Source organism: Nostoc sp., from assembly GCF_036919555.1.
GTDB lineage: Bacteria > Cyanobacteriota > Cyanobacteriia > Cyanobacteriales > Nostocaceae > Nostoc.
In genome coordinates this window covers 1-45,139 of sequence record NZ_JBALCS010000087.1, presented here as the reverse complement: position 1 = coordinate 45,139, position 45,139 = coordinate 1, and the positions used below count along the sequence as shown (strand labels likewise).

38 protein-coding genes and 2 pseudogenes are annotated in these 45,139 nt (G+C 42.2%); 19 read left to right on the top strand and 21 right to left on the bottom strand.

The window, feature by feature from the left end; genetic code table 11:
- Positions 1 to 894: 894 nt before the first annotated feature.
- Together V7K36_RS24185 and V7K36_RS24180 are read right to left on the bottom strand one after the other, a co-directional pair.
- On the bottom strand, positions 895 to 2,685 hold the full coding sequence (locus tag V7K36_RS24185; protein WP_442948512.1) for a WD40 repeat domain-containing protein: 1,791 nt from the start codon (positions 2,683 to 2,685) through the stop codon (positions 895 to 897).
- 410 nt (positions 2,686 to 3,095) lie between these two features.
- Complete coding sequence (locus V7K36_RS24180; protein WP_335120043.1) at positions 3,096 to 3,491, bottom strand: hypothetical protein; 396 nt, start codon at positions 3,489 to 3,491, stop codon at positions 3,096 to 3,098.
- Positions 3,492 to 3,803: 312 nt separating this feature from the next.
- On the opposite strand from V7K36_RS24180, the pseudogene V7K36_RS24175 reads away from it, so the two are divergent.
- Positions 3,804 to 4,493, top strand: a pseudogene (locus V7K36_RS24175) (dienelactone hydrolase); the annotation flags it as partial.
- Positions 4,486 to 4,818 (top strand): annotated as a pseudogene (locus V7K36_RS24170) (NAD(P)H-binding protein); the annotation flags it as partial. The pseudogenes V7K36_RS24175 and V7K36_RS24170, both read left to right, overlap by 8 nt.
- Position 4,819: 1 nt before the next feature.
- On the opposite strand, the gene V7K36_RS24165 reads toward V7K36_RS24170, so the two are convergent.
- The 7 genes from V7K36_RS24165 to V7K36_RS24135 form a co-directional block, all read right to left on the bottom strand.
- The gene (locus tag V7K36_RS24165) at positions 4,820 to 5,872 is read right to left on the bottom strand and encodes an aromatic ring-hydroxylating dioxygenase subunit alpha (protein ID WP_335120041.1); all 1,053 of its coding nucleotides are present in this window, start codon (positions 5,870 to 5,872) and stop codon (positions 4,820 to 4,822) included.
- Between the two features lie 183 nt (positions 5,873 to 6,055).
- Positions 6,056 to 6,493, bottom strand: a complete 438-nt coding sequence (locus V7K36_RS24160; protein ID WP_335120039.1) for a secondary thiamine-phosphate synthase enzyme YjbQ — start codon at positions 6,491 to 6,493, stop codon at positions 6,056 to 6,058.
- 101 nt (positions 6,494 to 6,594) lie between these two features.
- Positions 6,595 to 7,764, bottom strand: a complete 1,170-nt coding sequence (locus tag V7K36_RS24155; RefSeq protein WP_335120037.1) for a pyridoxal phosphate-dependent aminotransferase — start codon at positions 7,762 to 7,764, stop codon at positions 6,595 to 6,597.
- 117 nt (positions 7,765 to 7,881) lie between these two features.
- Positions 7,882 to 8,100, bottom strand: a complete 219-nt coding sequence (locus V7K36_RS24150; protein ID WP_334829472.1) for a hypothetical protein — start codon at positions 8,098 to 8,100, stop codon at positions 7,882 to 7,884.
- A gap of 446 nt (positions 8,101 to 8,546) precedes the next feature.
- Positions 8,547 to 9,569 carry a tetratricopeptide repeat protein gene (locus V7K36_RS24145; RefSeq protein ID WP_335120035.1) on the bottom strand — a complete coding sequence of 341 codons (1,023 nt, stop codon included), beginning with the start codon at positions 9,567 to 9,569 and terminating at the stop codon, positions 8,547 to 8,549.
- Positions 9,570 to 9,990: 421 nt separating this feature from the next.
- The gene (locus V7K36_RS24140; RefSeq protein WP_335120033.1) at positions 9,991 to 10,521 is read right to left on the bottom strand and encodes a GNAT family N-acetyltransferase; all 531 of its coding nucleotides are present in this window, start codon (positions 10,519 to 10,521) and stop codon (positions 9,991 to 9,993) included.
- A gap of 64 nt (positions 10,522 to 10,585) precedes the next feature.
- Positions 10,586 to 11,599: an Npun_R2821/Npun_R2822 family protein gene (locus tag V7K36_RS24135; protein WP_335120031.1), complete on the bottom strand. Its 1,014-nt coding sequence runs from the start codon at positions 11,597 to 11,599 to the stop codon at positions 10,586 to 10,588.
- A gap of 732 nt (positions 11,600 to 12,331) precedes the next feature.
- Between V7K36_RS24135 and V7K36_RS24130 the strand changes: the two genes are divergently transcribed.
- Positions 12,332 to 14,215, top strand: a complete 1,884-nt coding sequence (locus tag V7K36_RS24130) for an ABC transporter ATP-binding protein (RefSeq protein ID WP_335120029.1) — start codon at positions 12,332 to 12,334, stop codon at positions 14,213 to 14,215.
- A gap of 403 nt (positions 14,216 to 14,618) precedes the next feature.
- Positions 14,619 to 15,479, top strand: coding sequence for an Rpn family recombination-promoting nuclease/putative transposase (locus V7K36_RS24125; RefSeq protein WP_335120027.1), 861 nt, complete (start codon positions 14,619 to 14,621; stop codon positions 15,477 to 15,479).
- A 594-nt stretch (positions 15,480 to 16,073) separates the two neighbouring features.
- Here the strand turns inward: V7K36_RS24125 and dnaK are convergent.
- Positions 16,074 to 17,978 (bottom strand): molecular chaperone DnaK, encoded by a 1,905-nt coding sequence (gene dnaK, locus V7K36_RS24120; RefSeq protein WP_335120025.1) that lies wholly within the window; start codon positions 17,976 to 17,978, stop codon positions 16,074 to 16,076.
- A 452-nt stretch (positions 17,979 to 18,430) separates the two neighbouring features.
- On the opposite strand from dnaK, the gene V7K36_RS24115 reads away from it, so the two are divergent.
- A complete protein-coding gene (locus tag V7K36_RS24115) occupies positions 18,431 to 18,595 on the top strand; it encodes a hypothetical protein (protein WP_335120023.1) in 165 nt (54 codons plus the stop codon).
- Positions 18,596 to 18,927: 332 nt separating this feature from the next.
- Positions 18,928 to 19,077 carry a hypothetical protein gene (locus V7K36_RS24110; RefSeq protein ID WP_335120021.1) on the top strand — a complete coding sequence of 50 codons (150 nt, stop codon included), beginning with the start codon at positions 18,928 to 18,930 and terminating at the stop codon, positions 19,075 to 19,077.
- Between the two features lie 52 nt (positions 19,078 to 19,129).
- Here the strand turns inward: V7K36_RS24110 and V7K36_RS24105 are convergent, their stop codons facing one another.
- Positions 19,130 to 20,365, bottom strand: coding sequence for an FIST signal transduction protein (locus tag V7K36_RS24105; protein WP_335120019.1), 1,236 nt, complete (start codon positions 20,363 to 20,365; stop codon positions 19,130 to 19,132).
- A gap of 372 nt (positions 20,366 to 20,737) precedes the next feature.
- Here V7K36_RS24105 and V7K36_RS24100 point away from each other — a divergent pair, with 372 nt between their 5' ends.
- The 3 genes from V7K36_RS24100 (at position 20,738) to V7K36_RS24090 (ending at position 22,641) form a co-directional block, all read left to right on the top strand.
- On the top strand, positions 20,738 to 20,983 hold the full coding sequence (locus tag V7K36_RS24100) for a Calvin cycle protein CP12 (protein ID WP_292769998.1): 246 nt from the start codon (positions 20,738 to 20,740) through the stop codon (positions 20,981 to 20,983).
- 727 nt (positions 20,984 to 21,710) lie between these two features.
- Complete coding sequence (locus V7K36_RS24095; RefSeq protein ID WP_335120017.1) at positions 21,711 to 22,307, top strand: DUF3177 family protein; 597 nt, start codon at positions 21,711 to 21,713, stop codon at positions 22,305 to 22,307.
- 37 nt (positions 22,308 to 22,344) lie between these two features.
- A complete protein-coding gene (locus tag V7K36_RS24090; protein WP_335120016.1) occupies positions 22,345 to 22,641 on the top strand; it encodes a DUF7734 family protein in 297 nt (98 codons plus the stop codon).
- Between the two features lie 725 nt (positions 22,642 to 23,366).
- Here the strand turns inward: V7K36_RS24090 and V7K36_RS24085 are convergent.
- Positions 23,367 to 25,583 carry an EAL domain-containing protein gene (locus V7K36_RS24085; protein ID WP_335120014.1) on the bottom strand — a complete coding sequence of 739 codons (2,217 nt, stop codon included), beginning with the start codon at positions 25,581 to 25,583 and terminating at the stop codon, positions 23,367 to 23,369.
- A gap of 758 nt (positions 25,584 to 26,341) precedes the next feature.
- Here V7K36_RS24085 and V7K36_RS24080 point away from each other — a divergent pair.
- Positions 26,342 to 26,701, top strand: a complete 360-nt coding sequence (locus V7K36_RS24080) for a hypothetical protein (RefSeq protein ID WP_335120012.1) — start codon at positions 26,342 to 26,344, stop codon at positions 26,699 to 26,701.
- A gap of 185 nt (positions 26,702 to 26,886) precedes the next feature.
- On the opposite strand, the gene V7K36_RS24075 is transcribed toward V7K36_RS24080, so the two are convergent.
- The 3 genes from V7K36_RS24075 to V7K36_RS24065 all read right to left on the bottom strand — a co-directional run bounded on the left by V7K36_RS24075 (position 26,887) and on the right by V7K36_RS24065 (position 31,185).
- Entirely contained in the window at positions 26,887 to 27,813 is a 927-nt protein-coding gene (locus tag V7K36_RS24075; RefSeq protein ID WP_335120010.1) for a phosphodiester glycosidase family protein, read from the bottom strand.
- Positions 27,814 to 27,901: 88 nt separating this feature from the next.
- Positions 27,902 to 29,155 carry a DUF4912 domain-containing protein gene (locus V7K36_RS24070; protein WP_335120008.1) on the bottom strand — a complete coding sequence of 418 codons (1,254 nt, stop codon included), beginning with the start codon at positions 29,153 to 29,155 and terminating at the stop codon, positions 27,902 to 27,904.
- Positions 29,156 to 30,144: 989 nt separating this feature from the next.
- Entirely contained in the window at positions 30,145 to 31,185 is a 1,041-nt protein-coding gene (locus V7K36_RS24065) for a threonine aldolase family protein (protein WP_335120045.1), read from the bottom strand.
- Positions 31,186 to 31,711: 526 nt separating this feature from the next.
- On the opposite strand from V7K36_RS24065, the gene V7K36_RS24060 reads away from it, so the two are divergent.
- Both V7K36_RS24060 and V7K36_RS24055 read left to right on the top strand, forming a co-directional pair.
- Positions 31,712 to 32,494, top strand: a complete 783-nt coding sequence (locus V7K36_RS24060) for an ABC transporter ATP-binding protein (RefSeq protein ID WP_334829502.1) — start codon at positions 31,712 to 31,714, stop codon at positions 32,492 to 32,494.
- A gap of 154 nt (positions 32,495 to 32,648) precedes the next feature.
- Positions 32,649 to 34,088 carry an MlaD family protein gene (locus V7K36_RS24055; RefSeq protein ID WP_335120006.1) on the top strand — a complete coding sequence of 480 codons (1,440 nt, stop codon included), beginning with the start codon at positions 32,649 to 32,651 and terminating at the stop codon, positions 34,086 to 34,088.
- Between the two features lie 730 nt (positions 34,089 to 34,818).
- On the opposite strand, the gene V7K36_RS24050 is transcribed toward V7K36_RS24055, so the two are convergent.
- Both V7K36_RS24050 and V7K36_RS24045 read right to left on the bottom strand, forming a co-directional pair.
- Complete coding sequence (locus V7K36_RS24050; RefSeq protein WP_335120005.1) at positions 34,819 to 35,439, bottom strand: TetR family transcriptional regulator; 621 nt, start codon at positions 35,437 to 35,439, stop codon at positions 34,819 to 34,821.
- 12 nt (positions 35,440 to 35,451) lie between these two features.
- Complete coding sequence (locus V7K36_RS24045; protein WP_335120003.1) at positions 35,452 to 36,450, bottom strand: aldo/keto reductase; 999 nt, start codon at positions 36,448 to 36,450, stop codon at positions 35,452 to 35,454.
- Between the two features lie 335 nt (positions 36,451 to 36,785).
- Between V7K36_RS24045 and V7K36_RS24040 the strand changes: the two genes are divergently transcribed.
- Complete coding sequence (locus V7K36_RS24040; protein WP_335120000.1) at positions 36,786 to 37,607, top strand: NADPH-dependent oxidoreductase; 822 nt, start codon at positions 36,786 to 36,788, stop codon at positions 37,605 to 37,607.
- Between the two features lie 132 nt (positions 37,608 to 37,739).
- Here the strand turns inward: V7K36_RS24040 and V7K36_RS24035 are convergent, their stop codons facing one another.
- Positions 37,740 to 38,735: a hypothetical protein gene (locus V7K36_RS24035; RefSeq protein ID WP_335119998.1), complete on the bottom strand. Its 996-nt coding sequence runs from the start codon at positions 38,733 to 38,735 to the stop codon at positions 37,740 to 37,742.
- Positions 38,736 to 39,291: 556 nt separating this feature from the next.
- On the opposite strand from V7K36_RS24035, the gene V7K36_RS24030 reads away from it, so the two are divergent.
- The 5 genes from V7K36_RS24030 to V7K36_RS24010 all read left to right on the top strand — a co-directional run bounded on the left by V7K36_RS24030 (position 39,292) and on the right by V7K36_RS24010 (position 42,823).
- The gene (locus V7K36_RS24030; protein WP_335119996.1) at positions 39,292 to 39,645 is read left to right on the top strand and encodes a DUF5335 family protein; all 354 of its coding nucleotides are present in this window, start codon (positions 39,292 to 39,294) and stop codon (positions 39,643 to 39,645) included.
- Between the two features lie 184 nt (positions 39,646 to 39,829).
- Complete coding sequence (locus V7K36_RS24025) at positions 39,830 to 40,567, top strand: SDR family oxidoreductase (RefSeq protein WP_335119994.1); 738 nt, start codon at positions 39,830 to 39,832, stop codon at positions 40,565 to 40,567.
- Positions 40,568 to 40,605: 38 nt separating this feature from the next.
- Positions 40,606 to 40,695 carry a hypothetical protein gene (locus V7K36_RS24020; RefSeq protein ID WP_335119991.1) on the top strand — a complete coding sequence of 30 codons (90 nt, stop codon included), beginning with the start codon at positions 40,606 to 40,608 and terminating at the stop codon, positions 40,693 to 40,695.
- Positions 40,696 to 41,461: 766 nt separating this feature from the next.
- Positions 41,462 to 42,427, top strand: coding sequence for an acetamidase/formamidase family protein (locus tag V7K36_RS24015; protein ID WP_335119988.1), 966 nt, complete (start codon positions 41,462 to 41,464; stop codon positions 42,425 to 42,427).
- Positions 42,428 to 42,451: 24 nt separating this feature from the next.
- Positions 42,452 to 42,823: a sulfite exporter TauE/SafE family protein gene (locus V7K36_RS24010; protein ID WP_334946222.1), complete on the top strand. Its 372-nt coding sequence runs from the start codon at positions 42,452 to 42,454 to the stop codon at positions 42,821 to 42,823.
- Positions 42,824 to 42,828: 5 nt separating this feature from the next.
- Here the strand turns inward: V7K36_RS24010 and V7K36_RS24005 are convergent, their stop codons facing one another.
- Positions 42,829 to 43,407: an NADPH-dependent FMN reductase gene (locus V7K36_RS24005; protein WP_335119986.1), complete on the bottom strand. Its 579-nt coding sequence runs from the start codon at positions 43,405 to 43,407 to the stop codon at positions 42,829 to 42,831.
- Positions 43,408 to 43,594: 187 nt separating this feature from the next.
- On the opposite strand from V7K36_RS24005, the gene V7K36_RS24000 reads away from it, so the two are divergent.
- Entirely contained in the window at positions 43,595 to 43,843 is a 249-nt protein-coding gene (locus V7K36_RS24000) for a hypothetical protein (protein WP_335119983.1), read from the top strand.
- Positions 43,844 to 43,927: 84 nt separating this feature from the next.
- On the opposite strand, the gene V7K36_RS23995 is transcribed toward V7K36_RS24000, so the two are convergent.
- Positions 43,928 to 44,299 carry a hypothetical protein gene (locus V7K36_RS23995; RefSeq protein ID WP_335119980.1) on the bottom strand — a complete coding sequence of 124 codons (372 nt, stop codon included), beginning with the start codon at positions 44,297 to 44,299 and terminating at the stop codon, positions 43,928 to 43,930.
- Between the two features lie 283 nt (positions 44,300 to 44,582).
- Complete coding sequence (locus V7K36_RS23990; RefSeq protein WP_335119978.1) at positions 44,583 to 45,101, bottom strand: hypothetical protein; 519 nt, start codon at positions 45,099 to 45,101, stop codon at positions 44,583 to 44,585.
- Positions 45,102 to 45,139 lie beyond the last annotated feature (38 nt).

Here is a 45,139-nt window from a genome sequence, read left to right as displayed (position 1 = left end):
TTCTATCGTCAGACTAGTGTCAGCGATCGCCTGTCCTAAATAATGACTCAAACCTATTACTAGCATAGATTTGGTAATTCGCGGATAGGTCTATTTGGGAGATGAATCGGCAACTGTAATCATCAAAACTTCCTTCCCTATTGGAAAAATCATTTGATGATTCACCAACACCCCGAATTTGCACCTTTTTTGTGATACTTACTAGGTGAACCTCTGTACTATGATTCTTTACGATGGCTTTTAGTTTTTATGCACTGAGAGCAGAAAATTGGTTCAAAATCTGTAGAATGCTTATAAAGCAAGGAGTTGACCTTCTGCTAGTGGCTGTATGGCTTTATACAACAGATTGCAACTGGTGAAGTGAAGTACAGAGCTTAGGGAGCCAAGCCAGATATCAAGCCTGTTTTACTTCTGTATTCAGACTCCTAAATTATACTAGAGTAATGCGATCGCCCTTAGTGGGTAAGCGATCGCTCGTTTGTATGCAATAGACTTTGACCTCACTTCCATTCCTCTATCCTTTTAGGAGAAAGGCTTTGAAATTTACTCCCCAACCCTAGTAGGGAAGGGGCTGGGGGTTAGGTCTATATTGGACTCAACTGAGAACCGCTATATTACTTAACTCATAGTCCTATAGCTAAAAACTTGTTTAACTGTCAGTTTTAACTCGGCATCATTGAGTATAGGCAACTGATAACCTATTGTATATAATTTCACTCCCTACTTGGAAACGCTGTTAGTAGGGTGTTAAGTTTCACGCAAAGGCACAGAGGCGCAGAGAGTAGTATCAAAGACTCATTAATGAGTATCAAAGGTGGATGAACGAGTATCAAAGACTCATTAACGAGTATCAAAGGTGGATGAACGGAGTTTTTTAACTCCTAACTCCTAACTTCAACTCCGTTGCCAAATTTTAATTGTCTTATCCAAACTCCCGCTAACCAACATCTCACCGGAAGCTGTAAAAGCTAATGCTGTGACTATATTCCCATGACCTGTAAAAGTACCCAGCAATTCCCCGGTTTCTAGATGCCATAATTTGATGGTTTTATCAGCACTACCACTAGCGATAATTTGTCCATCGGGACTTAAAGCGATCGCATATACTCTATCTCTATGTCCTTTAAGAGTATGAAGTAATTTCCCAGTCTCCAATTGCCAAATTTTAATCGTTTGATCCCAGCTACCACTCACCAGCAGTTTACCATCTGCACTGATTGCTAAGGAACCAACGATGTGAGAATGACCCATGAGGGTATGCAGTGGTTGTGTGTCCTTTAAACTTTTGACTCCCATCAAAAGTGAGGTATGCCAAACTTTGATTTTGCGGTAGCTACCTGTCACCAGAGTTTCCCCGTCTTGGCTCAAAACTAGGGAATGAGCTGCTGTATCATCTAAAGAGAGTGCGATCGCAACCTGACGTTGCATCAAATCCCAAAACAGAATTTTTCTATCATCTCCCCCAGTCGCTAACATTCTGCCATCTGGGGTGAACGCAGCGCACCGCACTACCCCATTATGTTTGTGCAAAATATCTATCAAGTCTAGTGCGCCCACGTGCCAAAGCTTTATTGTGGAATCTGCACCGCAACTCACTAAAGTCTGTCCATCTGAACTAAAGGCCAGGGAATTCACTTCATCCACCAGCCCAGATATCACCCAAGGATACTCTGATAATGTATCTATTAATTCACCCTTGCTTAAATCCCAGAGCTTCGTTTCTCCACGACTACCACTTGCCAATATGGGTAAGGCTTTGCCATTCTTACACCCGGAGTTGAAAGCTAGGCAATTAATGCCTCTGTTATGCCCTTTTAACGTCTGCCAGCATTCCCAGTCACCTACTATACCCTTAAGGCAATGCTCTGATGGTAGAGTTTGTATTGTATCTGCGATCGCGCTCTCATTAATTACTGGCGACGCGTCTTTTTTGCCAACAAGTGATTCTAAATACCAACTCAATCCCCCCGCATACAATAATTTACTTGGAGTGATGTAGAGTTTTGGTTCAGGAAATTCAATTTGATTTGCAGGTAAAAAACCTGTAATTATGCTTTGTTTTTCGTATCCTAAATTACCTGTAGATGGATAAAACAAACACAGAAAAATTAATACTTGGTGATTTTTTAAATCTTCTTGAGTAACTGACCACCTAATTTTGTCTTTCTTAATACCATTAAAACTTTCTCCATCAGCAACGTAAACTTGAATACTTAGCTGAGGATTATCTTTGAGTACATAAGAGAATTTGCTTTCGCCACACAAATTTCCCTCATCATCTAAAATCATGTTTTGCAAGGTATCTTGTGATATCTTTTTTACCAACTTACCTAAGCGTTCAGTTATTACCCAGTCAACAATATGCTCCCGAAAAAGATAATCTTGGGCTTGCTGTTGGAAGTATTTAGGAAAAGGTATCGTCCAGTCGGGAGGCTCAGGATATTCAGGCGGCGTCGGCGGCGGATTTTTGGCGAGAACTTCTGCTTGTTGGCGAGAAAGCTCTTGGAGTTTTGCCAAAGGCTCGCCCCAAAATCCCATAATTTCAGTGTGGCAACCTTTGACTTGACTTTCCAGCAAAGATAAGTCATAAGTTTTAGGTTTTTTCACACGTTGAAGGAAGTCAGTTTGTTGAGCTTTGAGTAAGCTAATCCAATCCATCTGCATTCCTGTGGGAAACTGTTGCATACCTACGGTAAGCTATACCAACGCAATTACTCAAGTTTATAACCTTAGTTAATTAAAAATTCCGTAATGTTAGCAGTCTAATAAAACACAGCCATTGGTATATATTTGCGGGAAAAATATAGATGGATAGCACTTAGATATTTCATTAACTGATGCAGATGAAGTATAGAGAATTCAACCATCTCAGTCAATTCTAACGGACATGGAGAACGAGATACTGTTTCCGTAGAAACAGTTCTAGCTGTAAAGGAAAGTTTATCTTAGAGGGATTTTAAATGTTGCGGGAACGTTAAGTCAATAAGTACCTACACAAAAATAACCTAGTACAGCACGGCGGAAATAAACCACCCATTCCAAATCAATAGAACCCTTGCAGTATAGGAATTACGAATTACGAATTACGAATTATTTTAACCTTTGCGTTTTGGTTGTCTAGGTGTAGTACTTACATCAGAGGAGTCGCCAAAAGTATCTCTGGCCTCGATCTGTTTAATTTTCATTTGCAAGTTCAAGTCATCGCTGCTAACAATTGTTTCTAAATTCGCTAATCTTTGCTCTAATAGTTCTATTTGCTGCTGTTGCAAATAGTTGGTTTTTGATTTTTGCTCATCAGAACGCCAAATAGCAACTGTACCAACAGCTGCGCCACCAATAGCAACTAAAGGAAGAATAGCACCGCTTCTCGTAACGACTGAAAGTGGGACGCAAACTCCGAGAATGGCTACTGTAATTACCCAGATTCTTGTGGTGGCAGATAATCTGACATCTTGGTATTGTTCTACATTTGTTTGAGATTTTTTAGCCATAAGTAAATCCATTGAAAAGTTATTTGCTAGATTGGCACAATTGTCTACTAAAATACTTCCTGCAATTGGGTTAAGTGTAATTCTTGTACTAATATTTTTTAATTACCAGTAGGTAAACATAATTCAACCTAAAACCCCAATCAGCGAAATGATTTTCCTGACTCCTATACACACGAGACTAATCGCGTCTTTACTGCTGGCTTCTGCTTCTACTTAGTTACTTCGTTATTTTAGATCATTAGATTTTGCTTGGGAGGAACAGTTGTACACTGAGAGGAAGATTTTCTTGAAGTCATAGTAAGGAAGGTACAGATGACAGTTCGTGCTTTTTTTGAAGCTGCCAAAGTTGAGGGCGTCCAGTCACCTTACGATACCATTCACCTGAAAATTCTCTATCCAGCACAGATACCGGAGAATCAGCTAGAAAAAAGTACCGGAATTGAGCCAGCTAATCCAGAAAACGCACCTTTTCCAGTAGTGATTTTATTCAACGGCTTTAACTGTGATGCTCAACAATACCAATGGTTAGCGGTTAAACTCGCTGAACGTGGATTGGTGGTGGTTCTCTTTAATTGGATTGCGGAAATCGCACCCGGAATAATTAGCCTCACTCCTGGGGTTGATTTTGAAAAGAGAAAACCAACAATTTATCGGACTGTTCCCACTGCTTCAGCTTTGCCAGCACTGCTAGCTAAACTAGAACACTTACAGGTTGAGGGTATTTTAGCTGGAACACTTGACCTGCAACGAATAATTTTAGGTGGACACTCTGAAGGTGGTAGAGTGGCGATCGAAAACGCTGATCCCGACTTTTTCCCTCAAGTAGCAGCATCTTTTGGTTATGGTGTACACACCACAGGAGCGTTGTTGTTGGGGTACGAGGCAGGCATTATCTTACCCTTACCAGACTCCCTACCGCTACTACTGATGGGAGGAACCTGTGATGGGGTGATTGCTAACAATAGCGATCGCTATGGTGTAAGTCCTGGAAATGCTGCCACCCCAAGTTTTAGCGGTACTAGGAAAAGTTTTAGCTGAGAAAGAGAAAGCTGAACAACACTTAATTGCCAGTGGACTCACCTATACAATCATCCGTCCTGGTGGACTAAAGTCAGAACCAGGAACGGGTAATGGCGTTTTGACTGAAGATCCGCACATTATTGGTAGCATCAATCGTGCAGATGTCGCGCAGTTAGTTGGTCGCTGTTTAAATAGCGGCGATGCTTACGGCGGGCTGCGCCAACGCACCAATAATAAAATTTTCTCAGCCGTAGACCGAAATATGCTGTTTGGGCAAAGAGAATTTACAGAATTTAGTTTGGATTAATTTAGGCACGCCATCGGAGTATTTGACCCATGACAGGGTTCACAAATTCTCGTCCTTCAGCGACAGACCGAGCATACTCCCGCTTTAACTGGTAGTACCACTGCGCCTGCATATCTGAGTCCTTAATCAGTCGCAGCACGGGATTATATTTCAGGCCAATCTGCTGCTTTTCCACAACCGTCCGGTCTTGACCAATGAAAGTCCGCGCCAGCAGATGTAGCAGTGGCTTGAAAAATCCTACCCAAGGAAGTGTCCAGTAAAGAGCAAAAGTTACCTCAGTTTCTGTGTCTGAAATGGGTGTAACTGCTGTTAAATTAACGACTCGATGGTTGCCAATTGTGGTTTCTTCTATTCTGACTCCAGGTAAACGAAAAGAAATCTCCGTTTCCGGCACACCACCGCCAATCAACCAGTATAATCGACCCCCATTCGGTGGCAATCGGTGTCGTCGCATCGTGAAGCCGTAGGGTGAAGCATCGAATTGCTTGACTTCCTCGTGCAGTTGCTCATTTCGCCACCACCAAGCACGATGAACATAGGGTGAATGGGCAGGGTCCATCAGACCTACCACTGCATGATCTATAAAACAGGGGAATCTCATCACCTCTACGAACTGGGGCGAACGCTCATCAAATCCTGGAATTACCGGAATCTCCATCTCAGAAGCAGGTTGAGGGTTATCAACATCAACCATATATATCCAGATATTCCCTTGGGCTTCCCGAATTGTGTATGATTGGACGTCGAAGCGACTCAAATCTATCTGCTGTTCTTCCACAAGAGACGGGATCGCAGTACAGCGCCCAGCCGAGTTAAAGCGCCAACCGTGGTAACAGCATTCCACTTCCTGCCCATCGAATCTACCACAACTCAAGGGGACACCACGATGAGGACAAATGTCTGTCATCGCAGACACTTTACCATCCTGGTCACGAATTAATAGCACCGGTTCTCCCAAGAAAATGCGGCTGATCATCATACCTGGCTTGATCTGATTACTAGGCAGAGCATAGTACCAAGTATTACGTAATACAAAGTTATCGTTATTTTTCATCACTAATAGCGTCTGCCTTTGACACAATGAAAGTCCTGGTTTGTGAAAAGGAAGGTTATTCTTGAAAACATTCTTTCAGGTTTTTAATTGCTGTAAGTAAATTCAACAGATACACTTGTTCGTCGTGTTCGTAATTATCTCAGATTTAGGTTGTTCTGGAAGTATTGCAGGTTTGAAGTTGCATTATTCGCCAGAAATTTGGATAAATATCGTTCTTTTGCGCGGGCCATCCAACTCAAAAAACAACACAGATTGCCAGGTTCCCAAAGCTAATTTACCATCCACAATCGGAATTATCTCACTAGTGGTCAGCATCATTGCCATTAAGTGAGAGTGAGCATTAATCGGTTCATTTTCCGGGACATCTCTTAAATGCAAGTCATTATGCAAATAACAGCCTGATTCCGGTGCTAATTTTTGCAAGAACACTTTTATATCTTCTAACAATCTGACTTCATTTTCGTTAATAGCTAACGCTGTTGTGGTGTGTCGAGAAAATACTAAAACTTGTCCATTTTTAATTGATGTTGAAGCCAACAAATCTTGGATTTGTGGCGTGATATGATGAATATTAATTTTTGGTTCAGTTTCAATTTCAATTAGCTTATTAATAATTGGCATCTGTTCAATTTTATATTTTGGATTGCGGACGAGGTACGCTAATACAGCCTAACGCCCTGATAAATTTAAGGAAAAATGTAAAATCTAAAATTGAATGACTCTTAACTCCTAATTATAGTTTCCAAACCTTGCACTAATCTCTCTATACCTTCTTTTGCCGTCTCTTTTTGCAGCGCTCCATAAGCAACGCGTAGGTAGCATCCATGATCCATGCCGAAAGTAGTACCTGGAATGACTGCTACTTTATGTTCCTGGATTAGTCTTTTAACTAACTCAAAAGCATCCATCTGGGTATTAACTTTGAGGAAAAAATAGAAAGCGCCATTAGCAGGTGTAATGCTACATAAACCTTGTAGACGGTTAAGGGAATCGAGTACTACTTGCCGCACTTGGGTTAACGCACCTATATTACTCTTCAAATACTCCTCTTTTGCTTGCAATGCCCCTAAAGCTGCATATTGGGAAATGACTGGCGGACAAATCAAAATTGTATCCTGGACTTTTTTAACGGCGACAAATAAGTGTTTGGGAATCACCATGTAGCCAATGCGCCAACTGGCAAAACCGTAGGCTTTGGAAAGGCTAAAGAGAGAAATAGTGTACTCGCTACTACTCCCAAAGGCACCAGGGGAAACGTGTTTTACCCCGTTATAGGTAAAGTATTCATAGGCTTCATCGCTGATGTGGTAAATGCCCCGATCGCTACAAATTTGATTTACTTGGCGCAATGCCGCTTCTGAATAGACAACTCCAGTCGGATTATTTGGTGAAATTGTCACTACAGCCCGTGTTTTCGGAGTAATTGCTTGAGCGATCGCTTCTTTTCGCAGTTGGTAATTTTCATCCGTCCCCACTAACACCGGACGACAACCAGCCATTGCGATCGCCATTTCGTGGTTGAAATAGTAGGGCGTATTCAGAATAATTTCATCGCCTGGGTTAGTGATCGCAAGAATGGCATTCATAAATCCCATATTGCTCCCCGCCGTCACAACAATACAGTTTTCCCCATTAATTTCAATGCCGTTGAAGGCTGGCAATTTTCCTGTAAGTGCTGTCAGCAACGGGGGAATTCCTGCAACTGATTTGTATAAATTATTAGCGGGTTCGGCGAAAAATTTGGCTAAAAATTCTCTGGCTTCCGGTGGTGGGTCGTAATAAACAACACCTTGTCCTAGAGAAATTGTTCCAGGAGAGTTTTTAATCAGTTCTCCAACCACTGGAATAATTGGCGACTGTACTCCCTGCATACGAGAGGTTAGGGATTCCATATTTCCTTAAGTGACACTGTAAGCCTACACTGACCTTTTCTGCGGAACGCTACCGCGAACGGTACAGTGTAGGTACTTCACCAAAATGATTAACCGGATTTGCGATCGCGCCAAAATTTAGTCAATCGAAATCTGTTGAGGCCCAATGGCTTTGCCATTATGTGCGTCTGTTGTGGTGCTGGTGTAACTATTTGAGCGGCTCTGTTGATCCAGCCAGCTTTTAACTGGATCATCTGCCAGATTAAGCCGAAGCACACCAGAGAATAACCCACCCACAAATAATACTGGATGCTGGATAAATTCTCTGAATATAGGTGACAATTCATCAATGAACATAAAGAGACTCCTGGCGGTGGCGTAAAAAATTATTACATCTTAATTGATCGTAACCTGTTGAGCAATATCTGGCTGACGCTAACGAAGTTGCGAACTTTTTGAGCTTCAACTCGAACAACAAAATTCCCAACTTCTTAAAGAAGTCAGGAATCTGAGCCTACTGCATCTAACTTAGGGTTATTTCGTTCTAGATACAGCATTTTTCAGGTAAATGAGGTACGCAGGTAGGGGCACAACAATGTTGTGTCCTGACATTAATCTGTACAGAGGCGCTTGTTGCAATCTGCTGTATAAACCGCCCAGAACTAAAGTTCCTTTTCTTATAGCTAAAGTCCGTTTTAACGGACTATAACCTTTTCTTAGTCGTCTTTAGATGACTTTCGCTATTAGGCTCAGAATTCATTCTGAGCCGGACTAGATGAGAATGAAATAGCCCTGGCATCTAACTATAGAGAATCTATAAATTGCTGTACTTTTTCCAGGAGTGGGTGATGTTCGATTTGTTCTGCTAACTCTTGGGCATTTTGATAGCACGATCGCGCCAATTTTTTGCGTTTTGTTGTGGCGTAAATGTTTCCCATATTCACCAGAGTTGAAATTTCTCCGAGACAATCGTCTAGTTGTCGATAAATCGTAATGGCTTGTTTATAGAACTTCATTGCCTGCCGATTCTCTGCCAGAGTGCTGTAGGTAAAACCAATGTTATGAAGGGTTGTTGCCTCGCCAGAGCGATCGCTGATTTCTCGACGTGTCAAAAGAACTTGATAGTAGAGCAATAGCGCCTGTTTCGGTTTTCCTAAATTACTATAGACTGAGGCAATATTATTCAAAGTGGTTGCTTCACCAGCCAAATTCTTGACAGCCCGTTGAATTGGAAGTGCTGCTTGAAAAAATTCTAGAGCTTGCTGAAACTTGCCTAAGACATTGTAAGCAAACCCAATGCCATTTAGCGTTGTTGCTTCACCAGAAAAGTCACCTAGCAATCGCCGCATCCTCAAAATTTCGTGTTGTAGTAATAGTGCCCGTTTCGGTTTTCCTAAGCGGGTATAAATTAACGCTACATCATTGAGAGAAGAAACTTCACTTTCAGTATCTTGCGATCGCCTAAAGATTGGCAGTGCTTTGTCAAAATATTCCAAGGCTTGGGTAAAGCGTCCAAGACGGCTGTACGTAGAACCCAGATTGCTAAGTGCAGTTGCTTGTGCTGGCACGTTGCCAATTTCAACAGCAACCGAAAGCGCCTGATGAAAGCGCTCTAATGCTCTTTGAGGTTGCCAGCAACTGAGGTGAGCTAAACCAAGGTCGTTTAATGTGTAACCTTCTCTGGCTCGGTCTGGAATGGCTCTAGCCAAGTGTAAATTCTTGGTTGCAAGATCGAGAGATTCTTGGAATTTCCCTGGTTGGTAGTAGCGGCTTGCTTGATCACGACGTTGTTCCCACTCGTTGACTCGATTTAAAGGTTGCGTCATCTAACCTCAGTTGCATTCTGCGATAAATAGGTATGAAGTTTTTTGGGAATGAACCCTTCTTAGGTTAGGTTTCCCAAAAATGAGTTAACTTTTATCTTCTACCTTTAGATATAAGACGTAAAGAGAGAAGTATGATATTGTTTCATTTTTACAAGAATATTTATGAAGTAATTAATACAAATAACCTAGAGGAGCGCACAGCTATACGCTCCTAGGAAAGACCTAAACCATTTACAGCAGTTTTCTTTTGCATAAAGAAGTATAAAGCTATGGGTTTTGAGGCAGGAGGCAAGAGGTGGAAACTGTTTATATCTGATTTCACCCCTGCATTGTGTACCTCACTTACTTGCAAACTGCTGTATTCTCTATAGATCCATTGAGTTTGCAGTGGTTTTGATGTTTGGCGGTTGGTTCGATAGTTTTAAGATTGCAAAATGTAAAGGGAATCATCCGCCTGCCATTCTGTGTGTGAAATAGCGTAATACACAACATCATGGCCGTAATAGCTAGCATTCTTTTGGTACTTCATCCCTACCTTTTGAATCACACGCACTGAAGCGATGTTTTCTGGATGAGCGATTGCGACTATCTGATCTAGCTTCACTTCCCCAAATCCAAACTTTAAAGTTGCAACAGAGGCTTCAGTTGCCAATCCCATGTTCCAATAGGACTTGTCAAACACATAGCCAAGCTCAATTTCCGGTGTATTTTCCAGAAAACCAAGTCCACAACGGCCAATCATTGTACCAGTTTCTTTGTGTATTACTGCCCACATCCCAAAGTTGTTTTGTTGCCACTGTTGGATATGTTTGTTTAAAATTGCCTGGGTTTGTTCCCTTGTTCTTGGCGACAGATACCTCATGATTTCTGCATCGCTGTAGAGGCGAAATAGGTAATCAAAGTCGTTTAGAGAAAAGTGCCTTAGTTGCAGCCGAGCAGTTTCTATCTCCATAATTACTTGTTTAGGATTAACCAGAATTTTTTGAAATCTTCAGTTTTTGTCCAAAGCCCAAAACTTAAGAAAGAGTTATTTGAAGTTTCTTCACTACTTTTTGAATTAATCGATTACTTTTGGTCGGAATACTAGGCTGTTTTAGCTGTTGCGGCCTTTTCTCTGGTTCCTTAAGAAAACGATAGTATAAAAACTCCTCTCTGTAACAAATGTTGACATCTTCGCCTTGACATAAACGGGCGAAATCAATAGAAGAATAGTTCATGTAGTGAATGCGATGAATTGGTTTTAGTTCATCTTGGTTGTACAGGATATTATCAATATTTACAAAAGGGTCTGAGTTAGCACAGTTACCTGTTCTGTCTTGACCATTAGGACTGAGGGTAAAATTAAATAAGGCCAGATTTGATTTCCATGTCAAATAATTAAATAAATGTGCATCATCCCACCATGTAGTTAGCCATTCAACCTCTCTATCTTCAATTAATAATTTTTTATATAAATCTAAATCTTTTTCTGGAAATAACCCTGATTTAGAACCGAAAAAATCAGAGCAATGAAGTTTAGGACGGATGTCTTTTTCGTAAACAATCTTAGACTTTTCTAAAAGCGGAATATTTAATGGTACTTTTGTGCGTTCTTTAGTGTGTATCCAGTCATCAAACACAAAATCGTAGGCGTTTAATTTTTCAAAAATATCATCAACTGGCTTCATTAGAAGGCTGTCAGCATCACAAAATATAAACCTATCAAAATCCCCATTAAAAACACACATTTTTCTTTGTAAGTGACCTGATGACCACCAATTACGTGAGATTTTGGAAGTTCTAGTACCTGGATGAACTCCCCAAACTTGGTGAGCAAAGTCTTCCCAGGACTGTATTGCCTCCCAATTATCAAAAATACTGACATTTTTTCTAGACTTGACTTCTTTTTGAACTAAGTCTAATCTCTCATCATAGGGAATAATACAAACAGGAATATCTGGGCTAAAATTAACCTCAATACTATTCAAAAATGCCACTAATTGATCATAAACGACATCATTTGCAAGTGTATAAATCCCGAAAGATTCCATAAGATAGTATCCTGATTTTGACATTTAGTTTATTTGCGACGCTTCTTGTGCGATCGCCCAAAGAAGTTGAGAGATACTCACCATAACCCTTATAAATATAACGCTGTGTGCGACTTTTACAAAACTCTTATTTCACAAGCATTCTAAAGATGAGCGATTTAGATCAAGACAAAACACTCATTGACAGAATATTGACTATGACTAGGTTTTAGTATTTTGCGAAATATTAAGTCGCACATCGCGTAATATAAATAGCGCTTTTGGGAAAGTCAATGAATTCCGTGTCTTACGAAATTTTATTAAAAGCGCCCAATTCCATAATTAATTTCATAATTATTACTTGATGGGTATTGATTAAAATTTATGTCAGGCGTTCGCCTCGAAAAAGCTTTAATAACAATTCGTAATTCGTAATGACGTTCTCTACGAGACGCTGTACTTCGACAAGGCTCTGTTACCACACCAAGGACAAAGCTCAGGGCAACGCAGGCTCAGTGACGACGCGATCGCGGACTCGTTAACGTAATTAAGTTTTGTAACGGGGATGATTTAGAATCGCTCATCACTGTTGAGTTGCTCAAAATGGAAGCAAGTTCATCCAGGTATTGAGGAGTATAGGGTCTTAAATTGCAGTCTTGCGGTTTCTATCTTAGGCATGGTATCAGAGTAGCAGCCCAAATGCTACTTTAAACAAGCGTATTTTTTTACAAACATTAATATAATGCTCTTACTATGAGCATCTACCAATTTCTCAAAAAATTTTATACGCAAGAACATCGTCGGAATGAAAATGACTGGCGGTTGTTTTTGCGTTTAGTGCCTTATGCCCGTCGTAGCAGACGACTGTTAACGCTGTCGATGTGTTTACTCATACCGATCGCGCTAGCTAATGCTGTACAACCGTTGTTGATTGGCCAAGTTATCTCCCTGATTCGCAATGAACCAAGTGCTTACGAATTTCTCAGGAATCGCCCCTTGTCAGAAGGGCTAAATATCCTGGAGGGATTATTGGTAATTGCGATCGCTATCCGATTGATTTTGACAGGCTACCAGGGTTATGTAGTACAGAAGCTAGGGCAACAAATCACTGCCGCAATTCGCCAAGATTTATTCCAGCATGTGACATCTCTAGCAGTACGCTTTTTTGACCGCACGCCCGTAGGTAAGTTAATTACCAGAATCACCAGCGATGTGGAAGTGTTAGGCGATGTCTTTTCTACTGGGGCAATTGGCATTGTGTCCAATTTGTTTACAATGCTGGTGATTTTGGGTTTAATGTTTTCCATCCAATGGCAACTCACTTGCTTGCTGCTATTTATGTTGTTACCAGTTACCTGGTTAATTGTTTACATTCAGCAACAGTACCGCAAAGCCAATTACAAAGGGCGGGAAGAACTCTCTACCCTGAACTCACAGCTACAAGAAAATGTGGTTGGCATTAACGTAGTGCAGTTGTTCCGCAGGGAAAAATTTAATGCCGAATTGTTTCGCGCCACGAACAACCGCTACACTCAGCAAATGGATCAAACCATCTTTTATGATTCATTTATTTCAGCAACCTTGGAATGGATTGGTCTGATTGCGATCGCAGCTGTTTTGTGTATGGGTGGTTGGTTACTGTTAGAAAAAAGCTTGACTTTTGGGACTTTATCTGCGTTTATATTGTATGCCCAGCGATTATTTGACCCTTTACGGGATTTTGCCGAAAAATTTACAGTAATTCAAGCTGGTTTCACTGCCATTGAACGCGTCGGCGATATATTAGATGAACCGATAGAAATCCGCGATCGCGCCAATGTCCGTTTCTCAATATTTGATGCTAAATTCGGCTACATAGACGAAATAGTTGCAAATCTAGAATCCCTAGATGTGACTTCCCCACCAGAACTGGGAGAAATTCGCTTTGATCACGTCTGGTTTGCTTACAAAAATGATGATTACGTAATTAAAGATTTAGATTTTACCATTCATCCTGGTGAAAAAGTGGCATTAGTCGGTCCCACAGGTGCGGGTAAAACTTCGATCATCCGTCTTTTGTGCCGCCTCTACGAACCCACCCAAGGACGTATTCTCATAGATGGTGTCGATATTCGGGAGGTATCACAGGCAGAACTGCGGCGCTACATGGCAGTAATTTTACAAGAAGGCTTTTTGTTTGCTGGCGATGTAAAAAGCAACATTTCTTTAGGAGATGGCTATACCATTGAACAGATTCAACAAGCAGCAGAGCAAACCAACATTGCCCAGTTTATAGAAGAACTACCGCAAGGTTATAATACTCAACTTCGAGAACGGGGCACAAATATTTCTAGTGGTCAAAAACAACTTTTAGCCTTTGCGCGGGCTGCCATTCGCAATCCCCAAATTTTGGTACTAGATGAAGCTACCGCTAGTTTGGATGTTGGGACAGAAGCTTTAGTTCAAGAGGCATTAAACCAGCTTTTGCTCAGACGTACCGCGATTATTATCGCTCACCGCCTGTCTACGATTCGGAATGTAGACCGGATTTTTGTTCTCAAGCGGGGCGAATTAATCGAACAGGGAAGTCATGATCAACTATTGCAACAGAGAGGGCTTTACGCTACTTTGCATAACTTGCAAATGTTAGGAAGTTAGGATATTTTCAGAATAATCCTAAGTGGAAAAGTGCGATCGCTATCAGTTTTGAGTTCTACTAAAATAGGATTAGCTTAAGTGTGAAGGGAGAATGTTAACAATTCCAAATTCCAAATTCCAAATTCAAACATTTTAGACATTTCAGACGGGGATTTAACCCAGACTGAAAATGATGCTACATATAGATGTAGGGGTATTGAACCCTTGATTTTACGATAAAAATGACTACTTTAGAAATAGCGATCGCCAAAATAAAAAATTACCTGTTGATCAGCGAAACGAAGTTATTGAATTTCTTGAGTTCTGAAAATTCAAAATAGGCAAAATTAGTCAGATCCAAGAGCAGATAGAAACCGATGAGGTGATTTAAAGATTATTTTAGAGTATATTACGAATTATTTTAATGTCCTTTGATAACCTGTGCAAACTCCTGTCCGAAAAACATCCCGTTACCTTTGCCAGTTGGGTATTAGGAACACCGCAAACTGCTGTCACAGTCCTCAAAACCGAATTGAGTATCGAACCGATTCGCGCTGATTACGTCACATTCCTAAAACTACAACAACGCATTCTCCATTTAGAATTTCAAACCAAACTAGAATCCACACCACCTCTACCCCTACGGATGCTAGATTATTGGGTGCGGTTGTATCGGTTGTATCGACCAATCACACAAGTTGTCGTATTATTACTTCCCCCTACACCAGAAACAGTCATTGAAACCGCCTTCAGTGTTGAAACCACCCGTCACGAATATCGTGTAATTTGCATGTGGGAAGAAAATCCCGAACAATTCCTCAAGGATTCAGCTTTGTTACCATTAGCACCACTAGCAGCAACCACTCAACCCCAAGCCTTACTGCAAAGAGTTGTGGCAAGAGTAAATCAACTTGAGCCAGAACAACGACCAGAAATCTCCGCCTATACTCAAATCTTAGCGGGGTTAAAATATAAAAAGGACTTGATTCGACAATTATTTCGGGAGGGTATGATGCGCGAGTCAGTAATTTATCAGGAAATTCTGGCAGAAGGGGAACAACGAGGAGAACAACGAGGAGAGCTACGGGGACGACAAGAAGGACGACAAGAAGGAGAACGATCGCTTATTCTCCGTCAACTTACTCGTCGCATGGGAGAATTACCCCAACCAGTGCTAGAACGAATTGAAACTCTCTCCTTAGAACAATTAGAAAATCTTGGTGAAGCATTGTTAGATTTTCAGGCGATCGCAGATTTAGAAACTTGGTTCAGCACATTAGAGTAGCATAGGCAGCATCGCTATCAATCAAAAAATTACCTAAGCGATCGCTCAGAAAATTCGTTAGTAATATCTAACAGTAAACTATGCGTAGTTTACCGCCGTAGGCATCGCCTAAAATTATCGGGTTATCGAAAGTGCGATTAGCACAAAATAATTATGCAATGGAAAGTGCGATCGCATGAGATTATCGTGCTATGAGAAAATATAATGTTGGGTTTCGCTTCACTCTACCCAACCTACTCGCTTTTGCAGTAAAATCGTTAATAATTTGATTTGTTTCTGCCCAAGTAAAACTCTCAAAAGGTTGTCAAATAAGGCAGAGTCAATGGTTTAGAAACTTGACAACTCAATTTCTGTGTGGTGAGATTCTGCAATCAGCTTTTGTCAAGTCTGTGCGATCGCTTCTTCTATATCCCCTCTAAGAAGTTGGGGATTATGAATACTCTCCAACTGGGTATGAAGTATGACCTCGGCACATTTACGTAAACTTTTTTAATAAACAATTCCTAACTCATAAAAAAAATCCCCACTCAGACAAATGCCTGAGTGGGTAATATGATGTGGGACAAAAGAATCTTCCCAAAAGAAGTCGGGGAATTATTTGCTCTCTGTAAAATCAGCGTCAATCACATCATCGGCGCTACTAGAGCTAGATGTCGAACCACCATCTTGAGGTTCAGCATCTGGTGTTCCACCGCTACCAGCTTGTTGATAGATATTACTACCAACGGCGAATAGCGCTTGTTGCAATTCTGGGGTCAGCTTCTTAATTTGCTCATCGTCTTCTTTAGCAACTGCTTCCCGCAGTTCTTTTACCAAACCTTCGACTTTGGTTTTGTCAGCAGCCGGAACTTTATCACCCAATTCTTGTAGCTGCTTTTCAGCTTGGTATGCCAAAGAGTCCGCTTGGTTTTTGCGTTCAATCTTCTCACGCCGCTCTTTGTCAGATGAAGCGTTTTGTTCAGCTTCTCTCACCATCCGGTCAACGTCATTTTTATCCAGAGTGGAAGCGCCGGTGATGCTGATAGACTGTTCTTTACCAGTGCCTTTGTCCTTAGCGGTGACGTTAAGGATACCGTTAGCATCAATGTCGAACACCACTTCAATTTGAGGGACACCGCGTGGTGCAGGTGGAATACCATCGAGGCGGAAGGTTCCTAAGCTCTTATTATCGTTAGAGAATTCGCGTTCACCTTGGAGGACGTGAATTTCTACGTTGGTTTGTCCATCCACAGCCGTGGAGAAAACTTCGGATTTTTTGGTGGGAATTGTCGTATTGCGGGGGATAATTTTGGTCATCACGCCGCCCAATGTTTCTACACCCAAAGATAGCGGTGTCACATCTAACAGCAAGATGCCAGTTACATCACCAGCCAATACCCCGGCTTGAATAGCTGCACCAACTGCTACGACTTCATCAGGGTTGACGCTTTGGTTAGGGTCTTTACCCAATACCTGCTTCACAATCTGTTGGACTGCGGGAATGCGGGTAGAACCACCAACTAACACCACTTCATCAATATCGCCTTTGTTTAACTTGGCATCCCGAAGGGCGTTTTCCACAGGAACACGACAACGGTCGATTAAGTCAGAGCAAAGTTCTTCAAACTGGGCGCGAGTCAGGGTTGTATCCAGGTGCTTGGGGCCATCCTGGGTAGCAGTGATAAATGGCAGGTTAATTTCTGTTTGAGTGACGCTAGAAAGCTCAATTTTGGCTTTTTCTGCGGCTTCAGTCAGACGTTGTAAGGCTTGTTTGTCTTTCCGCAGATCAATACCTTCGGCTTTCTTGAACTTCTCAGCTAAGAAGTCAACTATTTTTTTATCAAAGTCGTCACCGCCGAGGTGGGTATCACCAGATGTAGCTAGTACTTCAAAAACTCCATCTCCTACTTCCAGTACGGATACGTCGAAGGTACCACCACCCAAGTCAAACACGAGAATGGTTTCGTTACTCTTCTTGTCAAACCCATAAGCCAGAGAAGCAGCAGTCGGCTCGTTGATAATCCGTAGAACTTCAATACCTGCAATTTTACCAGCGTCTTTTGTCGCTTGCCGTTGGGAGTCGTTGAAGTATGCCGGAACGGTGATTACAGCTTGGGTTACGGTTTCGCCCAAGTATTTGCTGGCATCTTCAACTAGTTTGCGAAGAACTTTTGCAGAAATTTCTTCAGGAGCAAATGCTTTACCAGCGATTGGACAATCTAGTTTGACATTGCCGTTATTGCTGAGGACTTTGTAAGAAACTTCCGTAGCTTCATTACTCACTTCATCGTAGCGGCGTCCGATGAAGCGTTTGACTGAGTAAAACGTATTTTCTGTGTTCATCACCGCTTGGCGTTTGGCGATTTGACCAACCAAGTTATCGCCATTTTTGGCAAATGCTACTACTGAGGGCGTTGTCCGAAAACCTTCAGCATTAGCAATTACTGTGGGTTTACCACCTTCCATCACTGCCACGCAGGAGTTCGTTGTTCCTAAGTCAATTCCAACTACTTTTGCCATTTTAGGTGCTGGCTCCGTATAACTACAAATGAATGAATGAGAATATAAAGGACTAAATTTTGAACCAACTTTCAGGGTCAATAAATCAGCCAGTTCAGCATGAATACCTTTGGTTTGGCTTTCCTGGGGTTAAAACTCCAGATTATGCTGATATATATACTGAAGCTTAGTGGTAGCCAGTCCATGAAGGGTGGTTTCCCGAACCTTGCTTGGGACGGTTAAATTAACTAAATTGTGTTTTTAGTTGGTTCATGGATTGATTGCCTTCACTCTGTCTAATGTATAAGAATTAATACTTTCAGCAATTAGGGTGAACCGTAACGTTAGAGTGGTGTTTGCCGTCTTTAGAGGCAACAAACTACAGAAACACTGAGAATACAACTAGTTCAAAAGACGCGTCGGTGTAGCCCAACCCAGGCATTGCTTGCGTAATTCTTTAAAGACACTGTACTTTGAAAGACTCAAGTGGTATTGCTGTTGGCGACCAAAACTGTGGGGAAACGCACCGGATTGGGATTAGCGTAGACCTAAAGCGGCTTGTCGTCAGACATCGCTCGTCAAATTATGGTAGAAAAATATGGTGGAGCGATGCCTACGGCGGCAAACTACGCAGTTAACTTAATATCAGGCAAGAGACTGAGTTTGTGATTACTCTCCCCGTAATAAACATTAGCCAAGTCCTAAATAATTTCATATTTGAACGATAGGCTCTTGCTTACGCTCAAACATATCGCGTATTGAATGTGTACAGAACGTAGTCAAATCACGAGATAGGTCTAATTGGATAATGGCTGGTCTTCCGGGTAGCTCCAATAAAACTTTAGATTTTCCAGTCGCTAAGTCAAGAGACTTGACCTTGCCCTCTAGTCCACAATAGAGTAAAATATTACGCTGCCAGTCAAAAGCAATATCATAAGTTGTTACCATTCGATTACCGCGATCGCCAACTGTGATAACCTCACTAGAAGAAGCGACTATGCGGAGTGGTAATTTGCTCTGTAAATGTCCAGGAATTGCTGCTGCGATCGCAGCAGCAATTCTAGAATCTTGTCCTTGTCCTGTGGGAATAAGTAGCTGGTTGCAATTAAATATAAGATAGAGATAGGACTTTCAGATTCCGCCTAGCTACTTACAAAAGTGAGTTTGATAATTTATAACTGATTTTGGCGGCAAATTCCAAATGCTGAAGTGTAGGCGTGTAAGAAGGTTCTGCCACCAACAGGACCGATTTCACCGCCACAGAAAAAGCCGCCTACAGGAATATCGTTGAGATAGCGCTGAAATAGTTCAGAATCGAAATTCGGTTTACCATACAGTCTTTCACCTCGCCCCAGACAGGCAAACATCAAGGCAGCTACGGCAGAGGGTTCAGATTCTCGTTGATGTTGATAACTTTGGAGGAGTAATTCTAGGTCTTGGGCAGAGGCTTGGGCATCGCGGAGGTGGAATTGCAGCCTTTGACCAGGACGGACGCGATCGCCAATTGCGATCGCCCCAGCTGTTGGATCGACCCCAAGAATACCACGAATTAAAAAGTCTCCTTGCTGCAAAGCCAGCTTAAATTCATCCATTGCCACACCAACAAACAGAGAATGCTGTGCTAAATTCCGTTCTTCTTCGCCCAGACTAGCAATCAAATCTCGCAACACCATCAGAGGTACTTTCTCATCTAACTCCAGAATAATATTGCGATCGGCTTTTGTGACTTGCAATGGTTTGCCAATCGGCCGGCATCCTTGGGCGACAATCGTTTCCAAAACAATATTGCCAGTCAAAGCTATACCAACAGTGCCCTCACGATACAGGCTTTGGCGTTCCTCACCGTCAGTATTGTTACAAAAAAGGGCAACACGACCACCCATACCCCCACCACTAGCCTGTCCCCCCACGATCACCGATCCTGGATAAGCAAAATCCAGCCCCTGCAACAAATCATTGATTCCAGAGGCGAAAGAACTAGACAGCAAGATAAACTGGGGTGTCGGTGATGGTGGCACACCGATCAAATCCAGCCAAGCATCTGGTGAACTGTCTAAGTCAGGTAATTCTTCAGCAAGAATATGAAACACTTGAATCTTCACTCCTGGAAGGTGTGCCAAAGTCAAGCTGATAGCTGGTTCAGCTTCTAGTTCTTGGGTTTCTCCACTAACTGTCGTCCCAATCACACCTCCACCACTACAGCCAATTAGCACTGGCACAGAAAGTTTCTCAGCTAACAAAGGTAACAGTCGGGAATACTCACTCGTAAAAGCAGACGAAATGAATACCAGTCCTAGATCCGCAGGTGCTGTTAAGGATGACACAGCTCGTTCCACCACATCTGTAACGGCGGCTTCCAAAGAATGACGGGTTGATAGGGCGTTTGCCCACTGCATTTGGTCTGCCATGAGTTTTCAGCTTCTTTCTCTTTTTAGGCTAGTAGGGTTTGATTTTTTTTTGGGGAAGAATTACATCTTACAAGAATTGACACCAGCCCTTCATCTCCTGCATCCCAATAAGCTGGGGTTGTCATTCCCTAATATATGCATCTCAATATATTGTATGATTATTTATCTGTAGTACTGATTCCACAAAATCTTAAAAAATAAAGGTAAATGCATCATAGATGCAGCAGTTTGCTGTGTTGGTTATAAATCAATAGGCTAAAACACTAACTTATGATCAGCTAAATGGTTAGAATGGTTAGTAATAAAGCCAAAAACTACCATTTGTGAAGTTTTTCTATACTAGTATTAACAACACACAACGAGACTAAAGCAATGACCAACATCCAAGAAACAGCAAAGAGCGACATCCAAGAAAAAATCCACGAAGAAGTGGAACAAGCGCGTACTGTCTGTGATATTAACGGTAGCAACTCACCAGAGTGTGCTGCTGCTTGGGATGCAGTAGAGGAATTGCAAGCTGAAGCTTCCCACAAGCGCCAAAGCAAGCCAAAAAACTCTCTAGAACAGTATTGTGATGACAACCCAGATGCAATTGAATGCCGGGTTTACGACGACTAGAAATTGAGGCAAGTAAAAATTCTGTTCCTTTGGTCAACAAGCAACCAGGATTTACTTACTGAGATTTCGCACTTTTACGCCACTCACGGCTAAAATAGTACTCTCCTATTTGATCATTTTCTTCAACGGGTGGAAAATTGGTGAAATATCTGGAGTTAGGAATGTCTAAAGGTTAAAATTTCATGAATTGGCTGTAGGGGCGTACATATGTACGCCCCTATAAACTTGTTTGTAGTATAAATTTCGTGAAATCGGATGAGTTGGAGAGCCACTAGCTTGCAGAAAGAAGTTAGAGCGCAGTCTTGAGGCTAACCACTGAGCTTTATGCTTTGATTAAACTATTATCAAGAAGAATTCAGCATGAATTGGAGTCCGACTGACTCCTGAATAAAAGGTAGTACTTACGCAAAACTACACGCTAGTAGGGGCAATTCATGAATTCACCCGAAGAATAAAATCAGGATTTCGGCTATTGTTTGCCTAATACCATTTCTGTTTGAAGATGCGCCCATACGACTGATACAAAACTACAGACTGTAAGGGTAATTCATGAATTGCCCCTACGTGAATAAAGCGCAGCCTTATATAGAATTGGTATAAGTTCTGAAAGGGTTTAATACCCCTGCCTTATTAAGCGGTCTACAATCAGGTAGTGGATAAAACCCTAGTTGATTTATTCTGACTCCTGACTTCTAAATTCTTTTTTATTTATTGTTTGAGAAAAACTATGGACTATGATATTTGGTTTCGCCCTTTCGTCTGGATTGATTACCGACTGGCAGTATTATTCCTGGTAATTATTCCGCTAATCCTTCTGATTTGGGCATTTGTGCAAAAAGCAGAAAGCATACAACGCTTATTGACTATATACTGGCGAATATCAAGCCTGGTGGCAATCACGATTTACTTAATGATTGCGCAGTATCCAGTTAGCTTTATCTCTGGGTTGATGGCTCGGATTTTGATCCCGATTTCGCTGTGGTTCTGGGTGGATCTCAACGATGAAATTGAGTATCAAACCAGTGGCTTTTTGAAATTTATTTTTAGCTCTTGGCGCTGGGCTACAACTGTTTATTGTATTTTGGGTACACTAGCTTTTATCCCTTTTTTGGGTTGTGCTTTTTCTGGCAATGCGCTAAAAACTCCCTATTGTCGCGTCTGGTTCGAGGCTCCATTGCTATTCAAAGAATATTTCCATGCTAATAGCAAGGCTGAGTTCTTAGGTTTTCTTGGCATAACTAGCTTAGTAATTTATGTGCTTTACTTAAGCTATTTTGTTCTGATTAAGCTGGGCAAGCAGGGACGCTCGGCCACACCACAGTAACCGTCGCTGCCCCACCCTACCCCTACTCTTAAAAAAAATGAATTCCATTGGCAAGCGACTGGAAGAATACACCGCTAAACGCCCCCAAGAAGTCCTAATTGTAACGGTGCAAATTGCCGATGAGCAAGATACAATTGCTGTTTTCAAAGGCTTTTCCAGTTCTTTGATGCGCCCTACGGCATTTGATCCAGATGTACCAGTTCTACCAGATAGGGCAAACATCCTCAATATTGACCGAGTAGCCAGTCCTTACAATCCTGAAGCACCCCGTTATCTTCAACAAGGACTTTCTTGGTCAGCTATGGAAGCTCTATTATCAGAAGTAGGAGTCTAACTAATTCGTAACATAGAGCAGTATGGCGATCGCAGTTAAGAAAGACTAGTTACTTATCTATTGATTCATTACCTTTCACAGTATTTGCAGACTTAGCTTTTGCTCTCCGCCTTTAGAGGCATCTATGAACTATCTTGTTAAATTTAGCTTTTAGACTGTTGCCTTGCGCTCTACCTGTACTCAGGTCACTGTGTGGAGTGTGTCACCAATCAAATCTTGCATATCCGATGACAATGTACCCAGTTCACGCTGAATGAGCGATTTACGAACTGTCATCAAATGATCCAGCCTAATAGGGGAGCATCTCAGTTTTGCAAATATACCAGATGAGAAACAAGATTCTTGCTCCCTCTCCTTACCAAGAAGAGGGTTGGGGTGAGGTTTTACAAGGCTTTTTACACTCATTAAGATGCTCCCCCTAATAACCCTCTTCTGTCACTCTCCGAAAACAAAAATCAAAGGCAAATTTTAAAACTCTGATTGGGATTAGGTTTGTGGATTTATTTTCTAATATGTTGGAGAAAATCATTATTTTAAACTAAAACTCTTATCTGGTAAGGGTTACATCTTTTTATCTAGGGAAAGTGACAGAAGAGGGATAAGTAGATAGGCACGATAAAACCGATATATATTTAGTTTTGTAAAAACGGTAAAATAACGAATTTGTAAGCTACGTGCTGAATTTACATTTCGTTACATACTTGGAAATTTTCTCGCCTACTTACTTATCTAACGTTAGCATCCTCACACTCCATCTGCACCACACAATTTCTTCCTTGTGCTTTTGCCTGGTAGAGTCCTTGATCAGCAGCAGCAATTAAGGTTGCAGGAGATAATTGGCTATGAGGAGTGATGGTTGCCACACCAAGACTGAGCGTGATAAATTCACTGACATGAGAATGCGGATGAGGTATTTGTAATGCATTAAGATTGGTCTGAATATCTCTTGCAACTGCAATTGCCCCTTCCATATCAGTATTCGGCAAAATGACTGCAAACTCTTCTCCACCATAACGAGCAACTAAATCAGCCGGGTATTTAACTGTCTGAGAGATTGCCTTGGCAACCTGTCTGAGTGCATCATCTCCTGCCAGATGTCCATGCGTATCGTTGTAAAGCTTAAAGTAATCGACATCACACAAAATCAAAGATAGCGAGCCTTGCTCTCGTGCTAAGTGTTGCCACTGTGCCTTGAACGTGTCATCAAAGCAGCGTCGATTTGCCACTTGGGTTAGACCATCCGAACAGGCAAGGCGCTGTAATTCCTGATTTGCTTGTTGTAATTGATGGTAAAGTTCTGATTGCTGAATAGCGATCGCAGTTTGACCTGCTAACTGGTTAAACAAGTTAATCTCCGATTGCTGCCATTGTCTGGCATGATGGCATTGGTGAGCGATCAATAGTCCCCACAAACGCTCTTGCTGCAAAATGGGCACGATAAGGTATGCCCTGATTTGCATACTTCGGAGGAAGTCAACATGACACGGTGATAGTCCCGGAGATTCAATGTCTTCGATCGCTCTGGTGTTACCTTGTTGAAAGTAAGCTGCACGGCTAGGTTGAAGGCACGTGTCCATGATGTATCCCTGAATGGAAATGCACCCTTCTGCTAAGGATTCTACAGCGACTAAGCCACTCCAGTCTGGCTCAAACTGATAGATCACCACTCGGTCTACCTCAAACAGTTGTCGCACTTCGGCTGCTGTGGTTTGCAAAATCTCGTCTAACTCCAACGATTGTCGAATGCGCTGCGTCACAGCCGCGACAATTCGCTCGGACTCGCTTTGGTGTTGAACCTGCTGCTCAACCAGCGGAGAATTTGCCGATGCTACAGTTAATGCGATCGGATCAAAGTGAGGGGTTGTCGTGACAGGCACTGCACTCGGTTTAGCAATCAAATAGCCTTGAGCAAAAGTTGCACCTCGTTCTCGTAGCCAGTTCAGTTCCTCAATGCATTCAATTCCTTCAGCAACAGTCTGGATGTTTAACTTTTGAGTAATCTCTAGAAGCTTCTCGGTAATCGAAGCTTTGTACGGGTCTTGATGCACATTTGTAATTAACCCGATGTCCAACTTAATAAAATCTGGACGTAACTGATGCAGCAAGTTCAGGCTGGAATAGCCAGAACCGAGGTCATCAAGGGCTACTAAAAAACCAGCATCCCGGTAGTATTTGACCACTGTCTTGAGATGGTCTAAATCTTGAAGATTGTCTGACTCCACGACCTCAAAAACAACCCGCTCATGGGAGATGCCTGCTTGATCAATTGCCTCTACCGTGCTACGTAGACAAAAAATGGGGTCATAAAGCGCCGTCGGTACAAAATTGATGAAGATGTGCCCGCTCACTTGATGGCGGCTGAATTGAGCGATTGCGCTCAGGCGAGCAGCTTGATCGAGTTGTGGTAGGAGTCCGGCTTCGGTTGCTAACTCCAGAATTGGTCCGGGTAGCAGTAAATTGCCTTGTTTATCTAGTCCCCGCAAGAGCGATTCATATCCAAAAATCTGCGATGTATCCTTAATTGAGACAATTGGTTGGAAGTAACTGGTGAATCGTTCTGTTGCCAGCATTTCAACCAGCCAGTCGGATTGATTGAACTTAATGAAGCGTTGTAATGAGGCTATGTCACTAAAATCGTGGAGTTGAGGTTGAATAGCGCCTCGAATGAAAAGGACTTGCGTCTCTTTTAATTCTCTGGGTGCAAGTAGTTTGGCCAGGTTACAGGCAATATTTAGGGACTGTCCAGGTCTACAGTCCAAACTCAGACCTGGTCGCTCGTGCATTAGTTCATACTCAAGGGCAAACTCCTGTAGGTAGGAGGTGACTTTTTTCAGCGTATGTGGAACGGGGAACCAGAGAAAGAGCCTGCCTGCCTCCTTAGTCCGACAGCGTGTAACATTGCGACAAGCACAGGTTTTAGAGATAGGACATATTTGGCTCATAGCTAACTAATTTACTCAATCTGATTTACCTATTATTCCCACTATTTTTCCTATAAAAGATAAACTAAACTTCAAATAGATGAAGATTTGATGAGTTCGGCAGACTAAATAATTTAGCTGATCAGGTGACTCACCAACACATCCCAAACTTGAGACTAAATGCTCAATTAATTGCCGATATATTTTTTACGTTAACGCAAACTAACGAGTAGTTAGATCAACAATTTAACTTATAAAATAAAGGCAAAAATTAGCTAGAGTAGGAAGCATTTTTAGCTATAGCTCAAAGTTCATAAAGTACTATATATCATAATTATTTACGACAGAGTATTCTTTTGTGTCTATTACTCCTGAGATAGAGATTGTGATCTCAAATCAGAGCATCACAACTTTTAGGATGTATAATAAATTCAATTTATCGTTTTAAGAAGGAAGACTATTTGATTTTATTATCGAAGTAGCTTTATCCTGAAATCAGTAGAGATTTAAACTTTCAGGACTTACGCAAACAATGGCCGAAACCCTTATTTTCAGATAGGGGTAATTTATGAATTGCCCCTGAGCGCGTGTAGTTTTGCGTAAATCTTAACTTTGAACAAATACAAACTTGGCTTACGATTAATACAGCTAAAGGCTAAGTAATTAACTCCCCAAATCTCTATAGCTATCAAACTTAGGTGAAAAAGAGGTGCAACATGAATCCGGCAAAATCATCAACCATCAACATCAACTTTGATAAAGCAAAGGAGGACAGCTAAATGCTAGAGCAGCAGATTGATTACACCACCAGACCTAAGACAAGTGCAATGATCATGAAACTTTTTCAAATCACTCTAGTGGTCTTAGTACTTTTGATCAACTTAGCAATTGCTTTCCCCTCTTGGGCAGAAAAAGCGCCTTCTTTAACTAGCAATCCTAACTACTTTGAAGTCAGGCAAAAAGTCATTTGGCTTTACAAGCCTCGTACGGATTATAGCGATGTCCAAAGAATTCCTGCCGAAGTAGTCAAGTTAAGTTCCAAGCAAGTGCAAATCAAGGTGTACAAACATAACAAGGAATTTGTTAATCGTTGGGTGAATCCAAACAAACTTGAGAATTCGCAAAAAGTTAAAGAGTAAGTCCTCTAAAATTTATCCAGATGGAACTAAATCTAGTCATAGCCAGCTACAAAACTAAAAAAAAGATGGTTTCTTCCAAAATAGGATGCTCCCAAGCTGCCCAGTCTAGAATAGCGTGTTGATTGCACAAAAGGCGATGTCTACAACGGGCGTAGCTACCTACAGCACTCAACTCCTCAACTATTTTATTTTTTGTAAATCAAAAAAACTGAACCAATCGAACCAAGGTTTTCTACATAAGTTTTCTGGTTATAATACAATCCTGGAGACATACCTCCATCAAATAATATCCCTTCTTGAATCTTACCTAAACAGTTATTGCTAGCAATGCCTTCCAGGACATTATCAAACATATCTGGTAGTAACTCTTGATTAACTTGAGATAATTCGATATCGGAATTAGCTTTCAAGTCATTAACTAATAGGATTACATAGCCTTGATTAGTGATAGCTGCCAGAGAGCGATTAGTAGCATTTTTACAGGCAAATTGTCCCAAATCTTGACAAATATCTTTAAATTTACCCTGACGATAGAATCTGCCATTACCGCCCACTAAATTGTAATTGAGAATATCGCTTTTTCTTCTGCCAGCTTGGATAGTAGCCTGTCGCTGCTTGGATGTACCTCCTGATATTCCAAAGGAAGAACGTTTATTTTTAAATACTCCTGAATACTCTACACCACGAGAAACATTTAAGCCTTGTGGTTGATTATCAGTACCTATATAGTCGGCATTAATTGCGGCAATGGGTAGCTCTCCGTTTAATTTGGCATTCTGATCGCCGATGAGTTCATGAAACTGTTTTGCTACATATTCTTTACGCAGTTCCCCCCTAGCATCTTTGGCGTAGAGTTTATGAGAAAGACCAACATTAACTTTGAAATCCAATTCTGCTGATTTGGGATTAAAAATAATCACATTGTTAATACCTCTTTGATTTTTTTTACCTTGATTATTGGTTTTAAAAAAATCAATACTGAACTTGGCATCTTTACCAGGACAAGTTTTAGATGCTTTTGGGACTGAATTTGCTTCAATCTCTTGACAACCTGATAAAAAGCTTGCACCAATTATCAAGCTAAATAACAAAAATAATTTTTTTGTATACATAATAATAATGCAAAAAAAACCGCTACAGAATTACTATAGCGGGGAATAATTTAAAATTTCAGTCTGGAGTTAACCTCACAGCGAAAACTTAAGGGAACCATTCTAAAACAGCTTCTTCTTTGGTGTTAGTATTTCGGGATGGTGTCTCACGATTAAATTTCATCTGAATTGACCGAGTTTGCTCACCATCAGCAGCTACAGCCAAAATCGGATAGTCAATTAAACCATCCTGGAAGGACATCTGGAAACGGAATGTCCCATCTGGATTTAGCTTAATTGGACGATCGCCAATGGTTACGGTAGCATCGGGTTCGGTTGCACCGTAGACGATCAATTCAGCATCGGCAATTAACCAGAACTGGCGCGGACGCACTGGTACGGCGGAAGCCGAGAAGCCAACACCTGACATTCCGACACCGGAAGCGGTTAAACCAGACACAGTGGGAACTGCCCACATACCCACACCAGATGGGAAAATGTAGGAGCTAATGGCTTGTTCAGGACGCGCCAAAGCTTGCTGGGAACCGAAGATAGAACCAGCAACCCGTTGTGATTCGGCAGATTCCGCTAAACCAAATATTTGGTCGTAGATGGGGTTGCCGTTGCCATTCACAACAGCATTATCATTGGCGGTAACTGCAATCTTCTTGGCGGGGGGAACTAGTTCGTACTGAGTCTGGTCACGCAAATCTTCTTCAAAATCGACAGTGATGAAGACATCCTCTATCCAGTCAGAAGGATAAACGGGAGGAACGTGTACTCTAGCAGAACGAGCTAGTACCAACCAGCGACCATCAGCAGCACGATAGCCGATATCGATCACATAATCGCGATCGCTAACTGGAACTGGTAGATACCATTCTCTGGCTAGTTCATCAGCAGGATATTCTTGAATGCTGTGGGGGCTTTGGTATTCGATATTGATCTCGGTGACATCATAAATTCGTAGTGCGAGTTGTTGTCCCCCTTGTCGGCGCAGTTCCTGTTTGTGTTCATTCGGAACATCCCAGTAAGTGTAAGCCCACTGAGGATCGCGCGGTAAGAGTACAATCCGGCTGTCACCATAGCCAGATGGCAAATCTGCGAGTCCTTCATCAACATCAGCCAAAGATCCACCAGTACGATCTTCCTGACCTAATTCAAACTTTGCAGCTTCCACGGTTTCTTGTGCCTCCAATGAACGAGATGGACTAAGTAAAGTTTTGCTACGCTGGACTTCTTGTACTGATGCCAGCAGTTGTGATTTACGCATTCGGCTATAGCGAGAGATGCTATATTCGCTAGCAACTTTGCGTAGTTGCCGTAAGGTCATCTCCTCTAGTGGCGGGCGTTCTTTTGCCATTAATTTGGCCTCCAGTAGTTTAAGTGGTAAATCATTTCCCCTGGTTAAAGAATGCTATATAAAATGTCATCCACTCCAGATGAATTTCTTATCCTGACTGCTGGTTTTGCCCAGTTTTTAAGTTTTTCAGTCTGTTTTAAAATTGAGGTAAAATCCTTTCAATTCCTGGTTATGCCAAAATCAGCATTTCTTTGGGATCGGAGGAATTTCTATTTCTTAAGTCAAGATTATCCACTAAGTATATGTCGGGATCAAGGGGTAATAAGTAGGTTTTTTCCCTGGTTCACGAATCTATAAGCCTTTCTGGGATCAAAATGTCATGTTTTCATAACATTACTAGCTAGTGACATCTGAGTTGATCGCCTCAGATGTAAAATTTTCATGACATTAAGTTGTGCGTTAGCCAAAAACGGCAATCCACTCAAAGGGATTGGGCATTAGGCAGCCCATTGATAGACCATCTGACAACAAAAAAGTTTTATTCTGGAAAGAAAAGACAACACACTCAGGAGTAGCCCTTTCAAAGTGAACGTTTGTACTATGAAATAAATAGATATTCTAACCCAATTTTGGTATTTTGGGGTATGCGTAGGCGTAGCCCGCCCTAGGCATCGCTTAATTTACAGTTCAAAAATTTGGAGTTTAAAGCATAAATTCTTTGTTCTGTTCCAGCCGAAGTGAAGCTCCTCTCTTATAACTAAAGTCCGTTTTAACGGACTATACCTGCGAAGATTCAGCAGGTGGCGGGATAATATAATCTCCAGACCAGATTTTGAAGGAGCAGCCAACGCTTTTTCCATGTCTGCGGGTTATATAGTGGTGCGTAAAGCCTTCTCTACGAGAGGCTGCGCCAACGGCATAGCAACTCTACCAGACGCTACGCGTAGCTTGCTTCCCCAAAGGGGTACGCTTAGAGCGAGTCAGTGTACTCCTGCAAAGAAGCAAGCTAGCAAGAGCGTCTGGTAGAGAGCATCATTATGAATTACGAATTACGAATTACGAATTATTTTAATATCATCAATCAATTCATCAATCCTTGATTTTGTTGTGTTCCAAGAACACATAAAACGTACTCCTCCCACAGCAATAAATGTATAAAACTGCCAATTTTTTGCTTTTAAGGCGCGAATGACTTGTTCTGGTAGTTTAACGAACACGGCGTTGGCTTCTCTAGGAAACATCAAGTCAACACCTTCTATGTTGAGTAGTTGATTTTCTAAGTATTCAGCACATTGATTGGCATGTCGGGCATTTTTTAGCCAAGCACCAGTTTCCAATAAACCCAACCAGGGAGCAGAAATAAACCGCATTTTTGAGGCTAGTTGACCTGCTTGCTTGCATCGATAATCAAAATCCTCTGCTAGTTCTTTGTTGAAAAAAAGAATGGCTTCACCTAATGCCATTCCATTTTTTGTACCACAAAAGCACAACACATCCACTCCAGTTTTCCAAGTAATTTCAGCAGGGCTTTGATTCATAGCGGCAACTGCATTTGCAAACCGAGCGCCATCCATGTGAATCTTTAAGTTATACTTTTTCGCAACTTCTTTAATTTTCAGAAGTTCTTCAACAGAATATAAAGTTCCTAATTCCGTTGATTGGGTGATGCTAATAACTTTAGGTTTGGGATAATGAATGTCAGTACGTTTAGTAACAATTGCCTCTATCGCCTCTGATGTTAACTTGCCATTTTTACCTTGAGCAAGTAACAGTTTAGAGCCATTAGATGCAAATTCAGGTGCGCCACATTCATCTGTTTCTATGTGAGATGTTTCATGACAAATAACGCTATGATATGACTGACAAAGGGCAGCTAAAGATAAAGAATTTGCGGCTGTACCGTTAAAGGTAAAAAATACTTCACAATCAATTTCAAAGAGTTCCCGAAAATAATCTGCGGCTTTTTGAGTCCATTCATCATTTCCATAGGCTGGAACACTACCTTGATTTGCCCTAATCATATATTCCAGCGCTTCTGGACAAATACCAGATGAATTATCACTTGCAAACTGCTCTGGGTTATTATTCATCATCTCTATGTTGATTTTTCTTAGTAATTGTTACAATATTAGTGAAGATTTTTAGCACTTGCCAACTCTTGCTAATTCCAATAATTTTGGATGGTAGTAAACTAAATGTTTCTATAGCAGGGCTATTTCATTCTCATCTAGTCCACCTCAGAATAAATTCACCAGTCTAATAGTGAAAGTCGTCTCAAGACGACTGAGAAAAGGTTATAGTCCGTTAAAACGGACTTTAGCTAAAAGCCTGTGAACTTTAGTTCTGGGCGGTTTATGTCTAGTTAGATTATTAGGGTGTCTTCGTCAGCTTTGCGTTGAGGAGATTCTGGGACGTTAAACATCGCAAATAACTAAATATTATATTATCCTAAAAAAATAAAGTTTGCTAATCAGAATGCTAATCATATACTTATAATGTAACATATAATGCCCTACCAATAGAATAACTATGACATCACTCTTGTAGGGGTAAAAATTGGGGAACTCGCCCAAGGCACTGGCTCACCAATGACTAATGACTAACAACTAATGACTAATGACTGAACCATTGATTGAACTGAAAGGTGTTTCTAAGTCCTTTGGTAGCCATAAAGTTCTAGATAATATAGACTTGACCATTTACCGGGGAGAAGCATTGGGGATTATTGGCCCATCAGGGACTGGTAAATCAACTATTTTACGGGTAATGGCGGGGTTACTTAATCCCGATGAAGGAGAAATTTATGTGCAAGGAGTGCGGCGAGAGGGTTTGATTGAGGATGGAGCCCAGCAGGTTGGCATTGGCATGGTGTTTCAGCAGGCGGCGCTATTTGATTCGCTGACGGTTGAGGAGAATGTGGGATTTTTACTTTATCAAAATTCCAAGCTACCGCGATCGCGCATTCGAGATTTGGTAAATGAAAAATTAAATATGGTAGGTTTACCAGGAATAGGCCACCTCTACCCAGCCGAACTTTCCGGGGGAATGCGAAAACGGGTAAGTTTTGCCCGTGCAATTATGTCTAACCCCGATAATCCCACAGAAGGCCCAGAAGTTTTACTATACGATGAACCAACAGCCGGACTTGATCCCATTGCCTCAACAGTAATCGAAGATTTAATCCGTTATTTGCAAAGTTCACATGGAAATTGTGGTACTTATGCCGTTGTTACCCACCAAGCCAGCACTGGCCGCCGTACAGCTGATAGACTTATATTTCTCTATGAAGGTAAAGTGCAGTGGCAGGGTACAGTTAGTGAAATACACAACACAGAAAATCCCTTGATCAGACAATTTATCAGTGGAAGTGTGGAAGGACCGATTCAATTCGTCGGCTAATCAGTTTTGAGTGCTGAGTCACCAAAGATTTGAGCGGCGAAAGCCGCCGCTCAAGCTTCTCGCTGAGTGCTGAGTTAAAAGAACTATACTGATAACTCATAACTCATAACTCATAACTCATAATTGGTTGTTGGTTGTTGGTGGAAGCAAAAAAATGCGAGGTCTTATGACAAGCAGCTTCGCGTCTGGGCGAACATTTAGAGAAGGCTCTGTGGGGTTATTACTCCTGCTAGGACTAGGGGTATTTGGATTACTGTTTCTGTGGTTAAATAGATTCAGTGCTGGTGGCCGTTCATACAAAGTTATTGTGGAATTTGCTAACGCTGGCGGAATGCAAAAGGGAGCAGCAGTTCGCTATCGTGGCTTTAAGGTAGGAACTATTTCCCAGGTTCGACCAAAGCCAAATGCCATTGATGTAGAGATTGATATTGCCCAAGCTGACTTAATTATCCCCCGGAATGTCCTGGTGGAAGCTAATCAAAGCGGATTAATTAGCGAAAGTATTATCGACATCACACCAAAAGCAAACTTATCTGCCGGGGTTGTGCTTGCTAAACCCCTAGATAAAAATTGTGATCCCAATCTCATAGTCTGTAATGGCTCTCGGTTAAAAGGTCAGGTTGGAATCAGTGTTGATGAACTAATTCGCAGTTCAACTGAGCTAGCCACTGCATATAATGACCCAAAATTTTATAGAAATTTGAATGGGGTTCTGGAAGCAACTACAGGTGCAGCATCCAGTTTTACTGAGCTAAGTCAGGATCTCCGAGGTTTGACCAAAAACTTGCGACAACAACTTAATACCTTTTCAGCCACAGCTAATTCAGTGCAACGAGCGACAAACCAACTTAGTGCATCCTCGACACAAACTATAGATAAATTCGGTGCAACTGCAACTCAAGCAAATCGTTTGCTGAACAACCTGGATAATCTGTTGACAACAAATCGTTCGGCGCTGGTTGGTGCTTTGAACAATATCACTGAAACCAGCAACCAATTGCGTGTTACAGTCAGTAGCTTATCACCATCCGTCAATCGATTGACTCAAGGAAAATTACTCAACAATTTAGAAACTCTTTCAGCAAATGCAGCCCAAGCCTCAGCTAATTTACGAGATGCTTCTAAAACCTTAAACGATCCAAAGAATGTGGTGGTGCTGCAACAAACTTTAGATTCAGCGCGAGTAACCTTTGAAAATAGCCAAAAAATTACATCTGATTTGGATGAATTGACAGGTGATCCGACTTTCCGCAAAAATCTGCGGCAATTGGTGAATGGTCTAAGTGGTTTAGTCTCTTCTACACAACAGATGCAGCAACAAGTGCAGGTTGCTACTACTCTAGACTCGGTAAAAGCTGCTGTGACTAAACCAAATAATCTAATTCCTACCCTAGCACCAACCCAAGAGGCGATGTCTAATGACAAGTCCCTACCTGTCTACGTAATTAATCCTGTACCTGCTAATTTTGTCAGTACCGACACCAACCTTCAACCAACCCCCAGTCCGTCTATCCCTAACTCATCCCAAGAAGACCTCTTGAAGCAGCTGCGGGAGTATGGCAAGCAACGGGAGCAACTAGAGACGGGAAAATAGGCAATACACTTGACAATTTTAAGTAAGATATTTTACTGTAAGGTGAGTGTGTTGAAGCTCATCGACACACCTCGTCCGAAGCTTGAAAACCGCATAATTCCGTTGAGGTGTGTCGATTGCTTTTGTAGCAAGGGTTTCAGACGAAAAAATTCCCATTTTTTTCTCAATAAGCACCAATTTATTGATAATCAAAAAAGGTGTGTCGATTAGGGGGTTTCAAACCCGCTCTTAGTAAGGTTTCCAAAAGGTAACTCTTTACATAACCACTTCCCCTAACGGGGATGGAAACTAATAAAGAAATGTCATGTCTCCTTTATCTTCATTACTTTACATAACCACTTCCCCTAACGGGGATGTTTCCATCCCCGGTGGCGTGCGCCTGCTTTCACCCAATGCTGACAAGCACCTAAACGATTAACGTAACGCCCAAGTCCCCACCCTCAACGTACACGCACAAGTGGGCATTGTGAGCCAAGCTTTTAGGATTGCATCTGGAATTGATTTTAAACGAATTGTAAAAACTCTCTTCTGGATGTATGACGAATCCCCAGGATTTTCTGGTAAGATAGGTGATGTCTTGACCATCATGCCACAAGCAAAAACCAAGCTAATAGGTATATGTCGCAAGAAAAAATTGGGTCTTGGGAACCAGGACTCCTGCCCTTGGAGGGAATGTCAGACCAATAGAACTACGGAGTAATTGATGGCTATTCCCGATGGATTGGGAAGCTCAGACTTCAGCCTTAGGCAAGTCTGAGTAGTTCACCTCACCCACCACAAGACCAGCAAGTAGCAAGCGCCATACTTGGGCAAAGTCCGTATCGATGGCTGGATCACTCCATTCGGACGCGTGAGCTGGATGGTGAAACCGAACCGTCGCTTGAAAGACTGCCTTCGCCGCTACTTGCGGATCTGTTACCTTAAACTCGTGACTGGAAATACCGCTCTCAACGATCGCAGTTACTTGCCTTACCAGTTCATCAATATGAGCTTGAACTACCCCTCGCGCCTCTTGAGCGATCGCTGAATAGGTTGCAAACAACTCTGGATCATCCAGGACTTTTTGACGTTTGAGAGTGATGAGTTGCTCAAACCATCGATGCAAGCGTTCAACGGCGGAACCCTGCTCTTGGGCGATCGCCGCTAGTGGTGTGGAAACTCGATGCAGCCACCGTTCTGCTACCGCATCGCGCAGGGCAGCCTTGCTGGGAAAATGCCGATAAATCGTGCCGTGGCTCACCTCTAAAAAGCGAGCCACATCCACGACTGTTGCCTTTGCCAGACCGTAACGACGCAAAACGTCTTCCGCCGCGTCGAGAATCCGCTCCGGTGTTAAAGGTGAATCGTTCATGCTACGGGTTTTTTACTTCTTTTCACTATCCAGCATTGCCATTTGTCCTACATCATAGCGATCGCCAGCCACGGCATCCAGTGGCACTACTGCCTCAATCCGGGCGAGTTCATCCTCGGTTAAGTGCAGATCCAGCGCCCCCAACGCTTCATTCAAGCGATCGCGACGCCGCGCTCCAATCAGGGGCACAATATCGTTTCCCCGTGACAGCACCCAAGCAATTGCCACTTGAGCAACCGTCGCATTCTGTTCTTGGGCAATCAGGCGAAGCGCTTCGACCAACAACAAATTGCGATCCAGATTTTCTCCAGAGAAGCGGGGCAGATTTCCTCGAAAGTCTTGCGCTTGCTCAGAGCGTTCTTTCGACCAGTGACCGCTCAACAATCCCCGTGAGAGGACTCCATAAGCGGTGACAGCAATACCCAATTCACGCACAGTCGGGAGGATGTCATCCTCAATGCCACGACTCAAAAGCGAATATTCGATCTGAAGCCAGGTGATGGGATGAATCGAATGAGCGCGCCGAATTGCATTTGCACCCACTTCAGATAAACCAATGTGGCGAACATATCCAGCTTTCACCATTTCGCTAATCGCCCCAACAGTCTCTTCAATGGGCACCATCGGATCGATTCGGGCTGGCTGGTAGAGGTCGATGTAATCGGTTCCCAGTCGTTTCAATGTATAGGCAAGTGAAGTCTTCACGGCTTGAGGACGACCATCGAAACCAATAAAGTTGCCGTCAGGAGAGCGCAGCGCACCGAATTTGACGGCAATGAAGACATCTTCACGCCGCCGTCCTGCTAGGGCTTCGTGTAGCAGCAGTTCATTGTGCCCCATGCCGTAAAAGTCGCCTGTATCCAGTAAGGTAACGCCTGCATCAAGTGCTGCATGAATCGTTGCAATACTTTCCTGGCGATCGGCTGGGCCATAAAAATCAGACATGCCCATACAGCCAAGCCCAAGTGCCGATATTGTTAAACCGTTTTTTCCCAGTTGACGCGACAACATAGCAAATTCCCCACTCTGGTGATAAAACTATGATAATCGGACAAATGACAAAAATCAATATTTGTCATTCAAGATTTGCAAAGCTTTTTGCAAAGTAGTTAACGGTCTACCTGACTTTTCACGGGATCTGAAAAACCTCTCTCTAAATCTCTCTCCTTCTAGGAGAGAGACTTTGAATTTTTCCCCCTTCCCGCGTCGGGAAGGGGGTTAAGTTTTTCTACTTTCGTAAAAAGCCTTGTCAAACCTCACCCTAACCCTCTCCGTGGGTTCGGAGAGGGAGCAAGAATCTTGTTTCTCATCTGGTATATTTGCAAATGTGAATCTGGGAATTAATTATGACTAATCCTACAGAACTACTGCGATCGCGCTACGGTGAAATCCCCTTCAATCCCAAAATTGAATGGAATGATTCGCTGACAGCACTACTATCTCACCGTTCAATCCGCTCTTATCTAGCTGATCCTCTACCACCGGGAACTCTGGAGTTACTAATTGCTGCCGCCCAATCTGCATCTACTTCTTCTAATTTGCAAACCTGGAGTGTGGTAGCAGTCGAAGATCCACAGCGCAAAGAGGAGTTATCCAAATTAGCGGGAAACCAAGCACATATTAAGCAGATCCCTTTATTCTTGGTTTGGTTAGCAGACTTGGCACGTCTAAGCTACGTTGCTGAGAGTCGCAACATATCTCATGATGCGCTGGAATACTTGGAAATGTTTGTGACGGCAACAATCGATGCAACTTTGGCGGCGCAAAACGCAGTAGTCGCAGCTGAGTCACTCGGTTTGGGAACAGTATATATCGGCGGAATCAGGAACCACCCACAAGAGGTAGCAGAGATATTGAATTTGCCCTCCTCTGTATATGCTGTATTTGGGCTATGTGTAGGCTATGCGAATCCTGAAGTAGAAGCAGCGATTAAACCACGTTTGCCACAATCAGCTATACTGCACCGTGAAACCTATAAATTGGCAGAGCAAGAAGAAGCGATCGCTCACTACAACGACATCATGAAAGAATTCTATACTGAACAAAAGATGAATGTTCCTGGTGATTGGTCAGAACACTCAGCCCAACGCATCGCAACTGTAGAGTCTTTGAGAGGACGCGATCACTTGCGTGAAGTTCTCAATAACCTCGGTTTCAAATTGCTTTGACTAATTTGTATAGATGCAACAATAGCGTAGTGATAAAGTTTCATATCAACTACGCTGTTGTTATTATTTAGAATTTAATCAGAGATCAGACTTGTATTATCGGGTGGAACACTGAATTAAAAGGCGATCGCCTCACTCGTTTAATTTCTTGAGTAACTCGTAGTTCCAGGTATAAAAACCAATTTGATTAGGAACTCTAGAGAATCGCCCTGTGCGATAACCCCGCGATAATTCCTTCTGTACCGCGCCTTTGACTTGTTTAAGTTCATGTTCAGCAAGTTTTCCATAAAGCCCTTCAATGATTTCATTAATACTAAAAACTTTTGCCGAATTTTGTTCTAAAAAATCGGAAATAGCATTAATCAAAATTAGCCCTTCAAATGCTTGAAGCTTTGGTATTTTTTGAGGTTTTGTTTCGCTAAAGGATTTATGATTTTTGTGCTTGTTTTCCCCAAAGGAATTCTTAGTTTGATTAGAGGTAAGTAAACGTGAATCTAGAGTATAATATCCAGGCTTCCCTTTAACAAATGACCATTTATTGGTTTCTCTACCTTGGGTAAGTGAAGATTGAACTCGACCTTTAAGTAGTTTGAAGATATCTGGTTCTAACTCTCCATAGAGCGATCGCACGATCACGTCTATGTGAATAATTGTGCCAATCTCTTCTGCCAACAGCCGTTCAATTGCTTCAGTGCGACTTAAAGATTGATACTCTGGCAACATGGGAATCTCTACCCCATATAGCGATCGCTGTTGAGTTGATGTTTCGCTAAGCGATAATATGGGTGGTTCTGCTAATTCCAGAGTATCTCTAGCTACGTCAAATCCTCCAGAATCGGAATCGTCCAATTGCAAGAGTTCAAGAGGGCTAGGTTCTTCTAGTTCCATATCAGAGTTATCAGTCAGAAATAATAACGAATTTTCTTCTTTTTCAGGGGTGAATTCTTTGTCGGCTACCTCCGAGGCAAAAGACCAGTTAGATAACAAAGCTTCTACGTGAGTGAGATTAGCTTTGGCTTGGGTATATAGTTTTTCGTACTGTTCAACTTGGGGTGCATAGTAATCTCGCAATGCTAACAGTGGCTCTAAGGCACTTTGGGGAAGCTCTAAGGGGAAGGGACTATTCATAAAATTTAAAGTTAGCTAGGATTTGATGCAGCAAGGTTATAAAACAATATATTTTAGGATTAATTAATCTTAGCATTTTAATAATACTTACTAAGACCTATAGAGAGGGTATATAAACTACCTCTAGTTGGCTTTGCCTGAAAGCTTCAGAAACTCACGCAGAAATTCAAGTTATCAAAGAGTATGGTCGAAGAAACTCATAGTGGCAAATTGAGTTTTAGCTCTGTTCTGGATCAGGATACAGAATTATTCATTGAAATTTCGGTGTAAATTAAAACCTTTCCCCTTATCCCAGACTACACTTTTAGGGGCAACATGAGCCATTAGCAAGCGCTTGAATTGCGTGTTAGTTGTATAAGTTCTACTAAACCATTCAAAAGATAGAGGTTATGTTGGACAAGTTTTGCAAACAATCAATTGATGGCGAAAGAAACCCAAGCTGAGATCCAGGGCGATGCTTATCCTATGGTAATCTTCTATTTGATTCCACTTTTGTACTTAGTAAGTATTTCATTGTCCGTTTCTTTTGACTAGTTTTTCACAAGGAATTAATTATATGGTGAGTAAGATTGACATCAGCAAATCTGTGCCCCGTGAGCGATGGGGTGAATTTTTTGATCAGTTTTCAGATGGTAATCGTGGACGGCATATTTCGATCGAAATCATTGATTCCGAACTCGGTGATGAAGAACTAATTCAGAACGCAACTTTGATGGCGATCATTTACGATCGCCCTGGCAAGGGAGATGATTTAGTGATTGAAGTGGGTGAGCATGAAGTGAGCTACGCTCACACGATCGATTCACCAACTGAAGTTTTAACGGGACAGAACTCAAACGGTCAGATTATAGCGATTTGGATCACTGACGCTGCCGGGAGAAAAACATTGATCCAGCTACAAGCTAGTTGATCTGGTTGAATAAATCCTCCGCACGGGTTTCATCCCAGATTTAAAAGATATTAGAACCTAAAAACTTTTTGGGTTTTTAGGTTTTAATTTTGGGGTTTTCAGCCAAGATTTTTATAATGCTGAGTTCAACTTAAACAGCACCCGATATTTCATGATCCATACTCAATAACCCGCAGTAATCAATATGTCTGAGATTCAAAACAAAGTGGTAATCATCACCGGAGCCAGCAGTGGGTTAGGTGAGGCGACTGCGAGGCGATTGGCTGCTAGTGGAGCCAAACTGATGCTGGCCGCCCGCCGCGAAGATCGGCTGAAAGAACTGGTTGCAGCGATCGCCAAATCAGGAGGGACTGCAACCTACCGAGTGACAGATGTGGCAGATCGCGCACAGGTGGAAGCCTTGGCGAAGGAAGCTTTCAGTACCTATGGCCGTATCGACGTGCTAATCAATAATGCCGGCTTGATGCCCCTTTCTCCTCTCGACCAAGTAAAGGTGGAGGAGTGGGATCAGATGATCGATGTCAACATCAAGGGTGTCCTCTATGGGATTGCTGCCGTCTTGCCGATTATGCGTCAGCAAAAGTCTGGTCACATCATTAACCTATCCTCCGTGGCTGGACATAAGGTGTTTTCGGGGTCAGCAGTTTACTGTGCTACCAAGTACGCAGTGCGAGCGATCTCTGAAGGGTTGCGGCTAGAGTCAAACGGTGAAATCCGTTCGACTAATATCTCACCAGGAGCCGTTGCCACTGAGTTGACCAGCACGATTAGCGATCAAGATACAGCAGCGAGAATGAATGAATTTTATGCGATCGCCATTGATCCAGATGCTATTGCCCGTGCGATCGCCTATGCCATTGAGCAGCCCGGTGATGTTGATGTGAATGAAATCATCATCCGTCCGACTCGTCAAGAACTTTAGATTTAAGCTTACAAAAGACGTAAGACTAGTCTTTTACGGTGACACTGAAAAACCCCGGATTCTTTGATAAAATAGCCAAATTTAGCAGCAATCAAGCGGGGACTGGTGGGCTGATCACATTTAATTAATTTATGCGTTTTTAGTTATCAAGCGATCACTGCTAGATTCGGCAACCGAGAAACTGTGAATAGGCGATCGCATAACTTTAAATCTGGCTTCTAGCTATATCTGTCATTATACCAGCGATCAATTTTTGGCATTGTTTACAAGATCGAGCGCTCGCACTTCGTAATACCGAACGATCCAACATAAGCTTGACACTGTGGTGAAACTTATTCTCAGCTATCTAAAGATTTTGACTTGCTCAAAGTGCATACAGTAACGGTCAATAAAGTTTCACTCGGACATCGACCGTTACGTTGTATATCGTATTCAATCAATTTATTCAGGAAATAGAACAAACACCCTTCACACTAATGCCATTTATGCCGCGATCGCAAATAAACTTGATGTATGGCTGTGGATTGGTTATAGATTTGTATTTCTAGAAGGTATAACCCTACTGATTTTTAAATTTTCCTGCCCATTAACTCTGATCGCTCATAAATATTCAAATTCCATAAAAGACAATTTCTCTATTTATCTTCCCAATTGGCTAGCTAAGTATACGAAGTTAATCTATACAGCAATTGTAACTATCATTCTGCTCGTAACCATCTATCAAATTCCGAATACTGTAGGCAATAGAGACTAAACTAGCGGTTCTCTCTTTGATGCAACAGGCGTTAGGGAATATTGCTGTACCCTTACCAATGGTATGCCAGTTTGCTCAAGTCTCTTAACCCGCCCATACGATTTGCTCCTGTTTTGCACGCAACTAAAAACACAACAGCGATGACTCACTACATTTTAAAAGCCTCAAAAGAAACAGTGCATTTAGGTGGTTTCTCCCATCTGCTAGAACCAGCACTCATTATTGACTCTGGCGATACCGTTGACGTAGAAACTTATACTGGTTACTACGTTTATGACAAAGCACCACCTGAGTTTGTCACACCAGAATTTCTCGATATCTGCCAAAATCTTCTACCAGAACGCAAAATTGCTGCGGGGCCGCATTTACTTACAGGCCCGATTTATGTGCGCCATGCCGAACCAGGAGATGTTTTAGAGGTACAATTAGATGCGATCGCACCTCGTTTACCTGTGGGCTTCAATGCCATTCGTACAGGTTGGGGAGCTTTACCACATCAGTTTCTTCAACCTGCTTTGAGATTCATTCCTCTAGATTTAGCAAACAATATCGCTGAATTTCCGGCGGGTGCTGGCATAAAAATTCCCCTCAAACCGTTTTTTGGGATTCTTGGTGTAGCTACTCCAGAAACTTCTCGAACTTCTGTCCCACCAGGTTCTTACGGCGGTAATATCGACAATCGGGAATTACAAGCTGGTTCTCGGTTATTTTTGCCAATTTTCGTACCAGGTGCATTATTTTCTATTGGTGATGGGCATTCTGCACAGGGAGACGGTGAAGTAAATGTCACCGCCATTGAAACTTCCATGAACGGTAGAATTACCCTCAAACTTCGCAAGGATTTACAACTGACAACACCAATTGCCGAAACTCCAACTGATATCATTACAATGGGTTTTGCTCAAACCTTAGATGAAGCCTTAGAACTGGCTTTAAAAAATATGATTGATTTTCTGGAACGCTTCGTAAATTTGTCACCAGAAGATGCTTATGTATTATGTAGTTTAGCTGTGAATTTTCATATTACTCAAGTTGTGAATAGTCCCCAAAAAGGTGTGCATGGAATGCTACCAAAATCAATTTTGTCTAAGAAAATTAATTTATAATTTGCAATCTAGCGACCATTTTTTATGTCTAATATCTTGATCCAACTGTTGTTAATAGGTTTAGTTTCTGGCGTTGCTGGCGGGATGTTTGGTATCGGCGGCGGCGCAATTATGATTCCGGCAATGGTGTTAGTAATTGGTTTGGATCAGAAGTTAGCTACAGGAACTTCTGTGGCTGCTCAAATTTTGCCAATCGGCATTTTAGCAGCTTTAGTTTACCAGCACAACGGTAATCTTAATATCAAATATGCTCTGATTATTGCAGTTGGTTTAATTGTCGGTAACTTCTTCGGGGCATTGTTTGCCAATCAACCGTTTATTAGCAGCGAGTTGATGAAAAAGCTGTATGGTATCTTTGTGTTAATCATAGGTATTCGCTATTTACTATCAAATTGAAGAGTTTAATTAAGCTTCAGCAATATTTTTGTTAAATTATCGCCTAACTTTTCAATAGATTCTTGCTGTTTAGGATCTTTTAAAGTGCCATCGACGTTAAAGGCTTCGTAAGCTTTGGGTACGGCTATCTGGTCGGGTAGTACCAAAACTTTGATGTTTCCTAAGATAGACCGCAGGTGAACCAACCCCCGCAAACCACCAAGAGCGCCTGGGGAAGCGCTCATAATAGTAGCAACCTTACCTGCAAAAGCAGCCAACGGTGCTTCATTTGGAGATGGACGGGATGCCCAGTCAATGGCGTTCTTCAAAACTGCTGTGATTGAACTGTTATATTCCGGCGAAGCAATCAGCAATCCTTGATGAGAAATCATCAAGTCCTTGAAAGTCCGGGCGTTGGCAGGTAGACCTTCTTGAGCTTCCAAATCTTCATCAAACAGAGGTAGGGGCAAATCGCGGAGGTCTATATAAGTCACTTCTGCGCCTGCTGCCTTCGCGCCAGCCGCCGCGATTTTTACCAATTTTTTGTTGTAAGAATCTATCCGAGTGCTGCCAGCAAAGGCGAGGATTTTAGATGTAGATGCCATCGTTAGAGGTTGAATGGTAAAAATTGGCCTGTTTCAGATGCATTATCCTGTTTCCAGGCGATCGCTATTTGCTACCTTTAGATTTTCTTTACAAACTTTCTCTAAGTTAAATTTGAATTTAATTACAAAATTACATAATTACACTAATTATAGTAAAGACTGAAAACCCTGCTTTTAGAGTTGAAATATGAACGCTCACAAGATAGAAGTCGTTTTAACTGAAGATGAAACTCTGATGCTGCGGGGTTTACCCTTTTATGCCGGCGATGCTGTGGAAGTGATTATTCTGGAAACTAAAACTCCACAGCACCAAGCAGCACCGAAACCCCAATTAAACCGCGTCCACCTTGAAAACTGTAGTTCTTTCCGTATGAACAGAAAAAACCCTCATCCCCCACCCTTCTCCCAATATTGGGAGAAGGGGAGCCAAAAATAAGTCCCTCTCCCTACTTGGGCTACGGTGTACACACAAGTATGACCAGCATAGGTTTCAACTCTTCTAATTGTTTCGTAGGGTGCGTTATGGAGACGCCAAAATAACAAATGAGTTCGCCGAAATAACAAATGAGTTCGCCAAAATAACAAATGCGCTCGCTGAAATAACAAATGAGTTCGCCAAAATAACAAATGAGTTCGCCGAAATAACAAATGCGCTCGCCGAAATAACAAATGCGCTCGCCGAAATAACAAATGAGTTCGCCGAAATAACAAATGCGCTCGCTGAAATAACAAATGAGTTCGCCGAAATAACAAATGCGCTCGCCGAAATAACAAATGCGCTCGCCGAAATAACAAATGAGTCCGCCGAAATAACAAATGAGTCCGCCGAAATAACAAATGAGTCCGCCGAAATAACAAATGCGTTGGCGTAGCCCACCGCAGGCATCGCCATGATTGCAACAACTTAGCTTTGTAACGCCAGCGTAACGCACCCTTCTCCTATCGGAGACGCTACGCGAACGGGTGACGCTCCTGCGTCGCTAACGCTGCGCTAACAGCAGTCGCCTGCTCCGGGAAACCCTACCAAGAGCGCCGCTTCACCGCAAATCTTTGGTGGATGAAGTTTTTCCGACTTGTGTGTACACCGTAGCCCTACTTGGGAGAGGGATTTAGGGTGAGGGCAAAAACTACAGTTCTCAACAACTTAGATACAACTAGAGTTTAGACTATATACTCTACTTATTGACATGATGCGGCCGCCCTGCCGTGCAAGCGAGACCGATTACGTAGTTTTGAATCGTTGTTTTAAAGTCAGGATCGCCTTCTGCTGGTTTCGCAGACAGCGCCAGTTTGACCGGATGGTTGTAGCGTCCCCGCCGAAACAGGTTACCGATATCTCGACGAAACAGTTCCGCAACCGGTACTTGTCCCGTCACAGTCCTCGGATCTCCATTTGTCAAAGTTGTAATTTCAAGGTCAGAAAAATTCTCAAAATTAACGTAATCTTTCCAAATACTGGTCGCTGCCAGAGTATCCCAGAAGAATAATGTGTCGTACACATAAACTCCTGGAGTGGGTTGATTAGAAAGCTGAAGATTCTTCATGAACTGAGCCGCAGGTGTGGCACATCGGGGATTGCTTTGCAGGCGGTCAGCAAACCCAGTCAGCCTGGCCTCATTAGTTGCATTTAACGGAACGATATAGCAACCGCCAAGGTACTTAGGACGTAAAATGTAAGACGTGCTCAATGGCATCTCGTAAACAATCAAACTGCGCTAGTTTTTTGCGGATT

Coding starts and splice junctions, on each gene's coding strand:
- V7K36_RS24045 (WP_335120003.1), bottom strand. CDS start 36,450: ATGTTGTCGCGTCAACTGGGAAAAAACGGTTTAACAATATCGGCACTT.
- V7K36_RS24100 (WP_292769998.1), top strand. CDS start 20,738: ATGACCAACATCCAAGAAACAGCAAAGAGCGACATCCAAGAAAAAATC.
- V7K36_RS23990 (WP_335119978.1), bottom strand. CDS start 45,101: ATGCCATTGAGCACGTCTTACATTTTACGTCCTAAGTACCTTGGCGGT.
- dnaK (WP_335120025.1), bottom strand. CDS start 17,978: ATGGCAAAAGTAGTTGGAATTGACTTAGGAACAACGAACTCCTGCGTG.
- V7K36_RS23995 (WP_335119980.1), bottom strand. CDS start 44,299: ATGGCGATGCCTGCGGTGGGCTACGCCAACGCATTTGTTATTTCGGCG.
- V7K36_RS24125 (WP_335120027.1), top strand. CDS start 14,619: ATGTCCTTTGATAACCTGTGCAAACTCCTGTCCGAAAAACATCCCGTT.
- V7K36_RS24010 (WP_334946222.1), top strand. CDS start 42,452: ATGTCTAATATCTTGATCCAACTGTTGTTAATAGGTTTAGTTTCTGGC.
- V7K36_RS24180 (WP_335120043.1), bottom strand. CDS start 3,491: ATGGCTAAAAAATCTCAAACAAATGTAGAACAATACCAAGATGTCAGA.
- V7K36_RS24070 (WP_335120008.1), bottom strand. CDS start 29,155: ATGGCAAAAGAACGCCCGCCACTAGAGGAGATGACCTTACGGCAACTA.
- V7K36_RS24060 (WP_334829502.1), top strand. CDS start 31,712: ATGACTGAACCATTGATTGAACTGAAAGGTGTTTCTAAGTCCTTTGGT.
- V7K36_RS24030 (WP_335119996.1), top strand. CDS start 39,292: ATGGTGAGTAAGATTGACATCAGCAAATCTGTGCCCCGTGAGCGATGG.
- V7K36_RS24160 (WP_335120039.1), bottom strand. CDS start 6,493: ATGCCAATTATTAATAAGCTAATTGAAATTGAAACTGAACCAAAAATT.
- V7K36_RS24095 (WP_335120017.1), top strand. CDS start 21,711: ATGGACTATGATATTTGGTTTCGCCCTTTCGTCTGGATTGATTACCGA.
- V7K36_RS24080 (WP_335120012.1), top strand. CDS start 26,342: ATGCTAGAGCAGCAGATTGATTACACCACCAGACCTAAGACAAGTGCA.
- V7K36_RS24105 (WP_335120019.1), bottom strand. CDS start 20,365: ATGGCAGACCAAATGCAGTGGGCAAACGCCCTATCAACCCGTCATTCT.
- V7K36_RS24065 (WP_335120045.1), bottom strand. CDS start 31,185: ATGAATAATAACCCAGAGCAGTTTGCAAGTGATAATTCATCTGGTATT.
- V7K36_RS24025 (WP_335119994.1), top strand. CDS start 39,830: ATGTCTGAGATTCAAAACAAAGTGGTAATCATCACCGGAGCCAGCAGT.
- V7K36_RS24150 (WP_334829472.1), bottom strand. CDS start 8,100: ATGTTCATTGATGAATTGTCACCTATATTCAGAGAATTTATCCAGCAT.
- V7K36_RS24055 (WP_335120006.1), top strand. CDS start 32,649: ATGCGAGGTCTTATGACAAGCAGCTTCGCGTCTGGGCGAACATTTAGA.
- V7K36_RS24015 (WP_335119988.1), top strand. CDS start 41,462: ATGACTCACTACATTTTAAAAGCCTCAAAAGAAACAGTGCATTTAGGT.
- V7K36_RS24165 (WP_335120041.1), bottom strand. CDS start 5,872: ATGAAAAATAACGATAACTTTGTATTACGTAATACTTGGTACTATGCT.
- V7K36_RS24090 (WP_335120016.1), top strand. CDS start 22,345: ATGAATTCCATTGGCAAGCGACTGGAAGAATACACCGCTAAACGCCCC.
- V7K36_RS24145 (WP_335120035.1), bottom strand. CDS start 9,569: ATGACGCAACCTTTAAATCGAGTCAACGAGTGGGAACAACGTCGTGAT.
- V7K36_RS24135 (WP_335120031.1), bottom strand. CDS start 11,599: ATGGAATCTTTCGGGATTTATACACTTGCAAATGATGTCGTTTATGAT.
- V7K36_RS24050 (WP_335120005.1), bottom strand. CDS start 35,439: ATGAACGATTCACCTTTAACACCGGAGCGGATTCTCGACGCGGCGGAA.
- V7K36_RS24035 (WP_335119998.1), bottom strand. CDS start 38,735: ATGAATAGTCCCTTCCCCTTAGAGCTTCCCCAAAGTGCCTTAGAGCCA.
- V7K36_RS24075 (WP_335120010.1), bottom strand. CDS start 27,813: ATGTATACAAAAAAATTATTTTTGTTATTTAGCTTGATAATTGGTGCA.
- V7K36_RS24040 (WP_335120000.1), top strand. CDS start 36,786: ATGACTAATCCTACAGAACTACTGCGATCGCGCTACGGTGAAATCCCC.
- V7K36_RS24130 (WP_335120029.1), top strand. CDS start 12,332: ATGAGCATCTACCAATTTCTCAAAAAATTTTATACGCAAGAACATCGT.
- V7K36_RS24140 (WP_335120033.1), bottom strand. CDS start 10,521: ATGGAGATAGAAACTGCTCGGCTGCAACTAAGGCACTTTTCTCTAAAC.
- V7K36_RS24000 (WP_335119983.1), top strand. CDS start 43,595: ATGAACGCTCACAAGATAGAAGTCGTTTTAACTGAAGATGAAACTCTG.
- V7K36_RS24005 (WP_335119986.1), bottom strand. CDS start 43,407: ATGGCATCTACATCTAAAATCCTCGCCTTTGCTGGCAGCACTCGGATA.
- V7K36_RS24085 (WP_335120014.1), bottom strand. CDS start 25,583: ATGAGCCAAATATGTCCTATCTCTAAAACCTGTGCTTGTCGCAATGTT.
- V7K36_RS24185 (WP_442948512.1), bottom strand. CDS start 2,685: ATGCAACAGTTTCCCACAGGAATGCAGATGGATTGGATTAGCTTACTC.
- V7K36_RS24155 (WP_335120037.1), bottom strand. CDS start 7,764: ATGGAATCCCTAACCTCTCGTATGCAGGGAGTACAGTCGCCAATTATT.